53 protein-coding genes, 1 tRNA gene and 1 pseudogene (1 of these 55 only partly in view) are annotated in these 57,420 nt (G+C 61.5%); 27 read left to right on the top strand and 28 right to left on the bottom strand.

The features are described 5' to 3' along the window. Window positions 1–25 precede the first annotated feature (25 nt). The 4 genes from ftsE (at window position 26) to ELH03_RS19600 (ending at window position 3,554) form a co-directional block, all read left to right on the top strand. Window positions 26–685 carry a cell division ATP-binding protein FtsE gene (gene ftsE, locus ELH03_RS19585; protein WP_003543317.1) on the top strand — a complete coding sequence of 220 codons (660 nt, stop codon included), beginning with the start codon at window positions 26–28 and terminating at the stop codon, window positions 683–685. After that, window positions 678–1,691 (top strand): cell division protein FtsX, encoded by a 1,014-nt coding sequence (locus tag ELH03_RS19590; protein ID WP_128410680.1) that lies wholly within the window; start codon window positions 678–680, stop codon window positions 1,689–1,691. Before ftsE ends, ELH03_RS19590 begins: the two co-directional genes overlap by 8 nt. A gap of 73 nt (window positions 1,692–1,764) precedes the next feature. After that, complete coding sequence (locus ELH03_RS19595) at window positions 1,765–2,475, top strand: YdcF family protein (RefSeq protein WP_128404938.1); 711 nt, start codon at window positions 1,765–1,767, stop codon at window positions 2,473–2,475. Window positions 2,476–2,756: 281 nt separating this feature from the next. Next, a complete protein-coding gene (locus ELH03_RS19600) occupies window positions 2,757–3,554 on the top strand; it encodes a lysophospholipid acyltransferase family protein (protein ID WP_128404939.1) in 798 nt (265 codons plus the stop codon). 2 nt (window positions 3,555–3,556) lie between these two features. Here ELH03_RS19600 and ELH03_RS19605 read toward each other — a convergent pair whose 3' ends face one another. Then, entirely contained in the window at window positions 3,557–4,087 is a 531-nt protein-coding gene (locus ELH03_RS19605) for a gamma-glutamylcyclotransferase (protein WP_128404940.1), read from the bottom strand. A gap of 51 nt (window positions 4,088–4,138) precedes the next feature. On the opposite strand from ELH03_RS19605, the gene ELH03_RS19610 reads away from it, so the two are divergent. Further along, window positions 4,139–5,155, top strand: a complete 1,017-nt coding sequence (locus ELH03_RS19610) for a DUF2125 domain-containing protein (RefSeq protein ID WP_128404941.1) — start codon at window positions 4,139–4,141, stop codon at window positions 5,153–5,155. Here the strand turns inward: ELH03_RS19610 and ELH03_RS19615 are convergent. The 4 genes and pseudogenes from ELH03_RS19615 to ELH03_RS19630 all read right to left on the bottom strand — a co-directional run bounded on the left by ELH03_RS19615 (window position 5,152) and on the right by ELH03_RS19630 (window position 8,611). Further along, a pseudogene (locus ELH03_RS19615) lies at window positions 5,152–5,570 on the bottom strand (GNAT family N-acetyltransferase). The gene ELH03_RS19610 and the pseudogene ELH03_RS19615 sit on opposite strands and share 4 nt — an antisense overlap. A gap of 8 nt (window positions 5,571–5,578) precedes the next feature. Further along, entirely contained in the window at window positions 5,579–6,502 is a 924-nt protein-coding gene (locus tag ELH03_RS19620; RefSeq protein ID WP_128404943.1) for a prephenate/arogenate dehydrogenase family protein, read from the bottom strand. Further along, a complete protein-coding gene (gene hisC / locus ELH03_RS19625) occupies window positions 6,499–7,596 on the bottom strand; it encodes a histidinol-phosphate transaminase (RefSeq protein WP_197727766.1) in 1,098 nt (365 codons plus the stop codon). Before hisC ends, ELH03_RS19620 begins: the two co-directional genes overlap by 4 nt. A gap of 223 nt (window positions 7,597–7,819) precedes the next feature. Then, entirely contained in the window at window positions 7,820–8,611 is a 792-nt protein-coding gene (locus ELH03_RS19630) for a class I SAM-dependent methyltransferase (RefSeq protein WP_018448111.1), read from the bottom strand. A 53-nt stretch (window positions 8,612–8,664) separates the two neighbouring features. Here ELH03_RS19630 and gloB point away from each other — a divergent pair, with 53 nt between their 5' ends. Both gloB and ELH03_RS19640 read left to right on the top strand, forming a co-directional pair. Beyond that, window positions 8,665–9,435 carry a hydroxyacylglutathione hydrolase gene (gloB, locus tag ELH03_RS19635; protein ID WP_128404945.1) on the top strand — a complete coding sequence of 257 codons (771 nt, stop codon included), beginning with the start codon at window positions 8,665–8,667 and terminating at the stop codon, window positions 9,433–9,435. Next, window positions 9,435–9,857 (top strand): cupin domain-containing protein, encoded by a 423-nt coding sequence (locus ELH03_RS19640; RefSeq protein ID WP_128404946.1) that lies wholly within the window; start codon window positions 9,435–9,437, stop codon window positions 9,855–9,857. The genes gloB and ELH03_RS19640 overlap by 1 nt, the downstream gene beginning before the upstream one ends. 2 nt (window positions 9,858–9,859) lie before the next feature. Here ELH03_RS19640 and yddG read toward each other — a convergent pair whose 3' ends face one another. Next, window positions 9,860–10,747 carry an aromatic amino acid exporter YddG gene (yddG, locus tag ELH03_RS19645; protein WP_128404947.1) on the bottom strand — a complete coding sequence of 296 codons (888 nt, stop codon included), beginning with the start codon at window positions 10,745–10,747 and terminating at the stop codon, window positions 9,860–9,862. Between the two features lie 30 nt (window positions 10,748–10,777). Then, a complete protein-coding gene (locus ELH03_RS19650) occupies window positions 10,778–11,557 on the bottom strand; it encodes a DUF3108 domain-containing protein (protein WP_128404948.1) in 780 nt (259 codons plus the stop codon). A gap of 241 nt (window positions 11,558–11,798) precedes the next feature. Between ELH03_RS19650 and rpmB the strand changes: the two genes are divergently transcribed. Together rpmB and ELH03_RS19660 are read left to right on the top strand one after the other, a co-directional pair. After that, window positions 11,799–12,095, top strand: a complete 297-nt coding sequence (gene rpmB / locus ELH03_RS19655) for a 50S ribosomal protein L28 (RefSeq protein WP_018243798.1) — start codon at window positions 11,799–11,801, stop codon at window positions 12,093–12,095. A gap of 112 nt (window positions 12,096–12,207) precedes the next feature. Next, complete coding sequence (locus ELH03_RS19660; RefSeq protein ID WP_128404949.1) at window positions 12,208–12,843, top strand: VUT family protein; 636 nt, start codon at window positions 12,208–12,210, stop codon at window positions 12,841–12,843. A 6-nt stretch (window positions 12,844–12,849) separates the two neighbouring features. Here ELH03_RS19660 and ELH03_RS19665 read toward each other — a convergent pair whose 3' ends face one another. The 5 genes from ELH03_RS19665 to ELH03_RS19685 form a co-directional block, all read right to left on the bottom strand. Then, on the bottom strand, window positions 12,850–13,416 hold the full coding sequence (locus tag ELH03_RS19665; RefSeq protein WP_128404950.1) for an ATP-binding protein: 567 nt from the start codon (window positions 13,414–13,416) through the stop codon (window positions 12,850–12,852). A 77-nt stretch (window positions 13,417–13,493) separates the two neighbouring features. Then, the gene (locus tag ELH03_RS19670) at window positions 13,494–14,567 is read right to left on the bottom strand and encodes an esterase-like activity of phytase family protein (protein WP_130806779.1); all 1,074 of its coding nucleotides are present in this window, start codon (window positions 14,565–14,567) and stop codon (window positions 13,494–13,496) included. Window positions 14,568–14,662: 95 nt separating this feature from the next. Then, on the bottom strand, window positions 14,663–16,564 hold the full coding sequence (cobT, locus tag ELH03_RS19675) for a cobaltochelatase subunit CobT (RefSeq protein ID WP_128410427.1): 1,902 nt from the start codon (window positions 16,562–16,564) through the stop codon (window positions 14,663–14,665). 12 nt (window positions 16,565–16,576) lie between these two features. Beyond that, window positions 16,577–17,569, bottom strand: coding sequence for a cobaltochelatase subunit CobS (cobS, locus tag ELH03_RS19680; RefSeq protein ID WP_064647653.1), 993 nt, complete (start codon window positions 17,567–17,569; stop codon window positions 16,577–16,579). Between the two features lie 309 nt (window positions 17,570–17,878). Further along, window positions 17,879–18,496, bottom strand: a complete 618-nt coding sequence (locus ELH03_RS19685; RefSeq protein WP_128404953.1) for a J domain-containing protein — start codon at window positions 18,494–18,496, stop codon at window positions 17,879–17,881. Window positions 18,497–18,598: 102 nt separating this feature from the next. On the opposite strand from ELH03_RS19685, the gene ELH03_RS19690 reads away from it, so the two are divergent. Continuing rightward, the gene (locus ELH03_RS19690) at window positions 18,599–18,883 is read left to right on the top strand and encodes a BolA family protein (RefSeq protein ID WP_018243805.1); all 285 of its coding nucleotides are present in this window, start codon (window positions 18,599–18,601) and stop codon (window positions 18,881–18,883) included. Between the two features lie 100 nt (window positions 18,884–18,983). Here the strand turns inward: ELH03_RS19690 and ELH03_RS19695 are convergent, their stop codons facing one another. From ELH03_RS19695 to ELH03_RS19705, 3 genes are read right to left on the bottom strand one after another with little or no spacing between them, the layout of a single operon-like run. Further along, window positions 18,984–20,294, bottom strand: coding sequence for an HlyC/CorC family transporter (locus tag ELH03_RS19695; RefSeq protein ID WP_128410428.1), 1,311 nt, complete (start codon window positions 20,292–20,294; stop codon window positions 18,984–18,986). Beyond that, a complete protein-coding gene (gene aroB, locus ELH03_RS19700) occupies window positions 20,294–21,424 on the bottom strand; it encodes a 3-dehydroquinate synthase (RefSeq protein ID WP_128410429.1) in 1,131 nt (376 codons plus the stop codon). Before aroB ends, ELH03_RS19695 begins: the two co-directional genes overlap by 1 nt. After that, entirely contained in the window at window positions 21,421–22,011 is a 591-nt protein-coding gene (locus ELH03_RS19705) for a shikimate kinase (RefSeq protein WP_027682636.1), read from the bottom strand. Before ELH03_RS19705 ends, aroB begins: the two co-directional genes overlap by 4 nt. Window positions 22,012–22,159: 148 nt before the next feature. Between ELH03_RS19705 and ELH03_RS19710 the strand changes: the two genes are divergently transcribed. The 5 genes from ELH03_RS19710 to ELH03_RS19730 all read left to right on the top strand — a co-directional run bounded on the left by ELH03_RS19710 (window position 22,160) and on the right by ELH03_RS19730 (window position 25,968). Next, window positions 22,160–22,336 (top strand): hypothetical protein, encoded by a 177-nt coding sequence (locus tag ELH03_RS19710; RefSeq protein WP_012759201.1) that lies wholly within the window; start codon window positions 22,160–22,162, stop codon window positions 22,334–22,336. Between the two features lie 5 nt (window positions 22,337–22,341). Then, on the top strand, window positions 22,342–23,295 hold the full coding sequence (xerD, locus tag ELH03_RS19715) for a site-specific tyrosine recombinase XerD (RefSeq protein ID WP_128410430.1): 954 nt from the start codon (window positions 22,342–22,344) through the stop codon (window positions 23,293–23,295). Window positions 23,296–23,357: 62 nt separating this feature from the next. Next, entirely contained in the window at window positions 23,358–24,311 is a 954-nt protein-coding gene (locus ELH03_RS19720; RefSeq protein WP_105007531.1) for an acetyl-CoA carboxylase carboxyltransferase subunit alpha, read from the top strand. A gap of 197 nt (window positions 24,312–24,508) precedes the next feature. Then, complete coding sequence (locus tag ELH03_RS19725; RefSeq protein ID WP_130766592.1) at window positions 24,509–25,738, top strand: L,D-transpeptidase family protein; 1,230 nt, start codon at window positions 24,509–24,511, stop codon at window positions 25,736–25,738. Window positions 25,739–25,743: 5 nt separating this feature from the next. After that, entirely contained in the window at window positions 25,744–25,968 is a 225-nt protein-coding gene (locus ELH03_RS19730) for a sulfurtransferase TusA family protein (protein ID WP_128404958.1), read from the top strand. Window positions 25,969–26,067: 99 nt separating this feature from the next. On the opposite strand, the gene ELH03_RS19735 is transcribed toward ELH03_RS19730, so the two are convergent. Together ELH03_RS19735 and ELH03_RS19740 are read right to left on the bottom strand one after the other, a co-directional pair. Beyond that, entirely contained in the window at window positions 26,068–27,264 is a 1,197-nt protein-coding gene (locus tag ELH03_RS19735; RefSeq protein ID WP_128410431.1) for a CobW family GTP-binding protein, read from the bottom strand. Between the two features lie 19 nt (window positions 27,265–27,283). Further along, complete coding sequence (locus ELH03_RS19740; RefSeq protein WP_128410432.1) at window positions 27,284–28,417, bottom strand: D-alanyl-D-alanine carboxypeptidase family protein; 1,134 nt, start codon at window positions 28,415–28,417, stop codon at window positions 27,284–27,286. 158 nt (window positions 28,418–28,575) lie between these two features. Between ELH03_RS19740 and ELH03_RS19745 the strand changes: the two genes are divergently transcribed. From ELH03_RS19745 to eat, 5 genes are all read left to right on the top strand, one after another. Next, the gene (locus ELH03_RS19745; protein ID WP_128410433.1) at window positions 28,576–29,739 is read left to right on the top strand and encodes a M20 aminoacylase family protein; all 1,164 of its coding nucleotides are present in this window, start codon (window positions 28,576–28,578) and stop codon (window positions 29,737–29,739) included. A 54-nt stretch (window positions 29,740–29,793) separates the two neighbouring features. Then, window positions 29,794–29,870: transfer RNA gene (locus tag ELH03_RS19750), tRNA-Arg, on the top strand. A 631-nt stretch (window positions 29,871–30,501) separates the two neighbouring features. Beyond that, the gene (locus ELH03_RS19755; protein ID WP_130659337.1) at window positions 30,502–31,899 is read left to right on the top strand and encodes an ethanolamine ammonia-lyase subunit EutB; all 1,398 of its coding nucleotides are present in this window, start codon (window positions 30,502–30,504) and stop codon (window positions 31,897–31,899) included. Then, a complete protein-coding gene (eutC, locus tag ELH03_RS19760; RefSeq protein ID WP_128410435.1) occupies window positions 31,896–32,642 on the top strand; it encodes an ethanolamine ammonia-lyase subunit EutC in 747 nt (248 codons plus the stop codon). The genes ELH03_RS19755 and eutC overlap by 4 nt, the downstream gene beginning before the upstream one ends. 29 nt (window positions 32,643–32,671) lie before the next feature. Continuing rightward, the gene (eat, locus tag ELH03_RS19765; RefSeq protein ID WP_164902183.1) at window positions 32,672–34,036 is read left to right on the top strand and encodes an ethanolamine permease; all 1,365 of its coding nucleotides are present in this window, start codon (window positions 32,672–32,674) and stop codon (window positions 34,034–34,036) included. 236 nt (window positions 34,037–34,272) lie between these two features. Here the strand turns inward: eat and ELH03_RS19770 are convergent, their stop codons facing one another. After that, complete coding sequence (locus ELH03_RS19770; RefSeq protein ID WP_128404963.1) at window positions 34,273–34,791, bottom strand: DUF2937 family protein; 519 nt, start codon at window positions 34,789–34,791, stop codon at window positions 34,273–34,275. Between the two features lie 147 nt (window positions 34,792–34,938). On the opposite strand from ELH03_RS19770, the gene ELH03_RS19775 reads away from it, so the two are divergent. Beyond that, window positions 34,939–35,181, top strand: coding sequence for a hypothetical protein (locus ELH03_RS19775; protein WP_012759211.1), 243 nt, complete (start codon window positions 34,939–34,941; stop codon window positions 35,179–35,181). Window positions 35,182–35,307: 126 nt separating this feature from the next. After that, on the top strand, window positions 35,308–35,460 hold the full coding sequence (locus tag ELH03_RS37485; RefSeq protein ID WP_165420527.1) for a hypothetical protein: 153 nt from the start codon (window positions 35,308–35,310) through the stop codon (window positions 35,458–35,460). Between the two features lie 83 nt (window positions 35,461–35,543). On the opposite strand, the gene ELH03_RS19780 is transcribed toward ELH03_RS37485, so the two are convergent. Further along, window positions 35,544–35,834 (bottom strand): BON domain-containing protein, encoded by a 291-nt coding sequence (locus tag ELH03_RS19780; RefSeq protein WP_128404965.1) that lies wholly within the window; start codon window positions 35,832–35,834, stop codon window positions 35,544–35,546. Window positions 35,835–35,897: 63 nt separating this feature from the next. After that, window positions 35,898–36,548: a hypothetical protein gene (locus tag ELH03_RS19785; protein ID WP_128410436.1), complete on the bottom strand. Its 651-nt coding sequence runs from the start codon at window positions 36,546–36,548 to the stop codon at window positions 35,898–35,900. A gap of 385 nt (window positions 36,549–36,933) precedes the next feature. Between ELH03_RS19785 and dxr the strand changes: the two genes are divergently transcribed. Continuing rightward, window positions 36,934–38,124 (top strand): 1-deoxy-D-xylulose-5-phosphate reductoisomerase, encoded by a 1,191-nt coding sequence (gene dxr / locus ELH03_RS19790; RefSeq protein WP_130766593.1) that lies wholly within the window; start codon window positions 36,934–36,936, stop codon window positions 38,122–38,124. Window positions 38,125–38,139: 15 nt separating this feature from the next. On the opposite strand, the gene ELH03_RS19795 is transcribed toward dxr, so the two are convergent. The 7 genes from ELH03_RS19795 to hemA all read right to left on the bottom strand — a co-directional run bounded on the left by ELH03_RS19795 (window position 38,140) and on the right by hemA (window position 46,837). Next, window positions 38,140–39,228 (bottom strand): ABC transporter ATP-binding protein, encoded by a 1,089-nt coding sequence (locus tag ELH03_RS19795; RefSeq protein WP_128404968.1) that lies wholly within the window; start codon window positions 39,226–39,228, stop codon window positions 38,140–38,142. A gap of 11 nt (window positions 39,229–39,239) precedes the next feature. Then, a complete protein-coding gene (locus tag ELH03_RS19800; protein WP_128410438.1) occupies window positions 39,240–41,162 on the bottom strand; it encodes a glycoside hydrolase family 127 protein in 1,923 nt (640 codons plus the stop codon). Window positions 41,163–41,182: 20 nt separating this feature from the next. Further along, on the bottom strand, window positions 41,183–42,046 hold the full coding sequence (locus ELH03_RS19805) for a carbohydrate ABC transporter permease (protein ID WP_027682619.1): 864 nt from the start codon (window positions 42,044–42,046) through the stop codon (window positions 41,183–41,185). Then, window positions 42,043–42,960 (bottom strand): carbohydrate ABC transporter permease, encoded by a 918-nt coding sequence (locus ELH03_RS19810; protein WP_027666834.1) that lies wholly within the window; start codon window positions 42,958–42,960, stop codon window positions 42,043–42,045. The genes ELH03_RS19805 and ELH03_RS19810 overlap by 4 nt, the downstream gene beginning before the upstream one ends. A 74-nt stretch (window positions 42,961–43,034) precedes the next feature. Then, entirely contained in the window at window positions 43,035–44,273 is a 1,239-nt protein-coding gene (locus tag ELH03_RS19815; protein ID WP_128410439.1) for an ABC transporter substrate-binding protein, read from the bottom strand. Between the two features lie 44 nt (window positions 44,274–44,317). Further along, a complete protein-coding gene (locus ELH03_RS19820; RefSeq protein WP_128410445.1) occupies window positions 44,318–45,304 on the bottom strand; it encodes a LacI family DNA-binding transcriptional regulator in 987 nt (328 codons plus the stop codon). Between the two features lie 318 nt (window positions 45,305–45,622). Then, the gene (hemA, locus tag ELH03_RS19825; protein ID WP_105008261.1) at window positions 45,623–46,837 is read right to left on the bottom strand and encodes a 5-aminolevulinate synthase; all 1,215 of its coding nucleotides are present in this window, start codon (window positions 46,835–46,837) and stop codon (window positions 45,623–45,625) included. A gap of 324 nt (window positions 46,838–47,161) precedes the next feature. Here hemA and ELH03_RS19830 point away from each other — a divergent pair, with 324 nt between their 5' ends. The 3 genes from ELH03_RS19830 (at window position 47,162) to ELH03_RS19840 (ending at window position 56,007) form a co-directional block, all read left to right on the top strand. Beyond that, a complete protein-coding gene (locus tag ELH03_RS19830; RefSeq protein WP_012759223.1) occupies window positions 47,162–47,419 on the top strand; it encodes a YMGG-like glycine zipper-containing protein in 258 nt (85 codons plus the stop codon). A 169-nt stretch (window positions 47,420–47,588) separates the two neighbouring features. Further along, window positions 47,589–49,517 carry an autotransporter assembly complex protein TamA gene (locus ELH03_RS19835; protein ID WP_197727767.1) on the top strand — a complete coding sequence of 643 codons (1,929 nt, stop codon included), beginning with the start codon at window positions 47,589–47,591 and terminating at the stop codon, window positions 49,515–49,517. A gap of 67 nt (window positions 49,518–49,584) precedes the next feature. Then, complete coding sequence (locus ELH03_RS19840; protein WP_130766723.1) at window positions 49,585–56,007, top strand: translocation/assembly module TamB domain-containing protein; 6,423 nt, start codon at window positions 49,585–49,587, stop codon at window positions 56,005–56,007. A gap of 63 nt (window positions 56,008–56,070) precedes the next feature. Here the strand turns inward: ELH03_RS19840 and ELH03_RS19845 are convergent, their stop codons facing one another. Next, window positions 56,071–56,508: an Lrp/AsnC family transcriptional regulator gene (locus ELH03_RS19845; protein WP_027682612.1), complete on the bottom strand. Its 438-nt coding sequence runs from the start codon at window positions 56,506–56,508 to the stop codon at window positions 56,071–56,073. 122 nt (window positions 56,509–56,630) lie between these two features. Here ELH03_RS19845 and rocF point away from each other — a divergent pair, with 122 nt between their 5' ends. Next, window positions 56,631–57,420 carry the 5' portion of an arginase gene (gene rocF / locus ELH03_RS19850; RefSeq protein ID WP_128410440.1) on the top strand. 146 nt of this gene lie beyond the right edge of the window, so 790 of the gene's 936 nt are visible here — the first part of the coding sequence; its start codon is at window positions 56,631–56,633; its stop codon lies off the right edge, out of view.

Here is a 57,420-nt window from a genome sequence, read left to right on the forward strand (position 1 = left end):
AACCCACAACAGACTGAGCTGCCCGTTGATCCACTTCGAGAATGTCGGTTTGCGCTATGGCATGGGCCCGGAAATCCTCCGGGACCTGACCTTCGACATTCCGAAGAAATCCTTTCAGTTCCTGACCGGCCCATCGGGCGCCGGCAAGACGTCGCTGCTGCGGATGCTCTTCATGTCGCTGCAGCCGACACGCGGCCTGATCCGCATGTTCGGGCGCGACATTTCCGAGATCCCCCGCCCCGAACTGCCGCTTCTGCGCCGCCGCGTCGGCATTGTCTTCCAGGATTTCCGCCTCCTCGACCATCTCACAACCTATGAGAATGTCGCTTTGCCCTTACGGGTACGTGGCAAGGATGAGAGCTCCTACAAGACCGACGTCCTGGAACTCTTGAAATGGGTCGGCCTTGGCGAACGCATCAATGTGCTGCCGCCCGTGCTCTCCGGTGGCGAGAAGCAGCGCGCCGCAATCGCCCGGGCGCTGATGGACCGGCCGGAAGTGCTGCTGGCCGATGAACCCACAGGCAATGTCGATCCGCCGATGGCCAAGCGCCTGCTCAATCTTTTCCTCGAGCTGAACCGCCTTGGCACGGCGGTCGTAATCGCCACCCATGACCTGGCACTGATGGAACAGGTGGAAGCCCGCCGCATGATCCTCTCAGAGGGGCATCTCGATATCTATGACTGAGCCCCCGTCCAGAAACCCCGAGAAGACGTCTGCCAAGATCCAGCAGAAGCGGCCGGAATTGCGCGTGCGTCCGACCGCGCCGATCCTGCCGCCTTCCAATATCCAGGGCAGTGCGTTGATGGTGGTGATCTCAATCATGGCCTTTCTCGCCTGCCTGACGCTCGGCGGCGTCAGCATGGTGCGCTCGACGGCGGCAAGCTGGGAGAGCCAGATCTCCCGCGAGATCACCATTCAGATCAAGCCGGACGACAATTTCGACATGGAGAAGGCGCTGACGCAGGCGCGCGACCTGGCGCTGACCTTCGTCGGCACCAAGAGCGGCCAGATCGTCGACGAGGCGGCGACCGCTCGCCTGCTCGAACCCTGGCTCGGCCCCGGTCTCGATCTCAAGGATCTGCCCGTTCCTCGCCTGGTCATCATTACTATCGACGAGAGCAATCCGCCGGATTTCGATTCGATGCGGGCGCTGCTCAAGGACAGTATCCCGCAGGCCACCCTCGATGATCACCGCACCTGGGTCGACCGGCTGGTATCCATGGCGCACACGACTGTGATGATCGGCACCGGCATCCTGCTCCTGGTTTTCACGGCGATGGTGCTCACCGTCGTCTTCGCCACGCGCGGCGCGTTGTCGGGCAATCGTCACGTCGTCGAAGTGCTGCATTTCGTCGGCGCCGAAAGCTCCTTCGTCGCCACCGAATTCCAGAAGCATTTCCTGAAGATCAGCCTCAAGGGCTCGGCGATCGGCAGCGCGCTTGCCGCTCTCTTCTTTGCCACCGCCGGTTTCTGGCAAAGCCGCACCCTCGCCACCCCGGAAACGGACCAGGCGACCGCGCTCTTCGGCACCTTCTCCGTCGGCGTGCTCGGTTATGCCGGCATCTTCGCGACGATGATCGTCATCGCGCTCCTCACCACCTTCACCGCGCGGCTGACCGTCATGCGGACGATCTACGAAATCGATACACTACGCTCGGACCCGACACGCACCGACGGCATCGGAAGTTGATCGTGACCGTGCCGTTTTGCCATGAAAGCGTCTGTTCCGCGCCGCAATCAGCGTATAATCACGATTCATGACCATGGGAGATACGACACCCAACCCGATTCATCAGGACCCGGAGCTTGGTCGCCCGGTGGGTCTGCCGCCGCGGCGCGGGCCGATCCGCCGCCTGCTGCGCTGGGGCGGCTTTGGCTGCCTGCTGGTAATCGCCCTGGTGTTCGGCGGTTTTCTGCGTTTTGCCGATTCGGTGACGACACTCAGGCCGCCGGCCGAGCCGAAGGCAGATGCGATCGTGGTACTGACCGGTGGCTACCAGCGCATCGACCAGGCTGTGGAGCTGCTGCAGAAGGGTGCCGGCAAGCGCTTGCTCATCTCCGGCGTCCACCCGACGACGACGCCGGCACAGATCCGCAGGATGACGCAGGGTTCAGCCGATCTCTTCTCCTGCTGTGTCGATATCGGCTACGATGCGATCGACACGATCGGCAATGCCGAGGAGGCTTCGAACTGGATCCACGCCAAGGGATACCGGAGCGTTCTGATCGTCACCAACAATTACCACATGCCGCGAAGCCTCGCCGAACTCTCCTATGTCGATCCCGACATCGAGTTCATCGCTTATCCCGTGGTCAATTCGGATTTGAAGAGCAGCAACTGGTTCACCGACCCGAATGCGATGCGCGTCATGCTTGCCGAATATGCGAAAGTGCTGCTGGCCGGCGCCCGCAACATCACCGGCTTCGGCCGCCACACCGGGCTGCGCTCGGCAAATGCGTCCGGCCAGCAATAGAGCCGCGCGTCGGATAGGGCGTTCCATCGCTTTAAAAGTTGCGCATAATCCGTTTCGAAAATCGATTCCGATTTTCGGGGTGATGCGCTAAAGCGCGTCGCGTCGAACCAAATTCATGCGACGCGCTTTAAGTCTTTGTTTTATGCAAGTCGTGATCCCAAAACCGCTGCGCTCTTTTGGGCGACATGCATTAGGCTTTTGCATCAAGGCGTCATCAAATGCTTTTTATGACCGGCAATATCGTGTAGGCCGGTCGCGTGAGCATGCCTCGGGAAAGTTTCATGATCGCCCTGCGTTCCGTTCTCTTCAACACGATCTTCTATGCCAACCTCATCATCCGGATGATCGTGCTCTCGCCCTACTATTTCGTCGTGCCGCGCAAGATCGCCTATGCGATCCCGAAGAACTGGGCGCGCTCCAACCACTGGCTGATGCGAGTGATCGTCGGCACCACCTTCGAGATCGAGGGCCTGGAGAACCTGCCTGATGGCAGTTACATCCTGGCGCCGAAGCACCAGTCTTTCTGGGATACCTACGCGCTGCTGCCCTGGTTGAAGGATCCCGTCTACATCCTGAAGCGCGAACTCATGTGGATCCCGCTCTTCGGCTGGTATGCGAAGAAACAGCGCATGATCCCGGTCGATCGCGGCGCCCGCGGCAAGGTGATGGTGGAAGTGCTGAAACGCACGAAGGAGGAGCTTTCGACCGGCCGCCAGCTCATCATCTATCCCGAGGGCACCCGCCGCCCGCCAGGCGCGGAACCGGTCTATAAATACGGCATCGCCCGCATGTACCGCGACCTTAACCTCCCCGTCGTGCCGGTCGCCATGCATCCCGGTCTGTTCTGGCCGCGGCGGAGCATTCGTCGTTATCCCGGTCATTTCAAAGTGAGAATCCTGCCGCCGATCATGCCGGGAATGGATCCGGACGCCTTTTTCGCCCATCTGATCGAGGTATCGGAGCGGGCAAGCGACGAACTTCTGCTCGAAACCGTCGCGCGAAATCCGCATCTGCCGCTCCCGCCGACGGCCGTCGAAAGGCTGGTCGAGCTGCGCAAGCTGAACGCGGCAACTGGCTGAGATCAGGCGGCGCGCAGCCGCTCCACTTCGTTGACGACCTGCTCCAGCCAATGGTCGCGAATGCCCATCTGCTTCAGATGCGTCAGCGTGTTGAAGACATAGGCATCATTCGGACCTGACTGGCCTTTTGCTTCGTTCACCACCCGTGCTGCCGCAAGCGCATCGAGCGCGCCGGCATATTGCTCATGATCGCGATCGATGATGTAGGCGACCGCTTCCACCCGGCGCCGGCCGGCAAGCTGCAGCCGCACCCGGCGCTCCAGGTAGACATTGGTGACCAGCTCGCGGGCGCGGAGATATTCGATCACCTCATCCCATTTTTCCGCAGAAATGCGGAAGGCCATGCCGCGGCAGGCGCCACCCCTGTCGAGGCCGAGAACCAGGCCCGGATTATCGCGGGTGCCGCGATGGACAAAGGAGCGGACGCAGAGCGAACGCCTGTAGCCGTAGACCAGGGCCTCTGCCCGCTCCATGAACTCGAAGCCCGGATTCCACATCAGCGAACCGTAGCCAAACACCCAAAATTCGTCCATATCGCACGCCAGACCGGGAATCACATTTGCGATTCACCATTGGAGAACATCATGGCAGCGTCAAGCCAATCCGGCAGCAGCCAATCCGGCAGCAGCAAGAAATTCTGGTTGCTGGGTGGAGGCGTCCTCCTGGTGATCGCGCTTTACACCGGCGGCTGGTTCTATGCGGCGTCGGCGCTGAAGACCACCGTGCTGAAAGCGATCGCGCCGCGTGATCAGGCAGGCGTCAGTGGCGAATGCTCCAATATCGAATTCCGCGGCTATCCCTTCCGCATCGGCCTGTTCTGCTCCAAGATCGACGTCGACGACAATGTCAACGGCGTCTCCGCCACCTTCGGCGCGCTACGCTCGGCAGCACAGGTCTATGCGCCCGGCAATATTGTCTGGGAACTCGATGCACCGGCCGAAATCCGCACCAGCAACGGCCTTTCGATCTCGGCCCAATGGACGAACCTGCAGGCGAGTCTGGCGACCAGGCTGCAGGGCGTCGACCGCAGCTCGACCGTCATCGAGGGTCTGAAGGCGATGGCCGTCTCCTCCTACACCGGCCAGACCATCAGCTTCGATGCCGCCCGCACCGAAATCCATCTGCGCCAGAACGGCGCCGATCTCGATGGCGCGATCTCCGTGCAGGATGCGAATACAGCGATCAAGGACTGGCCGCAGATCTTTCCGAAAATGTCTGCCAGCATCGATCTGACCATCGCCGGCAAGGCCGGTCTGATCGACGGCAGCGACCGAAGCGGCCTCAATGGCGCCACCGGTGAACTACGCCGCATCGTCGCCGACATCGGCGATGGCAAGGTGATGACGCTGACCGGCCCCTTTTCCTTCGACGAACAGGGTCTGCTCTCGGGAAAATTCAAGCTGGAGATCGAACAGCTCGGCCCCTGGGGCGACAGCCTGAAACAGGCCTTTCCGGATATCGCCTCAACCGTCAACACGGCGACGAAGCTGCTGAAGTCGCTTGCCGGCGGCGGCGACAAGGTCTCTGTCGATCTCGTCGTCAATCGTGGCAATGCCACCGTCAGCGGTTTCATCCCGCTCGGCCGGATTCCGCCGATCTAACCTATCTGTTTGATGAAGAAGACTTCCGGCACCGATTGCAGGCCAGGCAACTCGATCGCGCCCGTTTCGGAAAATCCGTTGCGGCGATGCCAGTCCTGAGGCCGGCTTTCGTCGCATTCGCTCGACGTCATCAGCATGTGGGCGCCGTCGCCGCGCAGGCTTCTTCCCAAGCGAGAAAGAGTGCCGTTCCAACGCCCGACCGGCGATGCTCGGGCAGGACGCGGATCATTTCCATATAGGGAACCCTGCCCCAGAAACGGGAGAAGCGCAGGAAGCCGACGATCTCGCCGGCCTCCCTGGCAACCAGATATTCGCCGAGCGCGACACAGCGCGATACCCATGCCTCACCGGAGCTGGCATCCTCGCGAACCAACCAGTCAATATCCGCCCGGCCAGCGCTTGCCACCTCTACCATCGCGGTGGCTACTTCTTGTCCAGCGCGTGGCGGCCGAAATCAGGCGCGTCGACATCCTGGCCGGCCTGGACGATCGAACGGCGGATGGCGCGCGTGCGGGTGAAGAGTTCGAAAATCTTGTCGCCCTCGCCCCAGCGGATGGCGCGCTGCAGATAGGCAAGGTCCTCCGAGAAGCGCGCCAGCATTTCGAGGATCGCATCGCGATTGTGCAGGCAGACGTCGCGCCACATGGTTGGGTCGGAGGCAGCGAGGCGGGTGAAATCACGAAAGCCAGAGGCGGAATATTTGATGACCTCAGACTCCGTCACCGTCTCCAGATCGTCGGCTGTGCCGACGATATTGTAAGCGATGATATGCGGCAGATGCGAGACGATGGCGAGCACCTTGTCGTGATGCTCGGCATCCATTTCGTCGACCTTCGAGCCCAGTGCTTCCCAGAAGCTGCGCAGCCGCTTCAGCGCCGTCTCGTCGGTGTCGGCGACCGGCGTGAAAATGCACCAACGGCCTTCGAAGAGGCCGGGAAAGCCGGCATCCGGGCCGGATTTCTCCGTACCTGCCAGCGGATGGCCGGGGATGAAATGCACATTATCAGGCATATGCGGCAGCATCTGCGCAATGACTGAGGCCTTGGTGGAGCCGACATCGGTGACAACAGCCCCGGGCTTCAGGCTTCCCGAGATCTCCTTCGCCACACTTTCCGAAGCGCCAACCGGCACCGAGACGATCACCAGATCGGCATCCTTGACCGCATCCTTCGAAGATGTCGTGTAGCGGTCGCCGAGGCCGAGCTCTTCCGCGCGCTTCAGCGTATCGGGGCTGCGTGTGGCGACGACGATCTCCCTTGCAAGACCAAGCCGTCTGATGTCGTAGGCAAGCGAAGAGCCGATCAGGCCGATGCCGATCAGCGCAATCCGATCGAACTGCACACTCATGCCTGATGTCCCATGAATTCGGTGAGCGCGGCAATCACGCCGCGATTTGCCTCCTCAGGACCGATGCTCATGCGCAGCGCATTGGCAAAGCCATAGCCGCGCACGGCGCGCAGGATGTAGCCGCGGCTCGTCAGCAAATCGTCGGCATCCGCGGCGCGCTTGCCGTCGATCTCCGGGAAATGGATGAGGACGAAATTGGCGACGGACGGCGTCACCTTCAGCCCGATTGCTTCGAGCGCCTGGGTCAGCGTCTCCACCCACATCTGGTTGAAGGAGACGGCCTGCTGGATGAAGGCCTGGTCGCGGATGGCAGCGGCGCCGGCGGCGATTGCCGGCGCGTTCAAGTTGAACGGCGCGCGCACGCGGTTCAGCGCGTCGACAATCTCGGCGGGCGCATACATCCAGCCGACGCGCAACGCCGCAAGACCATAGGCCTTCGAGAAGGTGCGGGTCATCACCACGTTGGCATTGGAGGATACGACCTCGATGCCGGCTTCATAATCGTTGCGGCGCACATATTCGGCATAGGCGGCATCGAGCACGAGGACGACATGTTTCGGCAGTCCGGCCTGCAGACGGCGGATCTCGCTGACGGAAACATAGGTGCCTGTGGGGTTGCCGGGATTGGCGATGAAGACGATCTTCGTCTTCTCCGTCACCGCGGCAAGGATCGCATCGACATCGACGGTGCAGTCTTTCTCCTTGACGACGACAGGCGTGGCGCCCGCCCCCAGGATCTGGATCTTGTAGACGAGGAAGCCATGCTCGGTGATGATGCCCTCATCGCCGGCACCGAGATAGACATGGCAGAGCAGGCCGAGCAGCTCGTCCGAACCATTGCCACAAAGGATGTTTGCCGGATTGAGACCGTGCACGGCGGCGATCGCTTCGCGCAGTTCGACCGCCTGCCCGTCAGGATAACGCCCCAGATTGTCGGCAACCGTCTTGAAGGCCTCTATTGCCTTCGGGCTAGCGCCGAGCGGCGTTTCGTTGGACGAAAGCTTGTAGACGCGGGCAACGCCCGGCGCATGTTCCTTGCCCGGCACATAGGCTGCGATATCGAGAATACCGGGACGCGGAACGGGCTTGCTCATCTCAACGCTCATGGGTTCGACCTTGGAATTGCCGGAAATCCGGGCTGAAAAACACCAAGTGGCATTAAAGCGGAATGCGATTGTTGTCGAGAGGTATGGGCGTGACACAAGCAGTTGGAGACCGCCGGGAGCGACGTCAGCTCCTGCATAATTCCTTAAATCGGAATCGATTTAAGGATAAAATTATGCAGCATTGAAAGTGCAACAGCGTCCTTTGCGCGTCTTAAAAGACGCGCGGCGCTGTCGTGCGTGTGGTCGGCACGCCATGAGGTGCGAGAACCGGCACGAAGACGCGGCGGGAGGCCCGCGCCGCAACCGGCAGCCCCTGATAGAGCCGCTTCTGTGCTTCGACGATGATGACGCCCGAGAAGGCCGGCCACAGCGTTCGGCCGATCCGCTCGAAGGCGCGGCGAAGCCGCAGTATGGTCCTGAGCTTCGAGGGCGGGAAGAACAGCGCTTCAGCCGTCGCGCCCGGCGTGAAGTTGGTCTCGCGCAGCAGATTTGTCAGCTGACCGCGGGAATAGGGCCGGCCCGAACCGAAGGGTGTATGCTCCATGCGTGCCCAGACGCCGCGCCGGTTCGGCACGACGATGACCAGCCGTCCGCCCGGCGCCAGCACCCGCCAGAGCTCCTTCAGCGTCTCGCGCGGGCTTTCGGCGAATTCCAGCGAATGCACCATCAGAACCCGGTCGATCGAAGAATCCGGCAGCGGCAGTTCCTCGTCGAAAATCAGTGCCGTCGTCGAGAGCGAGCCCATCGGCCAGTTCACCGCGCCCTGCCCGGCCGGCATGAAAGCGAAGGTGCGCTCGGTATCGGCCTGGAAACGGTCGAGGAAGGGCACGGCATAACCGAGTCCGACCAGACGCTCCTGCGGCAGCCGCACCCAGAGCGATGACAGCGCCATGGCGATCGACTGCTCGGCAAGACGTCCAAGCTCGGAGTGATAGAACTGGCGTAGGTCGACGATATCGGCGTGCATTGCGACAAATGTTATCAGCGGGCGGTTGGACTTCAAGGCCGGAACCTCTACATTTCCGCGAGACTCCTGGGATAAGGGATTATTGAACGATGAAACCTTTGGAATTAGACGTTTTTCTCTGCCGCACCGACAATTTTGGCGTTCTCGTGCACGATCCGGAGACAGGCTTTACCGCGGCGATCGATGCGCCGGAGGAGGCGCCGATCCTGGAAGCGGCGACACGTCGCGGCTGGAAAATCACCCATATCTTCACCACTCATCATCACACCGATCATGTCACCGCCAACCTGGCGCTGAAGGAGCGATTCGGCTGCGAGATCATCGGCCCGATCAACGAGGCCATCGCCATTCCCGGCCTCGATCGGACGATGGCCGATGGCGACAGCTTCCTTTTCGGCGATCACACCGTCAACGTCATCGAGACGCCCGGCCACACCGCCGGTCACATCTGCTATCACTTTGCCGATGACAAGCTGCTGTTTGCCGCCGACACGTTGTTTGCGCTCGGCTGCGGCCGGCTGTTCGAACGCCCGGCTGCCGACATGTGGCATTCTCTGCAGAAGCTCGCCGTGTTGCCCGATGAGACCGCCGTCTATTTCGGCCATGAATACACATTGTCCAATGCCCGTTTCGCACTGACCGTCGATCCCGACAATGAGCGCCTCAAGAGCCGCGCCGCCGAGATCGAAGCCTTGCGCGCCGACGGCAAATTCACCATCCCGACGACATTGGGGCTGGAAAAGGAAACCAACCCGTTCCTGCGCGCAGCCGATCCGGCGATCCGCCGCAATCTGGTAATGGAAGGCAAGACGAACGAGGAAGTCTTTGCCGAAATCCGCAAGCGTAAGGACAATTTCTGATGTCGCCCGAGGACATCATCCGCGAGCTCGGCATGCAGCCGCATCCTGAAGGTGGCTGGTACGTGCAGACATTCCGCGATACGGCGGGCGGAGAACGCGGCCACTCGACGGCGATCTATTATCTGCTCACCAGGGGACAGCGTTCGCACTGGCATCGCGTCCACGATGCGGCCGAGGTCTGGCATTATTACGCCGGCGCGCCGCTCTCGCTGCACCGCTCGGAAGACGGAACGGCGAGCGAAACCCTGACGCTCGGAACGAATCTTCCCGCCGGCGAGCGGCCGCAGGCGATCATTCCCGCCAATTGGTGGCAATCGGCCGAAACCCTCGGCGATTTCACCCTGGTCGGCTGCACCGTCTCGCCCGGCTTCAAATTTTCAAGCTTCGAGATGGCGCCGCCGGATTGGAAGCCCGGCGGCTGAGATCATTCGGCTGCCACGGGCGGCTGGACCTTGCGGCGGAACATATCCTGAGCGGCGAGCACCGCCCCGCCGGTGACGAGCAGGCAGGCAAAAGCAATGCGCCAGCCCAGCTCGGCAAATCCGAACAGCACCAGAATAAGCGTCGAAAGCAGCGGTGCTGCGTAACTTGCCGCGCCGAGGATCTGGATATCGCCGTTCTTGACGCCGTAATCCCAGGCGTAGAAGGCAGCCCCGACCGGAAAGAGCCCGAGCCCTGCGACGGCGACCCACTCGAAACTCGTTGCCGGCCAGACGGTCGTCTCCAGGCCGACATGGCAGAAGAACGACAGCATGGAAGTCGCAAGGCAGAAGCCGGTGACGACATCCGTAGAGACGGCATCGAAACGCCGTGTCAGCAGCGAATAGCCGGACCATGTGAAGGCGCAGAGAAAGGCGGCACCGTAACCGACGGCATAGGCGCCGTCGAAATCGATGCCGTTGCGGCCGACGATCAGGAAGGTACCGCAAAGTCCGGCAAGCGCACCCGCCACATGATACCAACGCAGCTGTTCGCCCGGCAGCAGCGCCGAACCGACGACGATCAACAGTGGCCAGAGATAGGCGACCAGCCCCGCCTCCACCGCCGGCGCGTTCCGGAGCGCGGTAAAATAGAGGAAGTGATAACCGAACAGCCCCGCAATGCCGGTTATCCAGACCTTGGCCGGTTGCTTCAGCAGCGCCAGCCGCGCGGGATTGAGGGTAAGCACCACAAGGCCGGGAATGCTGCCGATCGCAAAGCAGACGGCCGAAAGCTGGAAGGGCGGCATCTTGCCGGAGGCGGCCGTGAACAACGCCAGGAAAGACCACATCAGAATGGCCGTAAAACCGATCAACGTCGCGCGAAGCTTCACCTGTCCCCCTTCACGGAGGCAGAAGCCCCGTCAGCTGTTGCTGCCGTATTTGACGGCAGTGATCGTCACCATTCCATATTCAGTTGGAATGCGCACATAGACAGGAGCGTATACATTTGCCGCGTCCGACTTGGCAAACCAGATTTCCATGCGGTCGCTCTTGCTGAGATAGTCGATATCCTTGCGGCCCTTCTTGTAGCCCGAGCGCGGTACGAAGCGCACGCCGCAGACAACAGCCTTGCCCTTGAAGCCATTGGTGGAAAAATCCTCGTCACCCTTCGGCGAGAGCACCAGATCCATGCGTGTCTCACCGTCGAAGATCGGCAGCGTCTGCGAGCAGACCTTTGTGTCGCCGGTGAAGATCAGGCCGGAGATCGGATCGAGCACCGAGCGCATGTCGCGCGGCGTGACATCGATCCAGTTCTTCGGACGCTTCGGCGGCGGTGTCGTCGTCGCCGAGATGATGTTGCCGTTGCGGTAACTGACCTCGTAGACGCGGGCCTTCTTGCCGCTCTTGTAGTAGAGCGAATATTTCAACGCCTGCAGTCTGTCATTGCGCACGACACCGGTAACGCTGGTCTTGGCCGAAATCGTCGTGATGAGATCGGCAAGACCGGCGGAATTTATGCTGCCGGCAATTTTGTAGCTGTGATCGTCCTCGATCTGCGTCAGGAAGGCGGCGCGCGCGATCGGCAGGCCGGCGAGCGCCACCCGGTATTCCGTCCGATGCTGGATTTCGGCCGCCGATGCCGGTATGGCAAGGAGCGCGGCGATGGCCGAAATGAAAATCCGTCTGCCCGAGTGAGCCATGAATAAAGCCTTGTCTTGCCGGGCGCAGGCAGCCCTTGCTGAGCGCTCTATACTCCTGCCGTGACGGGAAGAAAACAGCAGCTTTTTGACAGAATTGCGGGAAAGGCCAAGGTTTGGCTTGACGCGAGCAACCTGTCTGACTATAGAACCGCAACTTTCCAATCATGCCTGTTGGATTGCGCGCCTGGTTTTGCCGGGAATGGCAATTCGATGGCCCGAGAAAAACAAGAATAGGTGTTCCATGTCCCGCGTGTGCGAATTGACCGGCAAGGCCGTCCTGACTGGTAACAATGTCAGCCATGCCAACAACAAGACCAAGCGCCGGTTCCTGCCGAACCTGTGCCAGGTAACGCTGATTTCCGACGCTCTTAACCAGCGTTATCGTCTTCGCGTTTCGGCTGCTGCTCTTCGCTCCGTCGAGCATCGTGGCGGCCTCGATGCCTTCCTGCTGAAGGCCAGCGAGAACGAATTGTCGATGCGCGCGCGCCTGCTGCGCCGTCAGATCGCCAAGAAGACCGCCGAAGCCGCTGCTGCGTAAGTTTCTGCCCTTCTTTCATACGGCTTCAAAAGGCTTGAACGGATAATACCGGACAAGCCTTTTGCTTTGCCGGTTTGCTCCTCCAACTGGTGGCATCACCCAGGATAAAAAAATGCTGAAGACCCGCTATACCATCGCCTATGTCGCGCTGATGACGCTCGTCGTCGTCGCCTCCAACTTCCTCGTCCAGTTTCCGCTGAACGCCGAAGTCGCCGGCATCAACCTTGCCGACATCCTGACCTGGGGCGCCTTCTCCTATCCGATCGCCTTCCTGATCACCGATCTGACCAACCGCCAGTTCGGCCCGAAGGCAGCCCGCAAGGTCGTCTTTGCCGGCTTCGTCGTCGGCGTGACGCTCTCCTTCTTTACTTCGGTGCCGCGCATCGCCATCGCCTCCGGCTCGGCCTATCTCGCCGGCCAGCTGCTCGATATCGCCGTGTTCAACCGCCTCCGCCGCCAGGCTTGGTGGCGCGCGCCGCTGGTCGGCTCGCTGATCGGCTCGGCGCTCGATACGGTGATGTTCTTCTCGTTGTCCTTCGCCGCGTTTTTCGTCTTCCTCGGCCCGAACGATCCCTTCGCGCTGGAAGCAGCCCCTATCCTCGGCGTCTTCGCCACGGAGGCACCGCGCTGGATTTCCTGGGCGATCGGCGATTTTGGCGTGAAGATGATCGTCGGCCTCGTCATGCTGCTGCCCTATGGCGCGTTGATGAACGTGCTGCGGCCGACGCAGGCCGCTCGCGCCAGCTAATTTAGATTACGGACGCCGCCGGACTGCACCGGCGGCGATCGCGGGATGCAGCAGAGCCTCTGCAACCAGATCGCCGATATCTCGTGACGAGTCGAGCCGCAACACCGGCGCCGTCTGCGTTTCCAGCCATTGTTCATGCGCCGCAAGGCTGCGGCGTTCCGGACCAGCTGTGTCATAGCTGGCCGCCCACTGCAGGAACTCCCCGCTTTTAACTTCCATGTCGCCACCAGGCCCGATCCTGTTTCCATATCGGGCAGTCTCCCGCGCGCGGATGCGCGCCATCCGCAGTTCCGGCTCGATCCTGAGGAATACGATCAGATCGTAAAGCGGCTCCAGTGGCCCGCCCCATTTCAGCGCGGATCCGGAGAGGACCCAGCCGTCATGCAGTGCCACCTCGTCGAGCAACAGCCCGATGCGCTCGTCGGTATCCCTCGGCGTCGTGAACGGTGGGTCCGTCGGCATCCAGAAGAAATCGTCGGTGTCGAGATGGGAGATATCGAGCTTTTCGGAAAGCGCACGGCCGAGCGATGTCGTACCGGAACCGGACGCGCCCATGACATGAATATGCACCACGAATCTCCCTCCGACGACTGTTTTCCCGATGCCGCGGGGGATAGCCGAGGCATATGACATCGGTCTGACGTCTTGGATCAATTCCGCTTCTGGGAATTCGGCGCTGCCCACGCGGCCTCTTCCGAAAGTCGGAATTCCAGCATCAGATTGCGCTGCAGGATCGAATGATTGTCGTCCGAGACCAGGATGATATGGGTCGTGCCGTCGGCGGCCTGGAAGGCATCGAGCCCCTCCATATTGTCGATCTGCGAGTTGAAATTGCCTTCCAGCAGCAAGTCGCCGCCAACGACGGCGCCGGGCCTGATATCGGCGCCCCTGATGCGCCGAAGGCGCATGCCGATGCCTTCGGCCATGTTGAAGCGACGCTCGAGCAGCAGCAGGTCGCCGTTCGGCAGGAAGGCGCCGTCGGTGATGTCGAAGCTGCCGTCCCGCTCGACCGAGAAACGCCCTTTCAGCGGCCCGCTGAGAATGGCCGCCAGCCGGTTGCCGTCATTGTCGAGACCGCGCTCGGAGACGATGACCACGCCGCCCCGCAGCGGGCTCGATGCCGGCGCCACGGTGATGGTCTCGATGCCGCGATTGTCGCTCAGCATCTTCCGCGGGATGAGGATCGGCAGGGTGGCGATCGCTCCCGAATCGGCAAAGCCGGGATCGGGATAGACATCGACGCGATGGTCCTGCTCGAAGGAGACCAGGATCCGGTCGCGGTCAAGCGCCAGGCCTTCGGCATCCATATGTCCCTTGCCCTCGAAGCTGCGCCCGGCGCTGTTCTTCATCGGCGTGATCTCGACATCCGAAAGGCCGGAAAGCCTGCCCTTGACGTCACGTTCGATGCTGCCGGTCAGCCACTGGCCGGTATCGAGCACGACGACGAAATGTTTTTGGTCCTGCCGGAAACGAATGGAAGAAAGCGAGCCGAACAGCGCTCGGCTGGAGACCATCTCCAGCCCGCCGAGAAATTCCAGCGATCCGAATTTCGTCTCCGAAGAGCCGATCCTGAAATCAGAGATTTGCCGGCTAATGACCGGCACGTCGTCGCCGGCCCATGACGGGAAAGCGCCTGACGCGATATAGAGAGCAATCGACACCGCACGGCAGAAACGCTTGGAGCATGATGCCGAAAAGTGTAAGCGGTTTTCGGACGACATCATGCTTTATTTCTTTGATTTAGATCCGGATTCAGATTTTGGGCCATACGGCCAAAATCATCCGGATCTAGCATGCCAGGCATTTCCTTTGAGCGACATCAGCCGGCACGGCGTATCCGGCCGCCGCGCGGCTGGACGGATTGGTCTTCGAACAAGGAGGCAAGCTGCTCGGTCATCGCACCGGCAAGCTCGTCCGCATCGACGATCGTCACCGCGCGGCGATAGTAGCGCGTCACGTCGTGACCGATGCCGATCGCCAGCAACTCGACAGGCGAGCGCGTCTCGATCCGTTCGATGACGGCACGCAGGTGCCGCTCCAGATAATTGCCCGGATTGACCGACAGCGTTGAATCGTCGACCGGCGCCCCGTCCGAGATCATCATCAGGATGCGGCGCTGCTCGCGGCGCGCGAGCAGGCGATTATGCGCCCAGATCAGCGCCTCGCCGTCGATATTTTCCTTGAGCAGGCCCTCGCGCATCATCAGCCCGAGATTGGCACGTGCGCGCCGCCACGGCGCGTCGGCCGACTTGTAGATGATATGGCGCAGGTCGTTGAGGCGGCCCGGCGTCTGCGGCTTGCCGCCGGCGAGCCAGCTTTCACGCGCCTGCCCGCCCTTCCAGGCCTTGGTCGTAAAGCCCAGGATCTCGACCTTGACACCGCAGCGCTCCAGCGTGCGGGCGAGAATATCGGCGCAGGTGGCGGCAACCGTGATCGGCCGGCCGCGCATCGAGCCGGAATTGTCGATGAGCAGGGTGACGACGGTATCGCGGAACTGGGTGTCGCGCTCCATCTTGAAGGAGAGCGCCTGCATCGGATCGATGATGATGCGCTGCAGCCGGGCGGGATCGAGATACCCCTCTTCCAGGTCGAAATCCCAGGAGCGGTTCTGCTGCGCCATCAGGCGGCGCTGCAGTCGGTTGGCGAGACGGCCGACCGCGCCTTGCAGATGCGCCAGCTGCTTGTCGAGGAAGGCGCGCAGGCGCTCCAGCTCGGCGGCGTCGCAGAGTTCCTCGGCGGTGATGATCTCGTCGAACTCTTCGGTAAAGACGTGATAATCGACCTTTTCGTTGAAATCTGCGAAAGGCGTGTTCGGACGGCGGGTCTCGCCCGGCGTTTCCGAATCGTCCTCGCCTTCTTCCATCATGTCGTCGTCGGAGATTTCGGCGCCTTCGGTCTCGCCGTCCTCCATCTGCTCGTCGGCGACCTCGCTGTCCTCGACAGGGGCGGCATCCGTGCCGGCATCCTCGTCGACGTCGTCCTGGTCCTGCTCGTCGCCGCTCGACTGGTCTTCCTGCTCCGACTGGTCGTCATTGTCGGCATCGCTGTCGTCGTCGCCGTATTCCTCGGCCATTTCCATGGCCGACAGCATGTTGCGGATGACCTTGGCAAAGGCCTGCTGGTCGTTGATCGCGCTCGACAGGTTGTCGAGTTCAGTCCCTGCCTTGTCCTCGATAAAGTCGCGCCAGAGGTCCAGCACCTTGCCGGCGGAGGCCGGCGGGCGCTGGCCGGTCAGCTTCTCGCGCACCATCATCGCAACGGCTTCGCCGACCGGCGCGTCTTCCTGGCGCTCGATGCCGGTGAAATTCGCCTTGGAATATTTCTCTTCCGTCATGGAGCGCAGGTTCGACGCCATGCCCTCCATGCGCAGCGCGCCGATCGATTCGACGCGCGCCTGCTCGACCACATCGAAGATCGCCCGGGCGTCCGAGCCCTGCGGCGCCATCGTCGCATGCACCTTCTCGTCATGGCAGGCAAGGCGCAGCGCCATCGAATCGCCGAGCCCGCGGGTGACCGCCAGCTCGTGCGCCGTCGGCCGCTTGGAAAGTTCCGGCAGCCGAATGCGCTCGCCGGTCATCCCCGGCCGTTCATTGGCGAAGGTCACCTCGACATCGCCGTCGCCGGCGATCGAGCGCACGCAGCCGGTTATCGCCCGGCGCAATGGCTCGACGTCGACAGGCGCCCCGGGTTTTGCTTTCGAATTGTCACCGCGAGCTGCCATGATCGGTCGGTCTCAAGCCCCGAGAACGATGTTGGCGGCACTTTCCTTCAGCTCGACGCCGAAGGCGCGCTGATAGTGTTCGGCGACCAACGGGCGTTCCAGCTCGTCGCACTTGTTGAGGAAGGTGACGCGGAAGGCGAAGGCGAGATCGCCGAAGATCTCGGCGTTTTCCGCCCAGGTAATGACCGTACGCGGGCTCATGACGGTCGAGAGATCACCGTTCATGAAGGCCGCGCGCGTCAGGTCGGCGACGCGCACCATCTTCGAAACCGTCTCGCGGCCGTTCTTGTCACTGCCGAAGCTCTTCACCTTGGCGGCGACGATATTCACTTCGTGATCATGCGGCAGGTAGTTCAGCGTGGTGACGATAGACCAGCGGTCCATCTGCGCCTGGTTGATCTGCTGCGTGCCGTGATAGAGGCCGGTCGTGTCACCGAGGCCGATCGTGTTCGCAGTCGCAAACAGGCGGAAGGCTGGGTGCGGCCGAATGACGCGGCTCTGGTCGAGCAACGTCAGGCGGCCGGAGGATTCGAGCACACGCTGGATGACGAACATCACATCGGGGCGACCGGCATCATATTCGTCGAAAACGAGCGCGACATTGTGCTGGTAGGCCCAGGGCAGGATGCCATCCTTGAACTCGGTGATCTGCAGCCCGTCCTTGACGACGATCGCATCCTTGCCGACGAGATCGATACGGCTGACATGGCTGTCGAGGTTGATGCGCACGCAAGGCCAGTTGAGCCGAGCCGCCACCTGCTCGATATGCGAGGACTTGCCCGTGCCGTGATAACCCGAGATCATCACGCGGCGGTTATGGGCGAAGCCTGCGAGAATGGCGAGCGTCGTGTCGCGGTCGAACAGGTAGTCGGTGTCGAGGTCCGGCACATAGGCGTCGCCCTTGCTGTAGGCGGGAACGCGGATGTCGGAATCGATGCCGAAGGCCTCGCGGACCGAAACGGTGGTATCGGGCAGTTCTGATATATCCAGGTCGATCTTGCTCATCATGTCTCCAAGGCGGGTGATGCCACCCGGCCATACTATCTCAGGCCATGTCGCAACCGTGACGCCGCGTTTTTTATTCCGCGCCCGTCCAGGTCGGAACGTCGGCGATGCTTCTCCGGGACTGAAACGAAACCTCGGCGGGATAATGACCGCGTGCGAGCATTCTTGAAGAGTCCCGGACAAGAAACGCCGCGTCCGGAAGGTCGGCGGAGGCGATGTCGGGAAAACGCACAAATATGAGCCGCGTTTGCCTGCGGCCTCAGCCGATTTGGACCATACCCGATTGAAGCCCAAGAGCAAGGACGGGAATTAACAAAAACCGTTCTGCTTCAACAATTGATAGGCCTGGATGACGGCGCGGAAACGCTCCTCCGAGCCGCGGTCGCCACCATTGGCATCGGGATGGTGTTTCTTCACCAGTTCCTTGTAGCGGCTCTTGATCTCCGCCGATGTCGCATTGGCGTCGAGGCCCATCGTTTCGAAGGCCTTGGTTTCGAGCGATTTCAGCTTGCGCGCCTGGGGAAAACGCGGCCCGCTGCCCTTGCCGCCTTCCTTGACGAAGCCGAAGGGATCGCGAACACGCGTATAGGCGCCGGAGCGGATCTCCGAATGCAGCGGACTGTCCTTCGCCGCCTTGTTGACGCCGACCGTCCATGTCGGCCGGTGGCCGGTGATCGCCTCTTTCTGGTAACGCGCGATCTCGCCATCCGAAAGACCGGAGAAATAGTTGTAGCCCTTGTTGTATTCCTTGACGTGCTCGAAGCAGAACAAAAAGAACTGGCCTTCCGCATTGCGGCCGACGGGAGCGCGATGCGCCCCCTTTTTGTCGCACCCGTCCCACTGACAGGTAGGCGGCGCCTGCTCTGCCTCTGGCTCGCGTTTGCGGCGTGTTCGGATGCGATCGAAATATTTGGAATCAAGTCTCATGACGGCGCTAATTATGGGGCTGTCGCGAAGCGACAACAAGAATTGACAAACGGGAATGTTGCTGGCTTGGTAGATACCCTTTTCGCGAACCAGCAAGACCGGATGATGACCCTGCGAACCCGCATCGAAGAAAAACTTGTCGAAGCCTTCGCGCCCGAACGCGTAAGCGTCATCGACGAAAGCCATCTGCATGCCGGCCACCAGCCTGATATCACGGGCACCGGCGAAACCCATATGCGAGTGAGGATCGTTTCCGGAAAATTCGCCGGCATGTCGCGGCTGGCGCGCCACCGGGCAATCACCGACCTGTTGAAACCGGAGCTCGATGCCGGCCTGCATGCGCTGGCCGTCGAACCGGCAGCACCCGGCGAACCGACCCGCTGGTAGCGCCACCAAAGCCTATATAGGCATTGGCGGCCCGCAATCCTACAGCGCCGCGCGTCTTTTCAGACGCGCAAACAACGCTGTAACAATTGAATTGCTGGGATCAGGATGGCTTTGCGCCGTCTTCCCCGGCCGGCCGGATGCGCAGCTTGGTGATGCGGTTCTTCTCCCGCTTCATGACAATGAAACGCTTGCCGTAGAAGGTGAAGGCCTGGCGCTCTTCCGGGATGGTCATCGATTCGTGGATGACGAGGCCGGCAATCGTCGTCGCCTCCTCGTCGGGCAGGTTCCAGTCGAGCGCCCGGTTCAGGTCGCGGATCGGCACGCCGCCGTCGACGACAACGGAACCGTCGGCCTCCTGACGCACGCCCTGTATCTCGATATCGTGCTCGTCGGAAATGTCGCCGACGATTTCCTCGAGAATATCCTCCAACGTGACGATGCCCTGCACCTCGCCATATTCATCGACGACGACGGCGAAATGCTGCTTGCGCCGCAGGAAGGCGTTGAGCTGGTCCTCGAGGTTGGTGCTGTCGGGCACGAACCACGGCTTCTGCGCGATCTTCACGATATCGAGGTTCTGCGGCTCCATGTTCGGCTCGGCAAGCGCCCGCAGCAGATCCTTGGCGTGGACGACGCCGATGATGTTGTCGATCGTGCCGCGCCACAACGGCATGCGCGTATAGGGGCTTTCGAGGATGACGCGCACCACCGCTTCCGGTGGATCGTCGGCGTTGATCGCCCGCATCGCGGTGCGGTGGACCATGATGTCGGACAGTTCGAGCTCGCTAAGATCGAGTACGCCGCCGAGGCGGTCGCGGTCGGCCTTCACCACCGATCCTTCGCGATGCAGCAGATCGACGGCGCCGCGCAGTTCCTCATGCGCCGTCAGCATCGATGTCTCTCGTGACAAATTGATGCCGAACAGCGAAAGAATCTGCCGAACGATCGCATTGACGAAGGAGGAAACCGGGCCGACGACGGTGACAAAGAGCTTGGCCGGCAGCGCGATGGCGAGTGCGAAGCGCTCAGGCGCCGAAATCGCCCAGCTCTTCGGCAGCACTTCCGCGAAGATGACCAGGATGACCGTCATCGCGAGCGTCGCCAGCGCCACCCCGGAACTGCCGAACAGCCCGAGGAAGAGGCTGGTGGCGATCGAGGAGGACAGAATGTTGGCGAGATTGTTGCCGATGAGCAGTGCGCCGATCAGCCGGTCGCGCCGCTCGATCAACTGCCGGACGAGGCCGGCGCGTTCATCGCCGTTGACCTCGAGCGTGTGGATACGGCTGCGGGAAACGGCGGTGAGCGCGGTCTCGGAGCCGGAAAAGAAGGCGGACATGAGCACGAGCGCCGTGATCGAAAGGATCTCCGGCCAGTATGTCGAAAGAAATGCCAGAGCGCCTTCGACCGACATCAGGCGTGTTTTTCCCGGAGAAAGCTGATCACTTCGGACGCCGGAACGTCGTCGGCGACAAAGGACTGGCCGACGCCGCGCGTCAGGATGAAGGTGAGCTTGCCGCTCTTGACCTTCTTGTCCTGGGCGATCGCGTCCATCAGCGTTTCGGCCGGCGGCAGGTCGCCCGGAATGTCGGACATGCGGGTCGGCAGGCCGACCTCCTTCAGATGCCGCTCGACGCGCCGCGCATCGTCGGGGCTTGCAAGGTTCATCCGTGCGGAGAATTCGTGCGCCAGCACCATGCCGATCGAAACGCCCTCGCCATGCACGAGGCGGGAGCTGTCATAGGCGGTCGCCGCTTCCAGCGCATGACCGAAGGTATGGCCGAGATTGAGCAGCGCCCGCTGACCGTTCTCGCGCTCGTCGGCAACGACGACATCGGCCTTCGCCTGGCAGCTCGCGGCAATCGCCTCGATGCGCGCGGAGCCGCCGGTAAAAACCGCCTTCCAGTTCGCTTCCAGCCAGGCAAAGAAATCCGGCTTGTCGATCAGCCCGTATTTCGCGACCTCGGCGTAACCTGCGCGGAATTCGCGCGCGCTCAGCGAATTCAGCACATCTGTATCGGCCAGAACCAGGTCCGGCTGATGGAAGACGCCGATCAGATTCTTGCCGTGGCGGGAATTGATGCCGGTCTTGCCGCCGACGGAGGAATCGACCTGCGACAGCAGCGAGGTCGGTACCTGCACGAAGCGTACGCCGCGGCGGACGATGCCGGCCGCAAATCCCGAAAGGTCGCCGATGACGCCGCCGCCGAGTGCGATGACGTAATCGTTACGCTCGACGCGGGCTTCGAGCACCTTGTCGCAGGCCGTGATCAGATGTTCGAAGCTCTTGGTCTTCTCGCCGGCCGGCAGGACGACCTCAGCCGAGGCGATACCCGCTTCATCCAGACTTGCGACGAGGGCCTTGAGATAGAGTGGAGCGACATTTTCGTCGGTGATAACAGCCGCCTTGCGGCCCTTGAGCCGGGTGGCAATCTCGGCGCCAGCCCGCGCAATCAACCCCGGCCCGATCAGGATGTCGTAGGCGCGCTCGCCGAGCGGCACATGCACCGTTCGGATGGCGGAAGCGGAGGGTATCGCATTCATGACGCTGCACTTTCCTTCTGAGCTTCGATCACGGCCTCCAGCACCTCGTCGGCCATGATTTCCTTGCGCACGTCGCGCGAAAGCACGGTGATATCGGCCTGCGCATAGATCGGATAACGCGCATTCATCAGGCCCTCGAGCGTCTGCTTCGGATTTTCGGTCTTCAGCAGCGGCCGCGTGTCGCGTTTGTTGACCCGCTCCCACAACACGTCGAGATCCGCCTTCAGCCAGACGGAAAGGCCGCCCTTCTTGATATGCTTGCGCGTCCGGTCGTTGATGAAGGCGCCGCCGCCGGTGGAGACGACACGCGGCCCGCTTTTCAGCAGCCGCTTCACCACCCGCGCTTCCAACGCCCGAAACTCTTGCTCGCCATAGGCGGCGAAAAGCTCGGCGATCGTCATGCGCGACACCCGCTCGATCTCCAGATCGCTGTCGATAAAGGGAATGGCGAGCTGGCTGGCAACGATGCGCCCGACGGAGGATTTGCCGGCGCCCATCAGGCCGACAAGGATCAGATTGCGTGAACCGAGCGCGGCGCGAGCTCTGTCTTTCAAGCTGTCAGCAACGGTCAGCAGTTGTTCACTCATCGGTCCATTCACACTTTGTTTGCAAACGGTATCGACAAATGCAGGTGGAGCGTCAAGTCGCGGACAAGGGAATCATGGCTTGAATACCGCTTCTTGCACTTGCAGATAGGCTTCTTATAACAGAAGCAGAGCATGAAGGAGTTGCTGGATGCCGACCCTGTTCCGTTTTCTGTTCGTCTGCGCGATCCTCGCCGGGACGGTCTACGGAGCGATGCTGGCGCTTGTGACCTTCGTGGAGCCGCAGCAGCGCGACGTGACGATCCGCATTCCGTCAGAGCGGGTCAATCCGCCCGCCACGGGTGCGATCGACACGACCAGGAAGTGACCGGCATGGTGGATCTCGGTCGCGTCCATGTGGAATCTTTCCTGGAGATGATGAGTGCCGAGCGGGGTGCTGCCGCCAACACGCTGCAATCCTATGAACGCGATCTCGACGACGTCCGTTCTTTCCTGAAGGAGCGCAGCATACGGCTCACCGAAGCCGCCTCCGCCGATCTTGCCGCCTATCTCTCCTCACTCGCCGGAAAGGGCTTCAAACCCTCCTCGCAGGCGCGCCGGCTTGCGGCCATGCGGCAGTTCTACAAGTTCCTCTATGCCGAGGGCCTGAGGACCGACGACCCCACAGGCATTCTCGATGCGCCGAAGAAGGGCCGTCCGCTGCCGAAGACGATGGGTGTCGAGGAGGTCGGCAGGTTGCTTTCGCAGGCCGAGGCCGAGGCCGACGATCCGGCTCCGGGCCAGTTGCACCGCCTGCGCATGCTGGCGCTGCTGGAACTGCTCTATGCCACCGGAATGCGTGTCAGCGAACTCGTTTCGCTTCCTGCCCGCGTGCTCGATCAGGAAGGCCGTTTCCTGATGATCCGCGGCAAGGGCAACAAGGAACGGCTGGTGCCGCTGTCGCAATCGGCGATATCAGCCCTGAAATCCTACGGGCGCCTGCTGGCGGCGGAAAATGCAGCAGTGAAGGAACCGCAGGAAAGCACCTGGCTGTTTCCCTCCGCCTCGAAGGAGGGATACCTGCCGCGCCAGGTTTTTGCCCGCGACCTCAAGAACCTGGCGATCCGCGCCGGCCTGACGCCGTCGCTGATCTCGCCGCATGTCATGCGCCACGCCTTTGCCAGCCACCTGCTGGCGAACGGCGCCGATCTGCGCGTCGTACAGGAACTCCTCGGCCATTCGGACATTTCGACCACGCAGATCTACACACATGTCCTCGAAGAGAGGCTGCAGCAGCTTGTCCAGACGCATCACCCCCTTGCCAAACAGGCGAAAAAGCACGAATAGGACCGGCGACATGGGGCGGAGCCAGGAAAACGCCCCGGGCACAAGGAACGGAAACGCACCTCATGCACAATTATCTCGACTTCGAAAAGCCGATCTCCGACCTCGAAGGCAAGATCATCGAGCTGAAGAAGCTCGCAACGGAAGACGAGAGCATCGACACCACCGATGAGATCGGCCGGCTGGAGGTTCGCGTCCGTGAGGCGATCGTCGAAATCTATTCCAAGCTCAACCCCTGGCAGAAGACGCAGGTCGCCCGCCATCCGCAACGCCCGCATTTCGTCGATTACGCCAAGACGCTGTTCCAGGAATTCACGCCGCTCGCCGGTGACCGCAAGTTTTCCGAGGATGCCGCGATCCAGGCAGGCCTTGCCCGCTTTCGCGGCCAGCCGGTCGCCGTCATTGGCCAGGAAAAGGGCAACGACACCAAGAGCCGCATCAAGCACAATTTCGGCAGCCCCCGTCCGGAAGGCTACCGAAAGGCGATCCGCATCCTTGAAATGGCCGATCGTTTCGGCCTGCCGGTGATTTCGCTGGTGGATACGGCAGGCGCCTATCCCGGCGTCGGCGCCGAAGAGCGCGGCCAGGCCGAGGCGATCGCCCGCTCGACGGAAATGTGTCTCGGCGTCAAGGTTCCGCTGGTCTCCGTCGTCATCGGCGAAGGCGGCTCGGGCGGCGCGATCGCCATCGCCACCGGCAACAAGGTCTATATGCTCGAGCATTCGATCTACAGCGTCATCTCGCCGGAAGGGGCCGCCTCCATCCTCTGGCGCGATTCCACCCGCGCCCGTGAAGCGGCGACCAACATGAAGATCACCGCCGAGGACCTGAAATCGCTCGGCGTCATCGACGGCATCATCTCCGAACCGCTCGGCGGCGCGCATCGCGATCCGGACAGCGTGATAGCCGCAACCGGCGACGTGATCGCCAATGCTCTGGCCGAAATGGCATCCCGTTCCGGCGAGCAACTGCGCAACGACCGCCGCCAGAAATTCCTCGCCATGGGCCGCAATCTCTAACGGACATTTGGCTCTTCGCCGATTGGGGCCAAATCTTGGCCACATTGATGTTATCTGTAACACTCGCGCTTGCGGGGACGTTCGTGGCAAAGTCATAGGCTGGTAAGGTTTTATAAAGTATAAGCCGCCTATGATTCCTTCTGATGCCCGGACTCCATAGGCGGACCGGGTCGCATTATCATTATGGGCTAGTTTGGATGCGCATACGTCATTTTGCCTATATTTCCCTCATGGCGCTGGCTCTGTCCGGCTGCAATGACGCGTTGGAAACCGCGCAAGTCGATCTTTCCAAGGTCAAGAACAAGGTCGAGCAGCCGCTTCCCAGCCATATCCTCGCGCAGATGTCCGCCAAGGGCATAGACCGCAATTCGCCGATCATGATCCGCATCTTCAAGGAAGAAGGTGCCATGGAGATCTGGAAGGCGAAGACCGACAACCGTTTTGACAAGATCGCCGATTACAAGATCTGCGCCTGGTCCGGCCGTCTCGGCCCGAAGGTAAAGACCGGCGACCGGCAGGCGCCGGAAGGTTTCTACGACCTGACGCGCGCCAACCTGAACCCCAATTCCAAATATTATCTGGCGATCAACACCGGCTTCCCGAACCGCTACGATGCGGCGAACGGCCGCTCCGGTTCCGATCTGATGATCCACGGTGCCTGCTCCTCCTCCGGCTGCTATTCGATGACCGACCAGCAGGTGCTGGAGATCTACGCCTTCGCCCGCGACGCTTTCAAGGGCGGCCAGGCGACGGTGCAGCTGCAGGCCTTCCCCTTCCGCATGACGGCGGAAAACATGGTGAAGCATCGCCTCGACAGCAGTTACGACTTCTGGAAGATGCTGAAGGTCGGCTACGACAATTTCGAAGTGACGAAGCGCCCGCCTGAGGTGAATGTCTGCGAGAAGAAATACGTCTTCAATCAGCAGGCAACCGACGGCGGCGCCTTCAATGCTGCCGGCAAGTGCCCTGCTATGTCGACGCCGCCGGCGCTGACCGCAGCTCTTGCCTCCTACGGCAAGACCTACGATGCCGATTATGCCAAGGCGATGAGCAAATTCGACGGCATGGCCTGGTACGATCCCACAGAAGCCGAGCGCAAGGCCGTGGTCGCCAAGCTGCGCAAGGGCCGCGAACTTGCTTACGCCCCGACCGGCACCTCGCTGGAAGCTGGCCGCATGGTCAAGGTCGCCGAACTCGAAGACATGATGGCCAAGCGCACCGCGCAGGGCCTCGCCGCCAAGTCCGCGCCGGGTGCCACGCCTGTAGCAGCACCTGCCCAGCCGCAGGCAGTGGCAGTCGCTGACGCGACACCTGCGGTCGTGCCGGTGCCGACGCAGAACCCGCTGGCCTTTGCGGCGCCCGAACCGCAGGAAACGGCGGAAGCCACGGCAAAGAAGCCGTTCTGGAAATTCTGGGCGAGGAACTGAACGGCTTGAACCCCGTTCTCTACGATCTTCGCGGCCTGAAATGCCCATTGCCCGTGATCAAGACACGCAAGAAGCTCGCCGCCATGGCGAGCGGCACGCTCATTCGCGTCGACACCACCGATCCGCTTGCTGTGATCGACATGCCGCATTTCTGCAATGAGGACGGCCACGAACTGGTCGAGACGGAAAAGACCGAAAACGGCCACCGCTTCCTGATCCGCAAGCGCTAAAGCGGGTCGCGATCTTTCAGATTCGTTTGCCGCACTTTAGGTCTTTGTTTTCCGGATGTCTTTGGCGCAAAACCGCTGCACACTTTTGGGCGACATGCTTTAAATTCTGAGGCCCGGGATAGCGAGCGGATTGTCGGAGAGCGCCGCACGATCGGGCATATCGATGCGCGGCTTGCCGAGGAAGGCGTCGAACAGATCCTTCACGAAGGCTTCCGGCAGATCCCTGGTGATCAGCACCATGCGTGTGCGCCGGTCTTCCCCCGGCCAGGCGGGAAGCCGCACCGGCGGATGGAAAATGCTCTGCACCCCATGCAGCACCAGCGGCCGATCCGGCCGGTCGGAGACCGACACGATCGCCTTCATCCTCAACAGCTTCTCGCCATGGGCCGAACGGAGGAGATCGATGAACATCTCAAGCGCCATCGGATCGATCGGCTTCTCCTCAATGATCGAGAAAGAACGGATCGAGGCATCGTGACGATTGACGTCATGCGGATCCTGATCCGCATGAGCGTGATGATGGTGGTGGTGACCATCATGATCATGGCCATGATTGCCATCACGATTAACATCGTGATTGTGATGTCCATCACGACCGTGGTCGTGATTGTGATGCGCCTCGTGTGCATCCTCGTCCTGCAGCCAGCGGCCGACATCGGCAATCTTCGTCGCCGGATCGTAGAGCCCGTTGACCAGCACTGCGGCACTGCCCGCTTCGGCGCTGTCGGCATCCATCATCACGGCACGCGGATTGAGCGCCCGCAGGCGCTTTTCCAGCCCGTCCGTTGCCTCGGCCATCGCCTTTTTCGAGACGATCAGCCGGTCGGCGACCGCCGCCTGCTTGCGCGCTTCCTCGTGATTGTCGAGCGTCTGCAGCCCATTCACCGCGTCCACGACGGTGACGACGCCGTCAAGCTCGAAATTCGTGGCGATGACGGGATTGCCCATGATCGCCTGCATGACCGGCGAAGGATCGGCAAGGCCCGTCGTCTCGATGACGACACGCTTGACCGGCTTGACGCGGCCCGTCTGCACCGCGTCCATCAGGTTCGCCAGCGTATCCACAAGTTCACCGCGCACGGTGCAGCAGAGGCACCCATCGGAAAGCTCGATGATCGAATCGCCGGAACTTTCGACCAGGAGGTGGTCGATGCCGACATCGCCGAATTCATTGATGATGACGGCCGCATCCTTCATCACGGGGTCTTTGAGGATGCGGTTGAGCAGCGTCGATTTGCCGGCGCCGAGAAAACCGGTCAGGATGGTGACCGGAATCCTGTCGTTGAGCGCGCTCATGTCGTTTTACCTTAAAAGCTTAAAAGGATGTCGGGCGCGGCATCGGCACCGGCACGTTGGCGATCGCTCCCGCGGTATCGCCGCGCGCCATTTTTTCCGGCTGCGCAGCCGGCTGCGGATCCTGGCCCGGAATGAGTCCGGCAAAGACGAATTGCGGATCGTGGTCCATCGGCTGGATGTAGGGTGACTGCACCCTCATGCGGCCGACCTCGTCGCGCGTTTCACTACGCACCTTGGCGCCCTTGGCGCTGCAGATATCGGCGGTGATGTCGGTAACCTGGTCTTGTCCCGGACCGTAGGGTCTCAGCGAACCCAGCGTGTCGTTGCCGGGAAACTGCGCGGTGAAGCCCTTCTGCAAAAGGTTGGCTGTCGCATCGGCGCGCGCCGCAAGGCTGTCGGTGCCGAGCACGACCGAGATCAGCGTATGGCCGTTGCGGGTCGCCGAACCGATCTGGTTGAAACCCGAGGCGCAGATGAAGCCGGTCTTCATGCCATCGGCGCCGGCGAAGCGGCCGATCAGCATGTTGAGGCTCGGCACGTTCTGCTGACCGGTCGTGAAGCCCTCCAGCGAGAAATAACCGGCATATTGCGGAAAATCGCGACGCAGCGCCACCGTCAGCACCGCAAGGTCACGCGCCGTCGTATATTGCCCCTTGCCGGGCAGGCCGTTCGGATTGACGAAATGCGAATCCGTCATGCCGAGCTTCAGCGCTTCGCCGTTCATCCGCGTCACGAAGCCTTCCTGCGTACCGCCAATGGCTTCGGCGACCGCGACCGCGATGTCGTTAGCCGATTTCACCATCAGGATCTTCAGCGCGCTGTCGAGCGTCAGCTTCTGGCCAGGCTTGAAATACATCTTGGCAGCCGGCTGCGCGGCGGCGCGCTTGCTCATGACGATGGGCGTATCGAGGCTGATCTGGCCAGCGCGGATCGCATCGAACACCGTATAGACGGTCATCAGCTTGGTCAGCGAGGCCGGATACCATTTGCGGAAGGCTTCTTCATGCTCGAGCACGCGGCCGGTCTGCACATCGACGAGAATATGCGGATTGGCCTGGGCAAACGAAACGGAGCCCAGAAAAACGGCAGTCGCCGCTGATACGAAAGAAAGCGGCCGCAAGGCAGCAAACAAACGGAAGTGGCGCGTCGACACGGTTCGTCCTTCAGATATCAGGAAAATCTCGAAATCTTCCCCTATTTAGCCTATATGGCTATGACATGGCAAAGGTCATTGACTAAGTAATTTCCACAGCCTCACACCCTTGTGATGCGATGAAAGATTTGTCGAGATTTCATAACAGGAACGCCGATATGCCGATTTTGAACAGAGCCGCGGAGTTGCAGGACGAGGTCGCCGAATGGCGCCGCCATATTCATGCCCGGCCCGAGCTCCTCTTCGCGGTGGAAAATACGGCCGCCTTCGTCGCCGAAAAACTCAAGGAATTCGGCGTCGACGAGATCGTCACCGGCATCGGCCGCACCGGTGTCGTCGGCCTGATCAAGGGCAAGGGCGAAGGCTCTCGCACGGTCGGCCTGCGCGCCGACATGGACGCCCTGCCGCTCACCGAGATCACTGGCAAACCCTGGGCTTCGAAGACACCGGGCAAGATGCATGCCTGCGGCCATGACGGCCACACCGCCATGCTGCTCGGCGCCGCGAAATACCTGGCCGAGACCCGCAACTTCAACGGCAATGTCGCCGTCATCTTCCAGCCCGCCGAAGAAGGCGGCGGCGGCGGTAATCTGATGGTCAAGGACGGCATGATGGAGCGCTTCGATATCGAAGAGGTCTACGGCATGCACAATCTGCCGGGCCTGCCCGTAGGCCAGTTCGCCACCCGCAAGGGCGCGATCATGGCGGCGACCGACGAATTCACCGTCACCGTGAAAGGTCGCGGCGGCCACGCCGCCCAGCCGCACCGGACGATCGACCCGATCGCCATCGGCGCCCAGATCGTCGCCAACCTGCAGATGATCGCCTCGCGCAGCGCCGATCCGCTGCGCTCGGTCGTCGTCTCGGTGACCAAGTTCAATGCCGGTTTTGCCCATAACGTCATTCCGAACGATGCGACCTTCGCCGGTACGGTTCGTACCCTCGACCCCGAAGTGCGCACGCTCGCCGAGACGCGGTTCCGGCAGATCATCGAGGGATTGGTCTCTGCCCACGGCGCCGAGGCCGAAATCAGCTTCCACCGCAACTATCCCGTCACCGTCAATCACCCCGATGAGACCGAGCATGCGGTCGCCACCGCCAGCGCCATCGCCGGCGAGGCGAACGTCAACGCCGAGATCGATCCGATGATGGGCGGTGAGGATTTCTCCTACATGCTGAACGCCCGCCCCGGCGCCTTCATCTTCATCGGCAACGGCGACAGCGCCGGCCTGCACAACCCCGCCTACGACTTCAACGACGAAGCCATCGCCCACGGCATCTCCTACTGGGTCCGCCTCGCCGAACAACGCCTCGGTCTCTAGCAACAATTAAGGCTTGGCTTCACGCCAAGCCTTTTGTATGCATGGCACTCAAGTGGTCCCGTAGCTCAGCAGGATAGAGCACCAGATTCCTAATCTGGGGGTCGCGCGTTCGAATCGCGCCGGGATCACCAGTCAATCAGATGGTTATCTCCCTCGACAGAACGCACGTTCCTGCAGACATGCAAGAACGCAATAATGATGTCATGAGAAACCGGCCTTTGATCGGTAATAGCGAGGCCAGGTGTCGCGCTGAGGCCGCACGACCGCGCTTTGGGACGAAGAAATTGGCGATCAATTGGACTCGTTCAACTGGCTAGTTTTTCGACATCGGCGTCGATCCACGGTCAGTTCGCTCAAAATTGACGATCGCGTCTCAGCGCAGACTGCCTCACCGAAAAAGCAATCGGGCCGGAACCGCTAGATCAGGACGATCAACGAATATTTTCGCAATCGGTGTTGAGCCGGGCGCAAATCTGCGCCCATCGGAGCATGCTATCGTAAAGTGGATACAACCACCCCAGCGAATTAGCCACCCTAAATTGAAAACGGTCTTTGCGATAGCCGCGCGCAGCGTAGGCCCTGATGGTCCAGCCATGCGAAGCCTCCGGCGCAGCCGCCTCCGCATCTTAGCCCATAGGAATGGCACGCTTCTTGCGTTGCTTGGCGTTGGGCCGAGCAAACATACTCGGCGAAAGCGAATGCCCACAAAAGTCGGACGAGTTCTCGGGCATTGAGAATAGGCCGATCGACGGCCAGGAGCAGATGACAACATATTCGATCGTTCTAGGACGCGAACGCCATGTCTTTCAGGATCTGAAGTCGGTATTGGCTTGCGCTTCGCCGCTGAAATCCGGTGACGTGCTGGCCGGGATCGCGGCGTCGAGCAACGAGCGGCGGGTGGCCGCCCGCTACCTGCTCGCCGATATGCCTCTCAAAACTTTCCTGGAGGATCTCGTCATCCCATACGAGGTCGACGAGGTCAGCCGACTGATCGTCGACCGCCATGATTGGATGGCATTCGCGTCGGTATCTCACATGACGGTCGGTGAATTTCGCGATTGGCTTCTCTCTTATGAGGCGACCGCCGAAAAACTGCTTGCCATTGGACCAGGCCTCACCCCCGAAATGGTCGCGGCGGTCTCCAAGATCATGCGTAACCATGATCTGATCACCGTCGCCGGCAAATGTAAGGTGGTCACGGCCTTTCGTTCCACGATCGGTCTGCCCGGCCGACTGTCGAGCCGTCTTCAGCCCAATCATCCCACCGATGATCCTGAAGGTGTCGCCGGCTCGACGCTCGACGGACTTCTTTACGGGATCGGCGATGCGGTGATCGGCATCAATCCGGCTACCGACAATCTTGAAGCCTGCACAAGATTGATGGTTCTTTTCGACCGGCTGCGCGAACGGTTCGATATCCCGACCCAATCCTGCGTATTGACCCATGTCACCACGTCAATCAAGGCGATCGAGGCTGGAGCGCCGCTCGATCTGGTGTTCCAGTCAATCGCCGGCTCTGAGGCCGCCAACAAGGGTTTCGGCGTCGATCTCGCCGTCCTCAGGGAAGGCCAGCAGGCAGCACTTTCCATGAAACGCGGCACGGTCGGAAACAATGTCATGTATCTGGAGACCGGCCAGGGCAGCGCTCTCTCGGCCGACGCCCATCATGGTGTCGACGAACAGACGGTGGAGACGCGGGCCTATGCCGTTGCACGTGAACTCAATCCGTTGCTCGTCAATACAGTGGTCGGCTTCATTGGCCCCGAATACCTTTTCGACGCCAAGCAAATTATCCGCGCCGGGCTCGAAGACCATTTCTGCGGCAAACTGCTTGGCGTGCCGATGGGGGTCGACGTTTGCTACACGAACCATGCGGAAGCCGACCAGGACGATATGGATAATCTGATGGTATTGCTGACTGTCGCGGGCGTCAGCTTCCTCATCGCGGTGCCCGGCGCCGACGACGTCATGCTCAATTATCAGAGCCTTTCCTACCACGATATTGTCGGCCTCAGGCACCAGTTCAATCGTCCGCCCGCTCCGGAGTTCGAAGCCTGGCTCCATCGCATGGGCATGCTTGATCACACGGGTCGTCTTGCGCCTGCCAGCGCCTCGGGCGCCTTTTCTCGCAATCTCCTGAGCTACAGGGCATCGGCATGACTCCCTTCGAACGAGATCCATTTGCACGGTTCCGCAACGCCACACGCGCCCGGATCGGGCTTGGAAGGGCAGGCGACGCCTTGCCGACATCGGCAATTCTCGACTTCCAGCTTGCCCATGCCCGGGCGCGGGATGCCGTGCACGGGCAAGTGGATTTTGTCGCCCTTGCCAAGCAGCTTGCTCCCGTGCCGACGGTCCGGATCCGGTCTCGCGCCACAGACCGTACGATCTATCTGGCGCGCCCGGATCTCGGCCGTCAGACCAACGCAGCCGATCTCCCGAGCTCAGGCGATCGCTATGATATCGCCTTCATCATCGCAGACGGACTTTCGGCCTCGGCGGTCGAGCACCACGCGGTGCCGCTATTCAAGGCATGCATGAAGCGTCTCGGGGCCTTCAGCGTCGCCCCAGTGATATTGGGCGAGCAGGCGCGGGTGGCATTTGGTGATGAGGCAGCGGCGGCGTTTGGTGCGGAAGTTGCCATCGTGCTGATCGGCGAGAGGCCGGGACTAAGCGTACCTGACAGCCTCGGCGCCTACATCACGTTCCGACCGCAATCGGGACGGCGTGACAGCGAGCGCAACTGTATTTCGAATATTCATGCCGACGGGCTCAGCTACGAGGTCGCAGCGGACAAGATCGTTTGGATCGTCCGGGAGGCGCTTCGCTTGCAGCTGACCGGTGTCGATCTCAAGGAAAATGCCGAAGGCGCCATAGAAGCGCTGCCACACCAAGAAGCATAAAGTTCAATCTACAAAAAAGGGGAACAATCATGTCAAATTCTCAACCGACGCTCGCCAAGAGCCTGACCGGGCTGCATTTATGGGGACTTGCAGTCGGCCTCGTCATCTCGGGCGAATATTTCGGCTGGAGCTATGGCTGGGCGGCTGCCGGCACACTCGGCTTCTTGATCACCACGATCCTGATTGCCGTCATGTACACCACCTTCATTTTCTCCTTCACGGAGTTGACGACGGCTATTCCCCATGCCGGCGGACCGTTTGCCTATGCGCTCAGGGCCTTCGGCCCGCTCGGCGGCTTCGTTGCCGGTTTTGCAACACTGGTGGAATTCGTCTTCGCTCCTCCAGCCATCGCGCTTGCCATCGGCGCCTATCTCAATGTGCAGTTCCCGGGCCTCGATCCGAAAGTGGCGGCTGTCGGCGCCTATATCGTCTTCATGGCGCTCAATATTGTCGGCGTTACCATTGCGGCAACCTTCGAACTCTTTATCACCATTCTGGCGATTGCCGAACTGCTGATCTTTATGGGTGTCGTCGCGCCAGGCTTCTCTTTTGCCAATTTCGCGGCCAACGGCTGGGCAGGCGCCCCTGAATTCTCGGTCGGTGCCATTGGAGGCATCTTTGCCGCCATTCCGTTTGCCATCTGGTTCTTCCTGGCGATCGAAGGCGCGGCCATGGCCGCCGAGGAAACCAAGAACCCCACCCGCACCGTCCCGATCGCCTATATCGCAGGTATTCTCACTCTCGTATTCCTGGCTTTCGGCACGATGATCTTCGCGGGAGGCGTTGGCGATTGGCGCACGCTGTCCAATATCAACGATCCGTTGCCGCAGGCGATGAAGGCTGTCGTCGGAGAATCCTCCGGCTGGCTGCACATGCTCGTCTGGATCGGCTTGTTCGGCCTGATCGCATCGTTCCATGGCATCATCATGGGCTATTCCAGGCAGATCTTCGCGCTGGGTCGCGCAGGCTACCTGCCGGAAGTTCTCGCGAAGATCCATCCGAAATTCCGCACGCCTTATCTCGCAGTACTTGCGGGCGGTGTTGTCGGCATTGCCGCGATCTTCTCCGACAACCTGATCCAGATCGGCGGCTTGCCGCTGACTGCCAATATCGTCACGATGTCGGTGTTCGGCGCGATCATCATGTACATCGTCTCCATGGCATCGCTGTTCAAACTTCGTCGGACCGAGCCCGAGCTTGCCCGACCGTTCAAGGCATGGGGCTATCCCGTTGTCCCGGCCATTGCCCTTGGGCTTGCGCTCGTCGCGCTGGCAGCGATGATCTACTACAACTTCTTGATCTTTTTGATCTTCCTTGCCATGGGCGTGGTGGCGTTCGGTATCTGGCGCTTGCTGTCAGGCGGCGTCACCAAGGAAGCGGCAGCTTCCGCGTAACAAGGTTCTCTGGCTCGACCAGCAAGCAGGCAACCGGACGAACCGGTTCGGATCGATATCAACGACCCCCCGCCAACGTTTGGCGGGGGAATTCGAGCGCAAAGCCCGGATGACCTTACCATCACGCTCCCATTCAGATGGGTCAGCCCGCTCGCAAAGTTCTTAAATTCCTCATCGAGACAAGCGCGAGGGCTATTCGATCTTCCGTGCGCCAAGTCGCATTCGCCGTCGCTGGTTTACCGCACCTGACGATGGACCCGCCGCGTCCTCACTGCCCGCCGCGCGCCCAATCCCAACAGCGCCGCCACCATCCAGCCACCGACAAAACCGATCGCGCCCCAGACGAGACCCGCAAAGCTGACGGGCACGCCGGGCACGAAGTCGCGCCAGGTATTGGCGAAGACGACGTCATCGGCATTCCCCAGCAGCACAAAGGGCTTGGCGACGGGTGCGGCGGTGCCGAGGTGGAGCTGCTGCGAGAGCAGTGTTTCGTAACGCGTGATCGTGCTGCGCATCGAGACGCCGCGGTCGTGCAGGAAATCGTCGGATGATTGCGCATAGGCGTTCAGCGCCTGCTGGCGATCGAGATGGTGTTCGGCCGCCTGGGCATTGAAATCCTCGACGATGACCCGCAATTCGTCGATCGCCCCGCCGATCCGCTGGCGGTATTGCTGCGCAAATTCCGGCGCCTGCGAAAAGACCGTGCCGCCGGCAAGCCCGGCGACGATGGTGATGATCCTTGCAATCGGTCCCATGAACAATGCCTCCGGATATCCCCCTGCGCTAACGATCCGCGGCCGTAAAGGTTTCTGCCTCCGTCACAATCGGTAACTCTATGTGATTGAACCGACTGTGCTTCCAGCGAGTTGATGCCGTGACCAACTCAGAAAGAGAGGCTTGCCATGAAACAGATTATCCTTGCCTGCACGCTCGCTGCTGCGTCCATCTTTTCGGCAATGCCGTCCCAGGCGGCAAGTGTGACCATCACCACGGATGATGCGCGTCCCACTTACCGTCATGCGGAACGGCCCTATTACCGCCATCACATGAGGCCGCGTCACGTCTCCCAGGACTGCTTCACCAAGACGGAAAAAATCCGCCGTCACGGCCATACGGTCGTCAAGGAAACCCGAATCTGCCGATAAGGCAATCCATGCAGGAAAGAGCCCGGCTGATCTTCCCAGCCGGGCTTTCCATTTGATCTCGCCCAGATCTCGCCGATGGAACTTCGCAATATCGGCCGCGTTTATTGTGAAGCGGGAGTATTCATCATGCGTATCAAGATGATTCTATTGGCCATCGCTTATGTCGCCGTCAGCGTCGTGCTGCTTGCCATCGCCTATCAGCCACAGAGTCCGGGCGCGATGCAGAAAACCGATCGTCTGGCCGGCTCGACCTTTCTCGTCGAACGCTTCGCCGGTTGATGAGCTGAGCGCCGGCTTATAGGCGACGGCGTGGAAATTTTCCTGGTCCGGCATGTCTGGCCCCGGAGCAGCCCGCCGTTTGGTCAATGCGGACCGTCAAGCGAAGATCCGCCAAGCAGAATCCGGTTCTGCACCAAATGCACCCCCTCGACGGCCTTGGCGACCGCAGTCGCCCGTTCGATCTCGCCGACCGTGCCGACGGTGCCGGTGAGCACGATCTGGTCGTTCTCCATCGTCACTTCGACATCCGATGCATCGATGCCGCCGGCGATCGCCAGCGCATTGGCGACGGCGGCCTCGACCGATGCGCGATTGGCGATTTCCGTTTCCATCTCGGGTTCGAGCCCGTGAAATGTCTGCTCCTTGAAAACCATGATCCGTTCCTCCGTGAAGCCTCGGAAGGAAACGCCCTTCGACGGAGTTTGGTTTCACCGCCGCTACCAGTTAACGCGATAGCGGAGATTGACGCTGCCAGCCTCATCCCCTGAAAACGGATTGTTCATCGACGCATCGAGATTGAGGTTCGGCAGGATAGTCTGGCTGACCGCCACCGTGCTCGAGAAGTCGCCGCTGGCATTGCTGACGCCTGTCCCTGCCGAAAGCGAGGTTCCCGTCCAGGGATGGATCAGCTTCAGCGCCTGCGATGCCGTCACAGAAGCCTGCCGGGCATCGACCGCATCAAATTGTACACTGATGGACCGGCTCGATTGCATGTCGAGCGAATCGGACAGGATCCAGCTGCGCGAGCGGCTGAGGGTCAGCGCGCCGCTGCCGCGCAGCGTATCGACGCTGACGCTTGCGCCCTGTTGTGACCGACCTGCCGGGGTGACGCTCGTCCTGGTGATCCTGCCCCAAAGCATTGCCTGTTCGGAATCGGGCAGCGGCGCCCCGCCTTTGGTCGCGGCAAGCGCGATATCGGCGCCGGCGCTGGTTTCCCATTCCGCCGGCAGGCGAAAACCCATCGTCGCCTTGTAGGACCGGTCCGAAAGCTTGGCTGGCGACCAGATCACCAAGTCATCCGCCCGCGCTGCAGCGGTGAGCGAGGGCAGGATGGCGATAAGAATGCATGCTATTTTGGATGTCGTCATGAGATCCGAACGTTTTGACCTGACCCAGGGCTGCAGCGCCGAAACCGACGCGACAGCGCACATTGAAAGCGCTCGACACGAACGCGATGAGGGATCACGGCCAAGCCGCTCATCCCGGTTTCATCCTCGATTTAATGGTTGGCTCGGAAAGCCGGCGGCACCGAGTGCCTGTTCTTCAATAGACGCCTTAGCGCCCCGAATTGCCCATGCGACCGAAACCAGCCGCAACGGAACCGCGATTCCTCAAGCAATGTTAGAAGGATCACATCCAACCGCCGTTCTGTAAACCCCTCAAGGGTTGAAATCTGCTGCACCGCACACTTGCCGCCCCCTCCAAAGCCTAGTAGAGCCTGAGCCTACGAGAGAAATTTTCGCGAAATTCTACATGATGACCGGCAAAAGCGCGCCGCGGCGCCTCAGCATCTTCGGTTCGACGGGTTCGATCGGCCAGAATACACTCAATGTCGTCGATCACCTGGGCGGACGGGAGAACTTCGAAATCTCCGTGCTAACAGGCAGCGGCAATGTCGAATTGCTGGCCCGGCAGGCGAAATCCTCCGGCGCGCGGCTGGCGGTGACGGCAAACGACCGGCATTACGAATCACTGAAGAGCGAACTTTCCGGCAGCGGCATCGCGGTCGCCTCGGGAAAATCCGGCCTCATGGAAGCCGCCGACCGCGAAGTCGACTGGGTGATGGCAGCAATTGTCGGCACTGCAGGCCTGGCGCCGACCCTTGCCGCCGCGCGCCGCGGCGCCGATATCGCTCTTGCCAACAAGGAATGCCTGGTATCGGCCGGCGATCTGTTCATCGCAGCGATCCGCGAAGGCGGCGGCAAGCTGCTTCCTGTCGATAGCGAGCACAACGCCATCTTCCAGGTGCTGGAAGAGAACCAGCGCCACGCCATCGAGCGCGTCATCCTGACGGCGTCGGGCGGCCCGTTCCGCACCGCCTCGCTGCGTGACATGGCTGATGTGACGGTGGAAACCGCGCGCGCCCACCCGAACTGGTCGATGGGATTGAAGATCTCGATCGACAGCGCCTCCATGTTCAACAAGGCGCTGGAGATGATCGAAGCCCGGCACCTTTTCGCTCTCAGACCCGAACAGATCGAGGTCATCTTCCACCCGCAATCGATTATCCATTCCATGGTCGGCTATACGGATGGGTCGGTGCTGGCGCAGCTCGGCGCGCCCGATATGCGCACCGCCATCGGTTATGCGCTGTCCTTTCCGCGCCGGCCGAACCTGCCGGTCGAGCGGCTGGATTTCGCCAAGCTCGCCAGGCTGGATTTCGAGGCACCGGATGAGGTGCGGTTTCCGGCGCTGCGGCTTGCACGCCTGGCGATGATGCGCGGCGGCGTTCAGGGCGCGGTGTTGAACGGCGCCAAGGAAGTAGCGCTCGAAGCCTTCATCGAAGGGCGGCTGTCCTTCCTCGCCATGGCCGAGGTCACCGAGAGGGTCATGGACGATCTGGCCGGGCTGCCGCCGGCTGCCGGCATGGACGATGTCTTCGCCGCCGACAGGCAGGCCCGGCAAAGGGCGGCGGAACTCATGACACTGGCGATCGCCGAGTGAAGTTGTCGGCCGCTATTATCGCAACCGGTTCCCACCCTCGTCGAACAATCTGCAATCCGACGGTTCAAACAGCAGGCTCACCTGCTCGCCCGCCGCAATACTGATCGGTGACCGATGCTCGACGGTCAGCGACTGGCCATCGGCAAGCTGACAATAGAGATATTGCGTTCCCCCGAGATATTCCGAAAAATCGACCCTCGCGGTCAGGCTGCCGGATAGGTCGGATGCCACCTTCAGATGCTCCGGCCGCAGACCGAGCGTCACCGCGGCACCAACTGGCCGGTTTGCGGGCGGCAGACCGCTTTCGATGCGTGTGCCAGCGACTTCGACCAGGCTCCTCCCCTCGCCCCATCGGGCATTCAGCAGGTTCATCCGGGGCGAGCCGATGAAGCCCGCCACGAAGGTATTCGAGGGATTCTCGTAGATTTCTCGCGGCGTTCCCGCCTGTTCGACGCGGCCGTCGCGCAACACGACGATCTTGTCGGCGAGCGTCATCGCCTCCGTCTGGTCGTGCGTGACATAGATCATCGTATTGCCGAGTTCACGGTGGAGGCGGGCGATCTCGATGCGCATCGAAACGCGCAGTTCCGCATCGAGATTGGACAGCGGTTCGTCGAACAGGAAAACATCGGGCTTGCGCACGATGGCCCGGCCGATCGCCACACGTTGCCGCTGGCCGCCGGAAAGCTGTCCCGGCCGCCGGTCGAGAAGATGGTCGATCTTCAGTATCGCGGAAGCGGCCTTGACGCGCGTCTCTATCTCCGCGGCATTGGTGCGCGCCATCTTCAAGCCGAAGGCCAGGTTGTCGCGCACGCTCATATGCGGATAGAGCGCGTAAGACTGGAAGACCATGGCGATGCCGCGCTCGGATGGATCGAGATCGGTGACAATACGTCCCTTGATCTCGACCTCCCCGTCGGTCACGTCTTCCAGGCCGGCGATCATGCGAAGAAGCGTCGATTTTCCGCAGCCGGAAGGGCCGACGAAGACGACGAATTCACCCTCTGCGATCGTCAGGTCGATCCCGTGGACCACCTGCAGATTGCCATAGCTTTTTCGCACGTCCTGGAGCACGACGCTCTTGTTAGCCATACCGTTCGTCATCCCCAAAAGACCTACTTGTCCGACTGGACCCAGACGAGCATCTCTCCGGGTGCGCGGTTGTCCCAGAGATGATAGGGCACGAAACGCGCGGTGGCGACCTGCCTTTCGGCCGGCGCTTTGCGGTAAAGTGGCGTTCCCCAGTTCGATGTTTCCTCGCGCTCGACCTTGAGGTCGAGGGCGACGGCATCATTGAGATCCTTCAGCACGACGGTTTCGGCGGCCGGGAGCTCGCGGGGCAGGACGATGGCGTTGAGGTCTTCGCCATTGTCTGTGGTTTCGACGCAATAGACCAGCGGGCCGCGCATCAATGCGACGCGGCCGGCGTCCTGGCGCACCTTCGGATTGGCATATTGCGGGCGAAGCGCCAGCGGCAGGTAGAGGGCGACACGATCGCCCGCGGCCCAATCGCGATCAATGCTGACATATCCGTCCCGCATACTGGTGTTGAGATCGAGCATCTCTCCGTTGACGCTGAGGGTTGCACCATCAGCCCAGTCCGGAATGCGCAGCGATAGCGCAAACCTCGCCGGCTTCTCCAGCCTGGTCGTAAAGGCGACCGCACCGTCCCACGGATAGTTGGTGGTCTGCTCGAGTTCAACCTCGGCGCCGTTGGCGAGCTTCAGCCGCGCGGTGCTTTCGCCATAGAGGTGCACGGCGATCTCGTTATCCGAAACCGCGTACATATAGGAGCCGATCGAGGTCACCAGCCGGGCGATGTTGGGCGGGCAGCAGGGGCAATGGTGCCATTTCCAGCGGTGGTGCTTGCCGGCACTTTCGAGCGGATTGTCATAGAAGAACGTCTTGCCGTCGGTCGAAAGCCCCGGCAGCGCGCCGTTGTAAAGCGCCTGCTCCATGATATCGGCATAGCGCCGATCCGGCCCGCGGCCGAGCATGCGGCTCGCCCAGAACACCAGCCCGACCGAGGCGCAGGTCTCCGCATAAGCGGTATCGTTCGGCAGATCGAAGTAATCGGTAAAGCCCTCGTTGGAGGCAGCCGGCCCGATGCCGCCGGTGATGTACATCTGCTTGGTCGTCAGATCGTCCCAGAGCGTTTCCAGCGCTGCAGTCAGACTGTCGTCCTTGTATTCGGTGGCGATGTCGGCCATGCCCGAATAGAGGTACATGGCGCGCACGGCGTGGCCGACGACCTTTGTCTGCGCGCGCACAGGCTGGTGCGCCTGTGCATATTCATAGGTCTTCTGGTGGTACTCGGAGACATCGCGCCCGTCGCGGCTTGCCTCGGCAGTGAAGAAATGCGGTTCGGTGCCGCGTTCGTCGATGAAGTATTTCGATAGCTCGAGATATTTCTTCTCGCCGGTCACGCGGGCGAGCTTGACCAGCGCCAGCTCGACTTCCTCATGGCCGCAATAGCCTGATATCTGGCCTTCGCCGTGGCCGAAAATCTTGATCATGTAATCGGCATAGCGGCACATGATGTCGAGCAGCTTGCGTTTGCCGGTCGCCTGGTAATAGGCGACCGCAGCCTCCATCAGGTGGCCGGCGCAATAGAGCTCGTGATGGTCGCGCAGATTGGTCCAGCGGCGGTTCGGCTCCACACGCTGGAACCAGGCGTTCAGATAGCCGTCCTCGTCCTGCAGCTTCTCATACATGTCGATGATCTCGTCGGCGCGCGCCTCCAGCTTCGGGTTCGGCCGGCGATAAAGCGAATAGGCGATGGTCTCGATCGACTTGCCGAGATCGGAGTCCCAGAACATCTGCGTTGTCCCGCCCCATGGCTGTATCGGAATAACGACCCCGGGGCTTGGCTGACCGACGTCGATCGCCTTGAGCATGCCGGCCTCGACACAGCGGTCGAGCAGGGTCTCGGCAGTGGAATTGCAAACGGCATCCTGCCATTTGCCCCAGAACCCGCCGAGCTCGACATCGGGAACGGCGACGGGACGAAACTGGCGATCGTTGCTTGCTTTGGTCATAGGCTCCACTTTCCTTGAGATCATTTCACCGCGCCGGCCATCAGCCCGCGCATGTAGTAGCGTTGCAGGAGCAGGAAGACGATCAGGCAGGGGATCGTCATGACGACGACACCGGCCTGGACCGCTCCCCAGTTGATGGCGCCAAGCCGTCCGGCGCGAACCGCCGTCATCAGCACCGGCAGGGTGTATTTCTCATTGCTGGAGAGCAGCACGAGCGCAGCGAGAAACTCGTTCCAGGCATTGAGGAAGGCAAAGATCGCGACCGTCGCGACGCCGGGAAGCACCAGCGGCAGAAGAACCCGGACCAGAAGCCTGAGGTCGCGCGCGCCGTCGATGCGCGCGGCCTCTTCGATCTCCTTCGGCACGGCATCGAAGGCGTTGCGCATCATGAAGACCGAGAAGGGCAGCTGCAACGTCACATAGACGAGCGTCAGCCCAAGCAGCGAATTGTTGAGCCCGAGCTTTGCCAGGATGATGAAGAGCGGCGTCAGGATCGACTGGAACGGGATCATCAGCGTCGCGATGATCAGCACGAAGAGCGCATTCTTCAGCGGGAATCGATAGCGCGAGAAGCCGTAACCGGCGAGCAGGCTGACGGCGACGGTGAGCACCACGGTGGCAACCGAAACGAACAGCGAATTGATCATGTGCCGCCAGATGCCGGCACCGAACGTATCGAGCAGCGCGTAGGAATCGATGCTGACGCCTGAGGTCGGCCAAGGCGGCAAGGGCGGCAGGCTGGCCTCCGTGCCATGCCGGAAGGACGATAACAGCGTGATCACGAAGGGGGCGAGAAAGAAGATCGATATGGCGATGCCGGTCAGATGATAGGCCGACTTCGTCCGGATGGCCTTGCGCGCGCGGCGTTCCTTTGAGGTGGTCATGGACGCTCCTCCCCGACGCGAAGCAGCCAGAGCTGCACGATGCTGATGGCCACCAGGATGGCGAGAAGCACGATCGAGAGCGCTGCACCATAGCCGAGATTGAACGACACGAAGGACTGATTGAAGATGTAGTAGACCACCGAGATCATCTTGTTCTGCGGACCGCCCGACGTCATGATGTAGAACTGGTCGAAGGCGAGGATCGAACCGGTGACGGAGACGATCAGCGCCAGCGCGATCGTCTTGCGCATCAGCGGCAGCGTCAGATGCCGGAAACGCTGCCAGCGGCCGGCGCCGTCGATGCGGGCGGCCTCCGTCAGCTCGGACGGAATGGCCTGAAGCCCCGTCAAAAGAATGATCATGGTGAAGCCTGCGATCTTCCAGACGACCATCACCACGATCGTCAGAAAGGCGGTGTCGAAGGTCGCAAGAAGATTGGGGCTCTTTTCGACGAGGCCGAGCGCCTTCAAGGCCGGGCCGATGAAGCCGCTATCGACATTGGCGAGCCAGACCCAAAGCAGGGAGGCTGTGGCAAGACCGACGACGACGGGCAGGAAGATGATCGTGCGGTAGGCGCCGACGAACTGCCGTTCCTTTTCGACGAAGATTGCCAGCGGAAAGGCGATCGCGAAGATCGCGATGGTGACGATCACGGTGTAATAGGCCGTGAAATTCAGCGCCGTCATGAAACGGGTGTCGTTCGCCATGCGGAAATAATTATTGAAGCCGATCCAGCGAGACGCCCCCATCAGCGGCCAGTTGTGAAGGCTCATCCATCCGGTGAAGAGAACCGGCATGATGAAGAAGACGATGACCAGCGCCATAGCCGGCGCGATGTAGACGAGGCCGCGCCAGTTCGATCGGCGCCGTCGCCTGCGCCGAGGCAATAGAATCTCTGAACCGGAACCGGTCATCAAAACGCTCCGCATCTGTCGAGTGAAATTGGCCGGGAAGCTGCCACCGCTCCCCGGCCGCGGCCGGGAGAGAGTTATTGGCCGCTATCGATGATCGATTGCATTTCCGACTGGGCGCTCGAAAACGCGCCGTCGACATCGTCGCCGAAGATCGAGGCGTTGGTGAAGCTGGCCCAAGGCCCGTTGGCGCTATTGATCAAGTCGTTGAACTGCAGCGTATAGGGTGTCTTGGCGACACCGATCGCCTTCAGGCCAACCTGCATGCGCGGATCGAGGCCCTCAAGCACCTTGTCGGCGATATCGCCGCGCGTCGGCAGGCTGCCATATTTCGCCATGATCTTCTGGCCGTCCATCGAATACACATATTCGAGGAACTCCTTCACCGCGTCGATCTTCTTCGTACCCTTGGTGATGACGAAGTTGTCGCCGCCGGCAAACGACGAAGGCTTCCCGTCGACGCCAGGAATGAGGGTCACGCCGAAGTTGATATCGGGATGCTCGGTTACCAGCGTGCCGATGGCAAAGGCGCCGAGGCTTTGCTGGCCGATCTTGCCGTTGGTGAAGGTCAGGAAGTTCGCGCCGTTGTCGCTGGCGGCTCCCGCCGGCACGAGGTCCTTCTTGACCATGTTGCGGTAGATATCGACGGCCTTGCGCATCTGAGGCGTATCGAGCGTCGCCGTCTTGCTGTCGGCCGACAGGATATCGGCGCCCGCCCCCCAGACGAGCGGCGTGAAGGTGAAGATCATGCAGCCGCCGCAGCCGCCGCCGGAGAAGTAGAAGCCGTAGGTATCGTCACCCAGCGCCCGGATCTTCTCGGCATTGGCGGTAATTTCGTCCCAATTCACAGGTGCCTTTTCTGGGTCGAGACCGGCCTTCTTGTAGAGATCCTTGTTCCAGGCAAAGACGGATGTTTCGACCGAAAGCGGCAGGCCGTAGATCCGGTCCTGATAGGTGCCCAAGCGAACATGCGATGCCGAAAGCGAATTGAAATAGGGCAGGGATTTTGCCCAGTCCGTCAGATCTTCCAGCTGGCCGGCCGCGGCAAAGGCAGGGTTATAGATGAGGTCCATCGACAGGGCGTCCGGCGCCTGTCCGCCGGCGATCGCCGTCGCATATTTCTGCACCAGCTCGGAGAACGGCACTTCGGTCATCACGACCTTGTTCTCGTGACCGGAATTATAGGCTTCGACGACCTTCTTGAAGGCGTCGCCGATCCCCGAGCGAACCCACATTTCGACATTTTCGGCAGCCGACGCGGCCGACACCAGACATAGGGTAGCGATGCTGGTCGCCGCCAATAGACGCTTGATCATGACACTCCTCCCGATATGGCGCATCTCCTCGCGCCTTTGCTCATTCACGTGTTCTCATTCCGTGGGGCTTTCCCCCCGCATGACTGCCGGACGATCAGCCGGCACGGCAATTTCCTCACTCCCGGCTCGACAGGCCGTCCTTCCGCAAGCGCAAGCACTGTCAATCCGGCTTGCCGCCCGAGCTCCTTCAGTTCCATGTCCACCGTCGTCAGCGGCGGCCGCGTCTGGGCAGCGACAATCTCCCAATTGTCGAAGCCGATCACCGAAACGTCCTGCGGCACCTTGACGCCGCGCTCACGCAACGCATCCACAGCACCTCGGGCGATCTGATCGTTGCCGCAGAAGAGCGCATCCGGTTTTTCTCCCGGTCTCTTCCAAAGCTGTTCGACGGCCTCATGCCCCCAGCTTTCCGACCAGACGCCGTAAAGCACCGGCTCGCGGTGACCTGCCACCTCGTGATAGGCGCCGGCACGCTCCCGCACCGAGAAGAAGTCCTCCGGCCCGGTGATGTGCGCAATCCGCCGCCGCCCGATCTTCACGAGCCATTCCACCGCCAGCCGCGCACCCTGTTCGTCGTCAGACCGGAAGCTAACGCTGTTCTGCGTCCCCTCCGTGAATGCGTAAACGACAGGCACATGCAAATTCGACAGATCGACAGGCAAGCGCCGATCCAGGCGTTTTCCCGTCGCAATGATGCCGTCGACCTGTTTGTCCAGCATCGCGTCGACATGGATCTGGGCGAGCGCCGGATCGTCTTCGATGGCACACAGGAAGACCGAAACGCCGTGATCGACGAGAGCGTCGGAAATACCCGCCATGACAGGCAGCGTGAAACGGCCATAAGTGTCGTTCGTCAGCAGCCCGATGGTGAAACTGCGCTTGCTGAGAAGACCTCTCGCCAGCGCATTCGGCCGATATCCGATTTCGGCGGCGATCCGCTTCACCCGCTCGCGCGTTTCCGAGCCCATCCGGCCGGTATCATTGAGAGCTTTCGACGCCGTCGAGATGCTCACCGCGGCAGCCGCCGCCACCTCGTGGATGGTGATCCTGCCTCTTTTTCCTCCCGATATGTTCAGAACGTCCTCCTTCTGAAGTGACCTGAGAAAAGCTTTTACCAACCTCCATGTCAAGTGAGAAAAGGTTTTCTCGTGATGGCGGGAGGGAGACCGGGTGCCACGCGGTCTAGCCGCTGGCATCGGGAAAAATGTTCTGGATGCAATGCAGCCGGATCGCCCTACCCTGTCGAAGGCAGGTTTGCTGCGGCGTCTTGCGGCAACCGAAACCAGCCACAACCAGCGCCTTCAATAGAGGCGCTGGGTTGCGGTACGAACCAGACGATTATCGAAAAATCAGGCGACGTGCCTTGCGAGCGCGCAGCGCGACCAGAGCGAATGCAGCGCCTCGACCAGATGGGCGATATCGGCATCGGAATGCAGCGGCGTCGGCGTGATGCGCAGCCGCTCGGTCTTCTTCGGCACGGTGGGATAATTGATCGGCTGGACATAGACGCCGCAATTGTCGAGCAGCAGGTCGGAGATCCACTTGCATTTCGCCGCATCGCCGACCAGCACCGGCACGATATGGCTCGGATTGGGCATATGCGGAATGCCGCGCTGGTCGAGTAGCGCTCTCAGCTTGCGGACACGGTCCTGATGGCGGGCGCGCTCGAACTGGCTGACCTTCAGGTGCTGGATCGAGGCGACGGCGCCGGCGGCCAATGCTGGCGGCAGCGCCGTGGTGAAGATGAAGCCGGAGGCAAACGAGCGGATGAAATCGCAAAGTGCCGTCGAAGCGGCGATATAGCCGCCCATCACCCCGAAAGCCTTGCCGAGCGTACCCTCGATGACGGTCAGCCGGTCCATCAGTCCTTCGCGCTCGGCAATACCGCCGCCGCGCGGGCCGTACATGCCGACGCCATGCACTTCGTCGAGATAGGTCATCGCGCCATATTTGTCGGCGAGGTCGCAAATCTCCTTGATCGGGGCGATATCCCCGTCCATCGAATAGACGCTCTCGAAAGCGATCAGCTTCGGCGCCTTCGGATCGGCGGCCTTAAGCTTGGCTTCGAGATCGGCCACGTCATTGTGCTTCCAGATTACCTTGTCGCACTTGGCATAGCGGATGCCCTCGATCATCGAGGCATGGTTCAGCGCGTCGGAGAAGATGATGAGGCCGGGGATCTTCGCGCCGAGCGTGCCGAGTGCTGCCCAGTTGGAAACATAACCCGACGTAAAGATCAGCGCTGCTTCCTTGCCATGCAGATCGGCAAGCTCACGCTCGAGCATGACGTGATGGTGGTTGGTGCCAGAAATATTCCGGGTGCCTCCCGCACCCGCGCCACAGTGGTCGATGGCGTTCTTCATCGCCTCGATCACCTTGGGATGCTGGCCCATGCCGAGATAGTCGTTGGAGCACCAGACTGTGACTTCCTTCTCGCCATCCGCGGTGTAACGCGTCGCGCGGGGAAAATTGCCGCGGTGACGTTCGAGATCGGCAAAAACGCGGTAACGGCCCTCGGTACGAAGCCCGTCCAGCTCGTTTTTGAAAAACGCTTCGAAATCCATCATCTGCTCCAGTATCGCGCGGATGTTCTTGATGACTGGACGTCCGCGCGTCAATGCTTACCCTTTGCTTTAACATCAACTGCGGCAAAAGGCCCAGATTTTTGAATGATTCCAGATAAAAAATATGCAAGCCGCGATCAACGAAATTGATGCCGCAGAAGGCAGCCGAGTTTGCCGACCGAGCAAAAGGCGACCCAACCTGATCGCAAAAAAATCAGTACACCGGATGGACAACCCTTTCTTCCGACATAGTTTTCGGTCTAGCCTGACAAAAAATAGAAGGGACGGCCTTTGCCCGCTGGGCAACAACCTCGGAGAGAAAAGATGAAGAAAGTTGTCATACTCGCATTGATCGGCCTGTCGATCGCAAGCTGCACGCCGACGCAGCAGGGCGCCGGCATCGGTGCTGCATCAGGTGCCGTGATCGGCGGCGTAGTCACCGGCAACGTCCGTGGCGCGGCAGTCGGCGCCGCTATCGGCGGCGTGTCCGGCGCCCTCATCGGCAGCGTCGCCGAACAGCCTGGCCAGTGCTACTATCGCGACCGCTACGGCCGCCGTTACATCGATAGTTGCCCGCGCTGAGAGCGCTTGGAAACCGGCAAATTCAGGAAATCCCGGACACACGTCCGGGATTTTTTGTGCTAAATTAGCGCGTTGGCAATTTAAAATGGTACACCCCGCGCGATTTTGTCGCTAAGCTGTTCATGGCTGGGCAACGAAGCTTCAATGTAGACATAACCAAAAGCGGCGGATGCGGATCAGAGGGACAGGCCCGAAAACAGGTACTGCGTATCGGCGAACAGGCACCATGATGGTGGTCGCAGCGGCAGCTGCGTTCTCACCGGTCCTGATCGGCGACGCTTATGCCTTCAAGCTTTTCGGCATCACCATTTTCGGCAAAGAAGAAGACGAAGGCGAACAAGTGCCCGATCCGGTGCGCTACCACGTCGATCTCAGGGCCGATACCGCCGATCCCGACCTTAAAGAAGCGCTGGAAAACAGTTCCCGTCTCGTCAGCGACCAGAAGCAGCCGGTTTCCGGCGATCTCGGCATCGTCGTCAAGGCGCGCGACGACCGTGAGCGGCTGATCGCCGCCTTGTATGAAAAGGCCCGTTATGGCGGCCTAGTGACGATCACCATCGACGGCAAGAATATCGACGACCTGCCGCCCAATCCGACATTCGACCGGTCAGGGCCGATCCCCGTCACCGTCGACATTGCTCCCGGCCCCGTTTTCAAGGTCAGGGAGGTACAGTTCGGCGGCGATGCTGCAAACCATAATCCCGCCGATTACGACCTCGCCCCGGGCGCGCAAGCCGGCTCGCTCGCCATCATTAGGGCCGGCGACAAGATCGTCGAACAATTGAAGAGCGAAGGCCGGCCCTTCGCCAAATTGACCGAACGCAAGGTCGTCGCCGATCATGACAGCGACACCGTCGATATCGTCCTTGCTGCCGAGGGCGGTCCCATCGCCCCGATCGGCGATGTCGGCGTCACCGGCGAGAAGACCGTCAGGCCAGGTTTCATCCAGCGTTACTCCCGGCTGAACAAGGGCGAAGCCTACTCCCCGGAAGCGCTGAAGAAAGCCGGCGAGCGGCTTCGCGCTCTCGGCGTCTTTTCGAGCGTCACCATTCACGAAGGGGATGCGCTGGCACCGGATGGCACCTTGCCGATGACGATCGAGGTTTCCGAGGGCAAGAGGCGCTACTTCGGCGTCGGCGCGCAATATTCCACCACCGACGGCTTCGGCATTCAGGGCTATTGGGGCCACCGCAACCTGTTCGGCGAAGCCGAAACGCTGAGGATCGAAGGAGCGGTCTCCCGGCTTGGCGAAACGACAGATGTCGGCAGCCTCGACTATTCCGCTGGCATCCTCTTCACCAAGCCCGGCGCCTTCTTCCCCGCCGCCACCCTGAAGGCCGGCATCGTCGCCAAGACCGAAAATCCGGATGCCTATAACGCGACGCTCGTCACCGCCTCGCTCGGCCTTTCCTACGAATTGACCGACCAGGACACGGTCTCGGCGAGCGGCGAGGTCAGCTGGGAGCGCGATGATGACGCCTTCGGCGTGAACGACTATCTGACCTTCACCTTGCCGATCAAATATGATCGCGACGCACGCGACGACAAGTTCAACCCGACGGAGGGTTATCGCGCGACATTCTCGGCAAAGCCCGGCTACGAAATCTTCAACGCCACGCCCTATGCGGCATTCGAGGGCTCGATCTCCGGCTATCTGCCGTTCGGCCAGGAAGACGGTGTGGTGCTTGCCGGCAAAGTTGCCGCCGGCGTCCTGATCGGCGGCGATAGCATTGGGGATATTCCCGCCACGCAGCGCTTCTTTGCCGGCGGCGGCGGCTCCGTGCGCGGATACAGCTATCAGGAAATCTCGCCCTATAACGACAATGGCGATGCCACCGGCGGCCGCTCCTATGTGACCGGTTCGCTGGAGGCCCGCATCAAGATCACCGATACGATCGGCATCGTGCCCTTCATCGATGTCGGCACCGTATCGGACAGCACCTTTCCGGGTTTTTCCGATATTCGCGCCGGCGCCGGCGCCGGAATACGATATGCAACACCTTTCGGCCCGCTGCGGCTTGATTTTGCCATGCCGCTGAACAAGTACGAAGATGGCACAGATTACGGAATCTACGCGGGCATCGGCCAATCCTTCTAGAATTGCCGATTCCCCTCGTGTTTTCCGATCTGCGAGCCGTCATGAAAACGGGGTAGTGTCCGCGCCGATGCAAACGCTGGCAAAAATCGTCAATTGGATCGTACGGCTCACCGGCTATGCCGTCGGCGCCACCTTGATTCTCGCTGTCGCCGCACTTGCGATCTTCGGCTTCACCAGTTTTGGCGCTCGCATCGTCACGGAAAAGATAGCCTCCACGCTTTCCAACCGCGACATGACGATCGAGGTTCGCGAACCGCAAGGCCTTTTGACCGGTGGGCTTCGCGCCGCCGAGATCTCCATCTCCGATACCAGGGGCGTCTTTGCGGAAATTCATGGCGTCGCGATCGACTGGAATCCGCTTGCGCTGCTGACGGGAACCTTCCATGCCAAACGCTTCGAGATCGAAGCGATCAACGTGCTGCGCAAGCCGGTACGCACCCTGCCCTCGCGGCCCGGAGCTGAAAATTCCGGCGGATTCGCTCTTCCGATCAAGTTCGATATAGACCGCGTCGCGCTGCCCGATATCAAACTTGCCGCACCCGTTGCCGGCCGCGCCTTTGCGCTCGCCGCCGAAGGCAGCCTTTCAGCGAATGGCGATGGCGGCGAGGCCGTCGTCAATGTCAGCCGTCACGCGGTCCCGGATGCGCGGCTTGCCGCCGATATCGCCTATGCACCGGCTGAAAACCGGTTGCGGCTGAAGGCGCAGCTTTCCGAGCCGAAGGGCGGACTGCTGGCAGGCTTTCTCGGCCTGCCGGACAGCCCGGCCGTCAACATCGATCTCGACGGCCAGGGGCCGATATCCGATTGGAAGGGCAAATTGCAGGCCGCCCTCGACGGGCAGCAGCGCGCCGCAATCGAGACCCGGCATCAGATCACGGCAGACGGACTGCACCACCTCGACCTCAAGGGCGGCGGTGACCTGAGTTCGCTGCTTCCATCGGCATTCCGGCCGCTTTTTGCCGGCCAGACCAATATCGATCTTGCCACCACTTTCGACGACCGCGGCAAGATCGATATCCAGACCGGCAATATCGCCACCGGCAGCGTCGTGATCGCCGCCTCGGGCACCCTCGATCCAGCCGGCAACAACAGCCTGAACGCCAATCTGCTCGGCACGTCGGGGCCGGTCGATTTCCGCTGGCCACTCGCTGAAGGCGAAGCGCGCTTCCTCATTTCTGGCCTCAACCTGGCGCTAACCGGCGATGCCCAGGCCGCCCGACTGAACGTCAGCGGCTCGCTCGACACCGCAACCCTTCCGCAGGCCAATATCGGCAACATCAAGCTGACCGCAAAGAGCGACGCCTTCAATCTCGCCGCCCGTTCCGGCAGCGTCCAATTGCGCCTCGTTGCCGGCGATACGACCTTCACCGACCCGAACCTCAATCGCGCCGTCCAAGGCCCTGTCACGATCGCCTCGCCGCTGCAGATCTCGCCCTCAGGCATCGGCTTTAACGGCACCACCGTCGAAAGCGCCAATATCAACGGCGGCCTCAACGGCTCCTACCGGCTGGCGGACAAGGCGCTGACCGGCAACCTCAAGCTCACTATCAGCCCGGCAGCCCTGCCGGCTGCGGTGACAAGCAGGTTCGACGGACCGATCTCGCTCGAAAGCCAGGTGGTCGGCACCATCCCGTCAAAATTCGCGCTGTCCAATCTCGTCCTGAAGTCCGGCACGCTCGAAGCCGCCGGCAACGTCGCACTCGATGGCGGGATGTTGAATGCCGATCTCTCGGGCCGGCTGCCTGACATCGGCAAGCTCATCCCCGGCGCCAGTGGTGGAGCGGGTTATGCATTGAGAGTGGGAGGTGAGCTCCCGGCCCTCTCCGTGACGGCCAATCTCAAGGCCGCCAGCCTTGAAATGGCCGACCGCGTGCTCGGCAACCTCAATATCGACCTGTCGGGTCTCGCCGATCCCAAGGCGCCGCAGGGTAGGATCGCCGCCACCGGCACGATCGATGGCCAACCGATCGGCATCAACGGCGACATCACCTCGCAGGACGGCAAGATAAGCATTCCGGCGCTGACCGCCGATATCGGCGGCAACCGACTGACCGGCAATGCGGAATTCTCGCCTACCCTGGAGCCAACAGCCGCACTGACCTTCGATTTCCCCAATGTCGGCCTGCTCGCCGCACTCGGCGGACAGAAGGCCGAAGGCGATCTCAAGGGTTCGCTCGGCATCAGCAGCGACAGCGGCAGGGTTGCGCTTAAGCTGCTTGCAACCGGCGGCTCGATCCGCCGCGATACGCTTGCGATCGTTAAGCCGGATATCGATGTCACGATCAGCGATCTCAATGCCCTTGCCGCAAACGGCACCGTCAAGGCCGAGGAGGTGAGCGCCGGAACGAACAGGCTTGCCGGCCTTTCGCTTAGGTTTGCCAAGCAGCAGAACCATACCGACTTCGATCTCGATGCTGCCTATGACGGCAATCCCGTGCTGGCCGCAGGCGATATCGAGGCGGCGGACGGCGCGATCCACCTGAACCTTGATCGCTTCTCGGCAAGCCCCCGCAATATCCCGATCGAGCTGGCCGCACCGGCGCAGGTCGCCATCGGCGGCGGTGCCGCCAGCCTGAACGGACTTATGCTGAAAACCGGCACCGGCTCGGTAACCGTTACCGGTTCCGCCGGCGAAACGCTGAAGCTTGATGCAGATATCCGCGAGCTGCCGGCTGCGCTCGCCAACGGTTTCGTGCCCAACCTTTCAGCCGGCGGCACGATCTCCGGAACGATTGCCGTGACGGGAACGCCGGCAGCACCGGTCGCCGACTTCAAGCTCGACTGGAAGGATGCGACGACGGGCCAGACCAAGGGCGCCGGCCTGGCGCCGCTCGACATCACCGCCGGCGGCAAATTCGCCGATAACAAGCTCGATTTCGACACGACGGTCGGCAGTGATGACGGCCTTTCGCTCAAGGCCGCCGGCAATGTCGCGCTCGCCGACCCGAAGGCACCGGTGCTTGATGTCAACGCCGATATCCTCAACCTGCCTGCCCGCATCGCCAATGGTTTCGTTCCCGATCTCGCCGCCGAAGGCACGATTACAGGAAAAGTGGCGGCCTCCGGTTCCCTCGCTGCGCCCACCGCCAATTTCGATCTCGATTGGAAAGGTGCTGCGACGAGCCAGACGAAGCGCGTCGGCCTTGCCGATCTTGGCCTCAAGGCATCCGGTAAATTCGCAGACAGCAAGCTCGATTTCGATACAGTGATCGGCGGCGCCAACCGCCTCTCGCTGAAGGCAAACGGCAATGTCGCCATCACAGGCACGACGATCGGCAACGTCAAAACCGATGCCGCGCTGGCGAATGTCCCGGCGAATATCGCAAACAGCTTCGTCGCCGATCTCGCCGCCGAAGGCACGATCTCCGGAAAGATCTCGGCCAGCGGATCGCTTTCCGCCCCGAGTGCCGATTTCGATCTCAAATGGAAAGACGCAGCGACGAGCCACACGAAACGTGCCGGCCTTGCCGCGCTCGGCATGGCCGCATCGGGAAAATTTGCCGACAACAAGCTTGATTTCACCACGGCGATCGACGGCGCCAACAGCCTCTCCTTAAAGGCAAACGGCAATGTCGCCATCACGGGCACGACGATCGGCAACGTCAAGGTCGATGCCGCGCTGGCAAATGTGCCAGTAAATATAGCAAACAGCTTCGTCGCCGATCTCGCCGCCGAAGGCGCGATCTCCGGAAAGATCTCAGCCAGCGGGTCCCTTTCCGCCCCGAGTGCCGATTTCGATCTCAATTGGAAAGACGCTGCGACGAGCCACACGAAACGTGCCGGCCTTGCCGCGCTCGGCGTGACCGCATCGGGAAAATTTGCCGACAACAAGCTTGATTTCAATGCGGCAGTCAGCGGCGATAAAGACCTCTCACTGAAGGCCAAGGGCAATGTCGCATTGGCCGGCACGGCGATCGACAGCCTCAAGGTCGATGCCGAGATCGCCAAGCTTCCGGCCAGCCTGGCAAATGCCTTCGTTCCCGATCTGGCGGCTGGCGGCACGATATCCGGCACTTTGTCCGCTGCCGGGACACCTGCCGCACCGAAAGCCGACTTCAAGCTCGACTGGACGGATGCTGCGACCAGCCAGACCAGAAGCGCTCACCTCTCGGGCCTCGCGCTCACCACATCCGGACGCTTCGCCGACGACCGGCTCGATTTCGATGCCAATCTCGGCGGCCGGGACGGCCTCTCGCTGAAGGCCGCCGGCAACATCGCAATATCAGGCACGTCAGTCCGCAACCTCGACGTCAAGGCCGATCTCGCCAACCTGCCTGCAGGCCTCGCCAACGGCTTCGTCCCCGGTCTTGCCGCTGAAGGCACCGTGTCGGGCACGGCATCCGCCTCCGGCGCGCTGCCAAAGCCGGCGGTCGATTTCAAGCTCGACTGGAAGAACGCCGCGACCGCCCAGACCAAAAGCAGCGGCCTTTCGGGCCTGAGTGCCGCGGCATCCGGCAAGTTCGCCAACGATCGGGTCGACTTCGATGCCAACCTTACCGGCAAGGACGGCGTGTTGGCCAAGGCGACGGGCGGCGTCACGATCGCGGGAACGGCCATCCGGGACCTTTCGATCAATGCCGATATCCCGGCGCTGCCGGCAAATATCGCAAATGCCTTCGTTCCCGGTCTCGGTGCTGAAGGCACGCTTTCGGCAAACGCCGTGACGTCGGGGACGCCGGCAAATCCGATCGTCGATTTCAAGCTCAACTGGAAAGATGCCGCGACCAGCCACACCAAGGCTGCCGGCCTTTCCCGCCTTGCGCTGGCGGCGACGGGAAAATACGCCGGCGACAGGCTGAATTTTGATGCCGCCCTCAACGGCAGCGGCGGCATTGCGCTGAAAGCTACCGGCAATCTCGCCATCGCCGGCACGTCGATCCGGTCGCTCAATGTCACGGCGAATACCACCAATCTTCCGGCGGGCATTGCCAACGGCTTTGTTCCCGGCCTTGCAGCCGAGGGCGCGGTCTCGGCGACCGTGAAAGCCACCGGCGCGCTATCGGCGCCCTCCGTCGACTTCAAGGTCGACTGGAAGAACGCAGCGACGAGCCAGACCAAAGGCGCCGGCCTTTCGCCGTTCAGCATCGGTGCATCAGGCAAACTTGCCGGAAACAGGCTGACGGTCGACACCAGCCTTGCCGGTGACGCCGGCATGTCGCTGAAGGGCGGCGGCAGTGTCGTGATCACAGGCAATCGCGCCATCGACATGCGGTTCAACGGCAATCTTCCTTTCGCCGTGCTCGGCGCCCCGCTTGCGCAGCAGGGCCTCGTAGCGGACGGCGTCGCCACCGTCAATCTCCAGATTGGCGGAACGGCCGCAGCACCCGTCATCAACGGCACTGTCTCGACCAACGGCGCCAAGCTCGTCGACGTCCGACGCAATCTCGCCGTCAACAATCTGACGGCGACCGTGACCTTCAATGGCAGCCAGGCGGTGATATCGCGCCTCAGCGGCAGCCTTGGCGGCGGCGGTACGATTTCGGCCAGCGGCACCATCGGCATCCAGCCGGCCGGCGGCTTTCCCGCCGACATTTCGATCAAGCTCGACAAGGCGGTCTATGTCGATGGAACCCTTGTCGTCTCGACCGTCAATGGCACCGTCGGCCTGCGCGGGCCGATCACCAATGCGACGCTGAGCGGCAAGCTTCGGCTGGACAAAACCTCGATCACGGTGCCGGAAAAATTGCCGACCTCGCTCAGAGAAGTCGACATCCGGCATAAGAATGCGCCGCGGGCGGTGCTTGCACAGCTGCGCGATGACGGTGAGCGCAAACCCGGCGAGAAATCCTCCGTGATTACGCTGGATCTCGAAATCGACGCGCCCTCGCATATCTTCGTGCGCGGCCGCGGCATCGACGCCGAGCTCGGCGGACGGGTGACGATCCGCGGAACGGCGGCTGCACCCATCGTGACTGGCGGCTTCACCATGCGCCGAGGTCGCATGACCATTCTCAACCGCCGCCTGGATTTCTCCGACAAGAGCAGGATCACCTTTGCCGGTGATCTGACGCCGGCGCTCGATATGGAAGCGACCTCGGCCTCCGGATCGACGACGCTGACCGTCGACGTCACGGGCCTCGCCACCGACCCCGCGATCACCTTTTCCTCCTCGCCCCAGCTGCCGCAGGACGAGGTGCTGGCGCAGTTGATCTTCGGCCAGTCGATGTCGAAGCTCTCGCCGGTGCAGATCGCCCAGCTCGCCGACGCCGTCAGTCAGCTGGCCGGCAACCGCTCCACCTCGCTTTTCGAAGGCCTGCGCAACCAGCTCGGCGTCGACGATTTCGACGTCAGCACCGATTCCAAGGGACAGACAAGCGTCAGCGTCGGCCGCTATCTCAACGATCGCACCTATTTCGAATTGCAGCAGGGCGGTTCGGCCGGCGCCAAGGCGGTGATCAATCTCGATGTCGGCCGCGGCGTCAAGCTGCGCGGAGCGGCCGGGGGTAATGGTGCGGGCGAAGCCGGCGTTGTTTATGAACGGGAATACTGATGCATCTCGCCCTAAGCTGTGCAGCAGCTTTGGAACGACGGCACGCACAAGCTTTAAGCCGGCTTAGAAGCCAGTCTTGCTCGTCTTGAGAAGGATATTGGTCTCGGTCGAATTGATGCCGTTGACCAGCCGGATGCGACGCAGCGTCTCGTCGAAGGAGGCGAGGTCACGATCCTCGAGCTCGGCGACGAAATCCCATTTGCCATTGGTGCTGTGCAGTGCGCGCACCTGCGGCAGGCCCCGCAACTGATCGGCCACCCTGTCGGCGAGCTTGCCAAGCACCTCGATCATGACGATGGCGCGCACGCCGGCGGAGCGCGTCTCATGGCCGGTGCGGATGGTGAAGCCGACGATGGTGCCGCTGGCGACCAGCCGCTCGATCCGGGCGGCAACCGTTGCCCGTGATGCACCCGTCATTGCCGCAAGCGAAGAGACGGAAATCCGGGCGTTATGGCGAAGTGCACTCAGAAGTTCGGTATCGAGATCATCCACGCTGATCACTTTGTCAAAATTGGTTTATCAATCTGCGCAATCATAGTTCATTTCTGACATTTTTCCATCTTTTTGCTACCAGCCCTTTGTCCCATTATCAGCCGAAACAGGCCTAACACGGAGCCCTCGAAATGGATGTCCAATCACGATCTGTCACCCTCATCGGCGCGCCGCTCGAAGAAGGCTCCGGCCGAAGGGGTGCCGCCATGGGCCCTGCGGCCCTGCGCATTGCCGGCGTCGATCAGACGCTGATCGAGCTTGGTCATGACGTTGCCGATATCGGCGATCTCCGGATCGTTCCGGCGATGGACCTGCCGAACCACCCGAAAGCTCACAATCTGAGGATCGTTGGCGCCTTCACACGAGCGCTGGAAAGCAGCGTCTATGACGTGGCCGCCTCCGGCCGTTTCCCGCTCATTCTCGGCGGCGATCACAGCCTTTCCATGGGCACCGTCTCCGGCATGGCGCGCTACGCCGCCAGCAAAGGCCGCCCGCTCTTCGTGCTCTGGCTCGACGCCCATGCCGATTTCAACTCTCCAGCGACATCACCCTCCGGCAATATTCACGGCATGCCCGTCTCCTTCTTCTGCGGCGAGGCGGAGTTCGCCGAGATCCTGCCGAAGGGCCGTCCGTTCGTCGATCCGAAGAATGTCTTCCAAGTCGGCATCCGTTCGGTCGATGCACGCGAGCGCGAGGAAATTCACGAACACGGCGTCAACGTCTTCGACATGCGCGCGATCGACGAGCAGGGCATCGGCGCCATCATGCGTGAGATCCTCGATGTCGTCACCAAGGCGAACGGCCTGCTGCATGTCAGCCTCGACCTCGATTTCCTCGATCCCGAGATTGCCCCCGGCGTCGGCACGACGGTCCCGGGCGGCGCGACTTTTCGCGAGGCGCATCTGGTGATGGAAATGCTTT

It is taken from the genome of Rhizobium beringeri, from assembly GCF_004306515.1.
Taxonomy (GTDB): domain Bacteria; phylum Pseudomonadota; class Alphaproteobacteria; order Rhizobiales; family Rhizobiaceae; genus Rhizobium; species Rhizobium beringeri.

Coding starts and splice junctions, on each gene's coding strand:
- ELH03_RS19590 (WP_128410680.1), top strand. CDS start 678: ATGACTGAGCCCCCGTCCAGAAACCCCGAGAAGACGTCTGCCAAGATC.
- ELH03_RS19595 (WP_128404938.1), top strand. CDS start 1,765: ATGGGAGATACGACACCCAACCCGATTCATCAGGACCCGGAGCTTGGT.
- ELH03_RS19600 (WP_128404939.1), top strand. CDS start 2,757: ATGATCGCCCTGCGTTCCGTTCTCTTCAACACGATCTTCTATGCCAAC.
- ELH03_RS19605 (WP_128404940.1), bottom strand. CDS start 4,087: ATGGACGAATTTTGGGTGTTTGGCTACGGTTCGCTGATGTGGAATCCG.
- ELH03_RS19610 (WP_128404941.1), top strand. CDS start 4,139: ATGGCAGCGTCAAGCCAATCCGGCAGCAGCCAATCCGGCAGCAGCAAG.
- ELH03_RS19620 (WP_128404943.1), bottom strand. CDS start 6,502: ATGAGTGTGCAGTTCGATCGGATTGCGCTGATCGGCATCGGCCTGATC.
- hisC (WP_197727766.1), bottom strand. CDS start 7,596: ATGAGCAAGCCCGTTCCGCGTCCCGGTATTCTCGATATCGCAGCCTAT.
- gloB (WP_128404945.1), top strand. CDS start 8,665: ATGAAACCTTTGGAATTAGACGTTTTTCTCTGCCGCACCGACAATTTT.
- ELH03_RS19640 (WP_128404946.1), top strand. CDS start 9,435: ATGTCGCCCGAGGACATCATCCGCGAGCTCGGCATGCAGCCGCATCCT.
- ELH03_RS19650 (WP_128404948.1), bottom strand. CDS start 11,557: ATGGCTCACTCGGGCAGACGGATTTTCATTTCGGCCATCGCCGCGCTC.
- rpmB (WP_018243798.1), top strand. CDS start 11,799: ATGTCCCGCGTGTGCGAATTGACCGGCAAGGCCGTCCTGACTGGTAAC.
- ELH03_RS19660 (WP_128404949.1), top strand. CDS start 12,208: ATGCTGAAGACCCGCTATACCATCGCCTATGTCGCGCTGATGACGCTC.
- ELH03_RS19670 (WP_130806779.1), bottom strand. CDS start 14,567: ATGATGTCGTCCGAAAACCGCTTACACTTTTCGGCATCATGCTCCAAG.
- cobT (WP_128410427.1), bottom strand. CDS start 16,564: ATGGCAGCTCGCGGTGACAATTCGAAAGCAAAACCCGGGGCGCCTGTC.
- cobS (WP_064647653.1), bottom strand. CDS start 17,569: ATGAGCAAGATCGACCTGGATATATCAGAACTGCCCGATACCACCGTT.
- ELH03_RS19685 (WP_128404953.1), bottom strand. CDS start 18,496: ATGAGACTTGATTCCAAATATTTCGATCGCATCCGAACACGCCGCAAA.
- ELH03_RS19690 (WP_018243805.1), top strand. CDS start 18,599: ATGATGACCCTGCGAACCCGCATCGAAGAAAAACTTGTCGAAGCCTTC.
- ELH03_RS19695 (WP_128410428.1), bottom strand. CDS start 20,294: ATGTCGGTCGAAGGCGCTCTGGCATTTCTTTCGACATACTGGCCGGAG.
- aroB (WP_128410429.1), bottom strand. CDS start 21,424: ATGAATGCGATACCCTCCGCTTCCGCCATCCGAACGGTGCATGTGCCG.
- ELH03_RS19705 (WP_027682636.1), bottom strand. CDS start 22,011: ATGAGTGAACAACTGCTGACCGTTGCTGACAGCTTGAAAGACAGAGCT.
- ELH03_RS19710 (WP_012759201.1), top strand. CDS start 22,160: ATGCCGACCCTGTTCCGTTTTCTGTTCGTCTGCGCGATCCTCGCCGGG.
- xerD (WP_128410430.1), top strand. CDS start 22,342: ATGGTGGATCTCGGTCGCGTCCATGTGGAATCTTTCCTGGAGATGATG.
- ELH03_RS19720 (WP_105007531.1), top strand. CDS start 23,358: ATGCACAATTATCTCGACTTCGAAAAGCCGATCTCCGACCTCGAAGGC.
- ELH03_RS19725 (WP_130766592.1), top strand. CDS start 24,509: ATGCGCATACGTCATTTTGCCTATATTTCCCTCATGGCGCTGGCTCTG.
- ELH03_RS19735 (WP_128410431.1), bottom strand. CDS start 27,264: ATGAGCGCGCTCAACGACAGGATTCCGGTCACCATCCTGACCGGTTTT.
- ELH03_RS19745 (WP_128410433.1), top strand. CDS start 28,576: ATGCCGATTTTGAACAGAGCCGCGGAGTTGCAGGACGAGGTCGCCGAA.
- ELH03_RS19755 (WP_130659337.1), top strand. CDS start 30,502: ATGACAACATATTCGATCGTTCTAGGACGCGAACGCCATGTCTTTCAG.
- eutC (WP_128410435.1), top strand. CDS start 31,896: ATGACTCCCTTCGAACGAGATCCATTTGCACGGTTCCGCAACGCCACA.
- eat (WP_164902183.1), top strand. CDS start 32,672: ATGTCAAATTCTCAACCGACGCTCGCCAAGAGCCTGACCGGGCTGCAT.
- ELH03_RS19770 (WP_128404963.1), bottom strand. CDS start 34,791: ATGGGACCGATTGCAAGGATCATCACCATCGTCGCCGGGCTTGCCGGC.
- ELH03_RS19775 (WP_012759211.1), top strand. CDS start 34,939: ATGAAACAGATTATCCTTGCCTGCACGCTCGCTGCTGCGTCCATCTTT.
- ELH03_RS37485 (WP_165420527.1), top strand. CDS start 35,308: ATGCGTATCAAGATGATTCTATTGGCCATCGCTTATGTCGCCGTCAGC.
- ELH03_RS19780 (WP_128404965.1), bottom strand. CDS start 35,834: ATGGTTTTCAAGGAGCAGACATTTCACGGGCTCGAACCCGAGATGGAA.
- ELH03_RS19785 (WP_128410436.1), bottom strand. CDS start 36,548: ATGACGACATCCAAAATAGCATGCATTCTTATCGCCATCCTGCCCTCG.
- dxr (WP_130766593.1), top strand. CDS start 36,934: ATGATGACCGGCAAAAGCGCGCCGCGGCGCCTCAGCATCTTCGGTTCG.
- ELH03_RS19795 (WP_128404968.1), bottom strand. CDS start 39,228: ATGACGAACGGTATGGCTAACAAGAGCGTCGTGCTCCAGGACGTGCGA.
- ELH03_RS19800 (WP_128410438.1), bottom strand. CDS start 41,162: ATGACCAAAGCAAGCAACGATCGCCAGTTTCGTCCCGTCGCCGTTCCC.
- ELH03_RS19805 (WP_027682619.1), bottom strand. CDS start 42,046: ATGACCACCTCAAAGGAACGCCGCGCGCGCAAGGCCATCCGGACGAAG.
- ELH03_RS19810 (WP_027666834.1), bottom strand. CDS start 42,960: ATGACCGGTTCCGGTTCAGAGATTCTATTGCCTCGGCGCAGGCGACGG.
- ELH03_RS19815 (WP_128410439.1), bottom strand. CDS start 44,273: ATGATCAAGCGTCTATTGGCGGCGACCAGCATCGCTACCCTATGTCTG.
- hemA (WP_105008261.1), bottom strand. CDS start 46,837: ATGGATTTCGAAGCGTTTTTCAAAAACGAGCTGGACGGGCTTCGTACC.
- ELH03_RS19830 (WP_012759223.1), top strand. CDS start 47,162: ATGAAGAAAGTTGTCATACTCGCATTGATCGGCCTGTCGATCGCAAGC.
- ELH03_RS19835 (WP_197727767.1), top strand. CDS start 47,589: ATGCGGATCAGAGGGACAGGCCCGAAAACAGGTACTGCGTATCGGCGA.
- ELH03_RS19840 (WP_130766723.1), top strand. CDS start 49,585: ATGCAAACGCTGGCAAAAATCGTCAATTGGATCGTACGGCTCACCGGC.